Genomic DNA, 57,671 nt, shown 5'->3' on the forward strand with positions numbered 1-57,671 from the left:
AGAATACTCATAACTCCAGCAATAAGAAGACCGTTTAGGCTGATCGCGCTTTGTTCATCCTTAAACTTTGTAAGTGCTTCGCGTACTTGTGCATGAATAGGGAGATCAAACAGACGGCGAATGGCAGGAAGTACATGTTCCTGTGTGAGCACCCCTCGGTCTAGCATTCTTGAAAGACCATATACAGCTTGACGTGTTTCAGGATAAATCGAAATCTGGATGATGTCATGGATCAGTTGTTGATTGGCGTTGAAACCCGCAATCCCTGTTTCTGAGAGATCAAGGGCTGCCTGGACTTTATCAGGACTCTTCCGGTTAAGGAACCGAAGAAGAACGGGGTGATAGGGTGATACTAGACCTATTTCTTTCATCGATTTTGCGAAAATATTCACTTCTGACTCCAACTCATCTTCATTGGCATTTTCTAGTCTGAGTCTATATTCTCTTTGATCGGCCGCATCCTTACTTAAAGGTGTTGGAGCATTTGCGGCATCTATATATTTTTCAAGTCCTTCTCTCGTTTTTTCATCAATACCGCTTTTAATTAATTGTTTAGAAAGGCTGATCATGCTTAATATGCGACCTGTCATAATAGGACGCTGGACAGACAGGCGTTCTAATTCCTGCACAATTTGATAACCGATTGCTCGAAATGAAAGCTGCTCACCCAAGTATTGGAATAAGCCTTGAGCCCGAATCGTATGATCTTCTAAAATACGGCCTTCTTCTGTTTCCGGTGTGAACAAAAGATCGAGATTCAAAGCCATGACTTCATTTAAAAAGGCATTGGCTTCTTCCTTGCTCAGGCCCTCATGGATGTAATTTCCTTTCGCAATAGCCAGCATTCTCATTTCACTTAACAATTCGATAATGGAATGGAAGCCCTGTTTAGACCTCAATGAACCGCCAACGAGTGGAGGCTGCATTTTAGTTGGATCCTCCCATTGACCTCCAAGGAAGACACCAGCCTGATCAAAACGATGAGCATTTTCAAAGAGTATATTCATTCCATCGTAGGAGTAAGAAAGTTCGATCGCTAATTGGTACACATCTGTTTGATAGAGGCTTTTTGCGAATGGTTTCGCCTGATCAAGCCTGTCTAAAGCATCATCAAATTTACCCTTTAAAGCTACTGTTTGTTTACCCATTCTTTTTTTCTTTTTCGTTAATGTACTCATCCTTTTATTCGCTCCTTATCATTGGTAGAAATTGTATTTCTCGTAATCTTGCAAAATGGATCTCATTTCGTCTGCATCTTCTCCAAAAAAGAAAATGGTTCCATAATGATTACCAAATCCTACCCGTTCTGCCACTTTGGATGTAACAGGAATGAACATATTATGGTTTACAAAAAAAGGATGGTTTTTGAGATTATTAGGTATGTTCAGCTTTTCAACGACTTTTACATTAGGATAGACCATGAGATTACCAGAATACCCTCTTGCTGATACCACTTCCTCAGGGAAAAATGCCGCAATTTCTTCTTCGGTTGTCTCTGGGTCACAACAAAGCACTTGGCCTTGATAAGGGCTGAACCCATATGCGTTTTCAATATGTTCAAAAATATGCCCGCCTGGAATACGGTTCGCTACCTCGCCAAAGCTCAGGATCCCATCTTGAGTAATGAAAAACTCAGGATGAATAATGCCATATCTGACTTCAAAAGCATCCACAAGTTTCTCAATCGCTTCCCTGATTTGGGGTCTCCATTTTTCAAGTGAAGGAGAAGCTGGTACGAAGTTGGAATGTCCTAACTTTACATATTCAGTAATATTTAGGAACCTTACCTTTCCATTATGGATAAAGGCCTCGCAAGAGAATTCTTGACCTTCTAGGTGACTTTCCATTAGTAACGGGAATTCTGAATCGTCAATTTGGTCAATATCTTCTAGTTTTCGAATCATGTAATGTCCGACTGTGCCTGCCTTATCAAATGGTTTAACGTGAATAGGGGCAAAGTCATCCTCATCTATATTACAAAGTGCATCATTAATTCTTTTTAAAAAATAACGGATATCTTCCTTGTTGTTTGCTTCTTCAAATACTCCAACACGGATTCCGGCAAGTTGGGCTTTACGCTTCATCAAGCCTTTATCCCGGAGCAGCAGAGATTTATGGAAAATGCGCGGGTTATTCCAGAGCCTTGCATTTATGGCACCTGCCCACTCGACCGTTTCTTCGTATATCGGTACTGCTACTGTTGTATTAAGATCCTTTAATTTTTCATAGAGTTCATCCGCCCGTTCCTCTAAGTGGCAGAATACCCATGGGACAAACTGGATGCCATGGGAGTCAGCAAAACTTTGAAATTCAGGTGGACCAACGACCAAAAATGGTCGATTCATTTTGTCAATTGCTTCAATTGCTTGCAGGCTCCAGCCAAGTATTGCCGTTAATTTTCCATTGTTCTGTTTCATTTGAATTAACTCTCCCTATTTAGAAATATATAAAAGATCCTAACAGCCCTATAGTAGCAAAATTTAATATTGTAATTTTCAGATTTACAAAAATAGTACAAATACTTCAAGCTTGCTTAACAAAAGATTTACAATGGGTAACTAAAATGGAGGAGACATCAGAATTGATGATTTTATCTTCAAATATTCGGGCAAAGGGGTATTAGGATGAGCGACTGGTATGCGAGATTGACTGATTATTTTCCAGAAAAAGAAATGAAATCTAAAGAGCATTTTGAAATCCTTTTTCAAGAAAAACAAGGAATCTATCAATTAGAGGAAAGCCAAGACCATGTACTAGTTTACTTCGAAAAGGCTGATTTTATCTTCATAGATTATATACTAGTGGCTCGAAACAACAGAGGAAATGGGAGAGGACGTATGATCCTTGACCAATTGAAACGAAAAGGAAAAGCAATCATACTTGAGGTTGAACCAGTTACTCTTGTAGATCCCGACTCGGAAAAACGAATAAGATTTTATGAAAAGAATGATTTCCTGAAGATGGAATCGATTAGGTATGAAAGAATCCATATGGTCACGAATGAGTTGAATAAGATGGACATTTTTTGCTGGTCGCCAGTACACAGAACAGAACACTGGGTGTATGACCAAATGAAAGAAACTTATACGGAAGTCCATGCTTTTAAAGCCAGGGAAATGTATGGGCGTAATCCCCAACCTGATTCTGAGGTCCTTTGGCTGAGAGAATTAACGAAAGTTATGATTGGTTAATGTATTTGATAAGTGCTTTAAAATGAATATAATTGAAACCAAAACCGTGCTTGTTCGTATATATAGGATAAAGATTTTAAGGAGAGTTGAATATTGTTTCTAGCAGAACTACATCAGGAGGAAAAAGAGGCTTTTCTTGAACTGGCCCACCTTATTGCAACAATCGATGGAAATGTATCTATATATGAATTTTCTATTCTTAACAAATACACAAACGAAACGGGACTTGAAGATTATCAATTAAAGGGCCTCGCAATGGAGGATATTCTCAAGAAATTCAAAACGGAACGCGCACGAAATATCGTGTTAGCGGAGCTCTTTAAACTAATCTATTCAGATGGAGTGTTTCAAAATGAAGAAAGCGAAACCGTCAACTTAATTAAGGCGCATTTCGGCTTTAATTCCAGTGAATTTGGAAGTTTCAAGGATTGGGTTGGGAAAATTAAGGAATTATCAAATTCATAGTGGTGCCATTTACGATATAACCTTTGTTTATGCCTTTAATAGGTCTGAACAAAGGTTTTTTTTCGTGCTGAATGCAAGGGGAATGTTAATAATCAACGAATAGTTTTTACAAGTAATAAGAATAATATGGAAAAAAGGAAATGTAAAAATGCAGAATAACTTAAGATTTAGTTCCATTGTGTATGTCATTTTACTATCTGTAGGCCTTTTTGCACATGTTGAAGTTATCCCGTTCCTATTGAATACAGCAAAAAGAGATTCTTGGGTCAGCATTTTATTAACGTTTATCATTCTGCCTATATGGATTTATGTTTTATACAAGATTGTTTCCATCCTAAACAAACGGTCAATAATTTCTCTTTTAAAAGATCATGGGAGCGTATTCAGTTATTCGATCCTGCTTTTTCCCTTAGCTTTATATATGCTCCTTGATGCTTTTGTGACGTCAAAAGAAATTATTTATTGGTCACAATTGAGCTATATGCAAGGCTTTAACAGTTTTACTCTTGGATTTGTACTGCTTATTTTTTGTTTGCTTTGCACTGAATCGGGATTGTTTTCCATTGGTCTCTTAAGCAGTATTCTTTGTCCGATCGTTCTTTTTTTAGGCTTTTTTATTTCACTTGCTAATATGAAGAAAAAACATTATGAACTGCTATTCCCATTGTTTACTGATGGATATTTGCCAGTCACTAAGGGTCTCCTGTATACTTCCTTACCTATTTTAGAGTTATTTATCATTATTTTCTTAACTCCTGTTTTACAAAAAGCGGTAACAAGAAAACAGCTATTCATAGTTGGGATGATCATTATTGGATTAATGCTGGGACCTACCATTGGGGCAATTGTTGAGTTTGGCCCGGCAACGGCTGCTAAATATCGATACCCGGCTTATGAACAGTGGCGCATAATTTCCATTGGGAGATATTTTTCCCACGCCGATTTTTTTGCGATTTTTCAATGGTTTTCAGGAGGAGTTATTCGAATTAGTTTATTTGTCTTCATTGCAAGCCGGATTCTTACAAAAGGAATAGCAAATATAAAAGTTGTAAGGATGATCTACGCTGCTCTTTTTATAGTTTGTATTTATCCATTTGACCAGAGCCCTTTTGCGACCCTGGTCTATGGATATTTCCGGCCTATATCTTTCTTTTTGTTAATCATACAAATTTCAAGCATAACAATCTATATTGTGAAGAATAAACAGAAATGGCTAGAGGCGGGGTTAAATCATGAATGAATATTTATTTTCTATTGAAAATCTGCAAAAACTATTTAATTATTCATCTGATATTAAAATTAAAGCAGATCAAAATGCTCCCAATCCGGTCATCTTTGTTTATTGCATACCTTTAACAGATGCAAGTCTGGTTCAATCTGTCCTTTTGCCTTCCAGTGAACATCCCAACTCCATTTATCAATCTCTCCAGATGGAGATTCTGGAAAGAGAGGAAACTACTTCCGAAAAAATCGAGGAGGCCATTTTCTCGGGGAAACTAATGGTTATTCCTTCAGGAGAAATGATTTATTTTTATAATATTAGTAAATTTCCAACCAGACAGCCGGATGAATCTGTTGCAGAAGTTTCAATTCGAGGACCAAAGGATGGGTTTGTTGAAGATATTACGACCAATCTTGGTTTAATTCGTAAAAGGCTGCGTACGTCCTCTTTGGTCATTGAAAATTACACGATCGGCAAAAGAACCAATACAAGGGTTTCACTTCTTTATATTAAGGATATCATTAATGAACGAATATTGAGTGATATAAAAGGCCGGCTTACAGCTTTAAACGTTGATATATTAACAAGCACTTCGATGTTGATGGAATATTTAATGGAAAATAAATTTACGCTCATTCCAACGATAGACTATTCAGGCAGGGCTGATTTCGTCGCAGAATCAATCAATCAAGGGAGATTTGCCATTGTGGTTGATGGTGCTCCAACAGTATTAATCGCCCCTGCGGATCTTTCTTTCCTATTTAAATCACCTGAAGACGAAAATACCAGTTTTTATTTCGCTTCATTGGAACGAATCTTGCGCATTTTAGGGCTTTTTACGACAACTTTTCTGCCGGGTTTTTATACGGCATTGATTACACATAATGTAGGGCAATTACCACTTCCGCTTATTGCCACTATCACAACTTCTAGATTAGGCCTGCCGTTTTCACCATTGATTGAAGTCCTGCTCATGCTTGTTATGTTTGAGTTATTTAAAGAAGGTGGAGCCCGTCTGCCGAAGGGAATTGGTCAAACCGTTGCCGTTCTTGGCGGCTTGATTATTGGTGATGCGGCAATTCGCGGGGGGATTACTTCTCCGACAATGCTCGTTGTCATCGGAGTAACAGCCATTTCCAGCTTTACACTTGTTAATCAGTCTTTATCAGGAAATATCTTTTTCATTAGAATATTTGTTTTGATCTTTAGTTACAGTATGGGAATTTATGGTTTTTTTATAAGTTTTATGTTCGTTTTGCTCTATTTAACAAGGTTGAAGTCTTTTGGGGTTCCAGTATTAGCAGAAATCTCTTCGCCAGAAGGAAAGGATATCCTGTTCACGTTTTTAAGAATCCCATTTTCCTTTATGAAAAAACGAAATGCCTCTTTAAATATTAAAGATGGTACAAGAACAGGTGAATAGATGAGGAAATTATTATACATTACCTTTGCCATGATGCTTCTCTCAGGCTGTTCTAAAATACACGAAATCCAATTCCAAGCCTATGCAGTGGGGATAGGAATTGATTATAAAGCTGATGAATATCACGTGGTTATGCAGTTTTTAGACTTTTCGAACGTAGCTAAAACCGATCAAGGTAAGAGTGATAAGCCTAGTCCTATCTGGTTAGGAGTTGGAAAAGGCAAGACGGTTGAAGAAGCAATTGTTGAAATTTATCATGGTATACAAATTCCTGTAAATTATGATCAGATAAGTTTATTCGTTTTTGGAAAGTCTTTATTGGAACAAAGGTTAGGACATACCCTCAAGGCATTGGATACCAATTTCAATATTCGTGTAACGGGCATGGTCTATGGTACAGAGAAACCAATTGAAGAAATTTTTACTTCGCAGGTTCCTTTTAATTATGCATTCAATAATGCCAGGATTAATCAGCCCGAATATATGCAGCAGCAAGAATCAACTATTCCGACTATTTCCTTGCAAGAATTGATTTATCAATTTGATGAAAAAACAAAAACCATATTGCTGCCAAGCATCTCTGTTAATGAAGAGAATATAAAGCAGAACTTGGAGAAATTTCCTGTGACTATTTTTAATGGTGCATATGTCTTGAAAGATGAAAAAATGAAGGGTTTTTTAACAAACAAGGAACTTGAAGGTTTTATCCGCGTGAACAATAAGGCGGTACGATCGCCTGTGATTATTACTGAAAGGAAAAATGGGGAAGAGGATCATGTTCAAATAGAATTATTAAATCCTAAGGTCAAAAGAATCATGAATAAAGACAACAATGAGGTTCAGGTTGGATTGGATATAAAGATTTCAGCTATAGTCAGAGAATCTGATCATGCCATCCTTGCTCCAAGAATGAAAAGGCAGATTAAAGAGAAAATTAGAGAGCGTGTATATGAAGCCTATGCAAATAGCCAAAAAATCGGGGGAGATATATATCAATTCGAGGACTATATGTATCGATTTATGTACGATGACTGGATGAGGTATCATAAAAACGGGAAATTCCCCATCTTAAATAAAACAGACATTCATGTAAAAGTAAGGCCGCTAAAAAGTATAAATAAAATAAATGCTGGGATTCCTCTCCCCTTAAAATAGGGGGATTGATGCCATTAATAAAATTAGGAAAAATAGTACTATTAGCTTAAAAGACGTCAAACTTGATAGACGTCTTTTTATTTGTCTGTTTTTGTAATATTATGTAATTTTATTCAATTTTCGATCAATTCCAAGCGAAAAAATGGTACTTTAATACCATATTTTTAATATGTTTGTAATATTTAGTATATTTAAATTATAATAGTATTAAAATAATATTTTAATAGAAAGGGGTATTTGGGTGAAATTATATGTTTCCGTGGATATGGAAGGAATCACTGGCATGGTTGACCATACCCAAGTTGATTATGGCAAGCATAACTATGAGCGCAGCCGCATTATTATGACGGATGAAGCAAACCATGTCATTACAGCTGCTTTTGATTCAGGATGTGAAGAAGTAGTCATAAATGACAGCCATTCAAAAATGAATAATCTATTAATTGAGAGACTCCACCCTGAGACACAACTTATAACTGGCGATGTGAAACCATTTTCAATGGTCCAAGGGTTAGATAAAACCTATACGGGGGCGGCCTTTGTTGGCTACCATGCCCGCGCAGCCTTAAGAGGGGTCATGTCCCATTCCATGATCTTTGGGGTCCGCAATATGTACATCAATGATGTAGCAGTAGGCGAATTAGGATTCAATGCCTATGTCGCAGGATATTACGATGTTCCTCTTCTAATGGTAGCAGGTGATGACCGTGCAGCCTTTGAGGCGGAGCTACTGATTCCGGATGTGACAACCGCAGTTGTAAAGGAATCTATTTCAAGGTCTGCTGTCAAATCGTTAACGCCGGCAAAAGCAGGGCAGCTGCTTCGTGAAAAAACGGCCATTGCACTTAACAATAGAGGTAAAGTGAAACCGCTTACACCACCGGATAGGCCGCTTCTAGCGATTGAATTTACCAATTATGGGGAAGCGGAATGGGCAAATCTAATGCCAGGCACAGAAATCGTCCCAGAAACGACGATTGTTCGTTTCCAAGCGAAAGACATATTAGAAGCATACCAAGCAATGCTAGTAATGACGGAATTGGCGATGAGAACAACATTCTGTTAGGAAGTGTGGACAAGCATGAATACATATTTCATTAAACGTATTGCCGCGATGATTATTACGTTATGGCTCATCATTACAGCAACCTTTTTCTTAATGCATTCAGTACCAGGATCACCATTTAATGAGGAAAGAACAACCAATGAAGCCGTACAAAAGAACCTCGAAGCCTATTATCATCTAGATCAGCCTCTCTTAGTCCAATATGGGAATTACCTAACTGCACTTGTCAAATTAGACCTCGGACCTTCGATAAAAAAATCATCTCAGACTGTTAACGACATGCTGGGGAGAGGATTTCCAGTATCATTTGAACTTGGATTTTATACACTTTTAGTCGCAATTTTTTCAGGCATATTACTTGGTGTATTAGCTGCCTTGCGCCATAACGGTATCATCGACTATGTGGCGATGAGCATTGCAGTCCTGGGAATTTCGATTCCGAACTTTGTCATGGCTACATTTTTAATTGAGGAGCTGGCTGTAAGATTTCCGATATTCCCAGTCGCTACATGGACTAGCCCGAAACATATGGTATTGCCGATTTTAGCGCTGGCAACAGGACCAATGGCAATTATCGCCCGCTTAACGCGCACAAGTATGCTCGAAGTATTAACCCTGGATTACATTAAAACGGCGAAAGCAAAAGGCCTATCCCCAGTGAAAATTGTTTTTAAACATGCCTTAAGAAATGCTCTATTGCCAGTTGTGACGGTTTTAGGTTCATTAGCTGCCAGTATCTTAACCGGTACGTTTGTTATTGAAAAAATATTCGCAATTCCCGGGATGGGGAAATACTTTGTTGACAGTATCAATACACGTGATTATCCAGTCATTATGGGAACAACCGTCTTTTATAGTGCTATTTTGATTCTTATGCTGTTAATCGTCGATCTCGCTTATGGGGTGTTAGATCCACGAATTAAACTCCATAAAAAGGAGGCGAAATAATGGAGCTGCGGAAACAGGAAAACAGAAATATTTCGCCAGATGTCCCTGATGAATGGTTTGTGCCAAAAGCACGAAATCAAACAGAAGCAGAAGCTGTCATAAGACCGAGCTTGTCGTACTGGAAGGATTCCTGGCTCAGGCTGGTAAAAAATAAGCTGGCGATGGCAGGTTTGGTATTCTTGGCCTTTCTAACCTTATTGGCTATTTTCGGACCAATCATTTCACCCCATTCGGTGGAAAAACAATCGTTAACACTGCAGAATTTGCCTCCATCTAGTAAATATTGGTTTGGTACCGATGATTTAGGTCGCGATGTCTTTACCAGAACCTGCTATGGTGCGCGAATCTCATTATTTGTTGGGTTGATGGCGGCCCTGATTGACTTTGTTATTGGAGTTGTCTATGGCGGTTTTTCCGGGTATAAAGGTGGCCGAATCGATAACTTAATGATGCGATTTGTGGAAATCCTCTATGGACTTCCGTATTTACTCGTTGTTATTTTAGTCATGGTCGTAATTGGACCGGGATTGACAACTATTATTCTTGCATTATCGATAACCGGCTGGGTCGGGATGGCGAGAATTGTCCGCGGACAGGTCCTGCAAATAAAAAACTATGAATTTGTTTTAGCATCGAAAACGTTTGGCACGAAAACAGCACGTATTATCCGGAAAAATTTGCTGCCGAATACGATGGGTCCGATCATTGTTCAAATGACACTAACGATTCCGTCTGCTATTTTTGCAGAAGCATTTTTAAGCTTCATCGGCCTCGGCATCCAAGCACCGCATGCAAGCTGGGGAGTAATGGCGAATGACGGTTTATCTACTATTCTCTCAGGATACTGGTGGCGTTTGTTTTTTCCAACCCTGTTCATTTCATTAACGATGTTTGCGTTTAATGTTCTAGGTGATGGATTGCAGGATGCCCTTGATCCGAAACTGAGGAGGTAACATCATGGAGAAAATTCTTCAAGTGAAGGATCTGCAAGTATCCTTTTTAACTTATGGAGGGGAAGTAAATGCCGTCCGCGGTGTCAGCTTCGACCTGCATAAAGGTGAAACGTTAGCCATTGTTGGTGAATCAGGCTGTGGAAAAAGTGTCACTTCTCAAAGCATCATGAGGCTCATTCCTAGTCCTCCCGGAAGAATAACGGGCGGAGAAGTCCTTTTCAAAGGCACGGATTTAATTAAGTTAAAAGAGCCAGAGTTGCGGAAACTTCGTGGTTCTAATATTTCGATGATTTTTCAAGATCCAATGACCGCTTTAAATCCAACGCTTACGATTGGTGAGCAAATTATGGAAGGAATTATCCAACATGAAAAGATATCACGGGACGAGGCAAAGAAAGCAGCCATCGAGATGCTTACTCTTGTGGGAATTCCTAGTCCGGAGCAGCGGTTAAAACAATATCCCCATCAGTTTAGCGGAGGTATGAGGCAGCGAATCGTCATTGCCATGGCGCTTGTGTGCAAGCCAGATGTATTAATTGCCGATGAACCTACAACCGCACTTGATGTTACCATTCAAGCACAAATTCTGGAGTTATTTAGAGATATCCAAAAGAAAACAGGGGTATCGATTATCCTGATTACTCACGATTTGGGTGTAGTTGCACAGGTTGCTGACCGAGTTGCCGTGATGTATGCAGGAAAAATCGTGGAAATAGGGACAAGGCGGGAAATCTTTTACCGATCACAGCATCCATATACAGTGGGATTACTTCAATCTGTACCACGGCTTGACATGGAAAAGGGAGAACTCGTTCCGATACCAGGAACACCGCCTGACTTATTTTCCCCACCTGTTGGATGTGCCTTTTCGGCACGCTGTCCCTATGCGATGGAAGTCTGTGATAAAGCATACCCGTTTAAAACCCAGTTAAGCAGCCATCATCAAGTAGATTGCTGGCTTCAAGACGAACGGGCTAAAAAATTGGTTTCAACATTTGTTTAACTATAAAAATCACTGAGGGGGAAAGTCATGAAAAAGTTTATGACAATGTTGGTAACTTGTTTGCTGGTTTTTGCTTTAGCAGCTTGTACAGCAAATAAGGATGCCGGAAGTGAGCCGAAAAAGGATGATGGAAAAGGAAAGTCAAAGGAAAAGGTAGAAAAAGTTCTTAACCTAAATAACAGTCAAGAGCCAACATCTTGGGATCCTGCCATTGGATTCGATGCTGTTTCTTGGAATTCATTAAACAACATTATGGAGGGTCTGACTCGTTTGGACCAAACCCATGAACCAAAAGCTGCAACCGCTAAAAGCTGGGATGTTTCAGAGGACGGAAAAACCTATACCTTCCATATTCGTGACAATGCGAAATGGTCAAATGGTGACGATGTTACTGCTGGTGACTTTGTATTTGCTTGGAAACGTCTTTTAGATCCAAAAACAGGATCCTCTGCTGCCTTTTTAGGATATTTCATCGAAGGCGGCGAAGCATTTAACAATGGAAAAGGAACAGCTGATGATGTAAAAGTAAAAGCGGTTGATAATAAGACGTTTGAAGTAACCTTAACAAGCCCGCAGGCTTATTTCTTAAGTGTTATTGCTAATCCTGCGTTCTTCCCAATCAATGAAAAAGTAGCAACAGCTAATCCAAATTGGTTTGCTGAAGCAAGTTCATTCGTGGGTAATGGTCCTTTCAATCTAACGGAGTGGAACCATGATAGTGATTTCACCTTTACAAAGAATGATAAATATTGGGATGCTAAAAATGTTAAATTAGATAAAGTTCATTGGGCAATGGTGGATGACCCAAATACAGAATATCAAATGTTCAAGACAGGGGAGTTAGATACGTCTGATGTTCCTGCAGAACTTGCTGACCAGTTGTTTAAAGAAGGCGATGTGAAGGTAGAAGACCAAGCAGGTGAATATTTCTACCGATTTAATCTTACAAAAGAACCTTTCCAAAACGAGAATATTCGTAAGGCATTCGCGCTTGCTGTTAACCAGGAGCAAATGGTTGACCTTGTAACAAAAAATAAGGAAAAGCCGGCTTACGGTTTTGTATCCTACGGATTTAAGGATGCAGCAGGTAATGACTTCCGTAAAACAAACGGAGACCTAATTAAAACGGATGTTGCAAAAGCAAAAGAACTGTTGAAAAAGGGTATGGAAGAGGAAAAATACACGAAGCTTCCTGAAGTAACGCTTACTTATAGCACAAGTGATGCACACAAGAAGATCGCTGAAGCCCTGCAGCAAATGTTTAAGGAAAATTTAGGTGTTGATGTCAAGCTTGCCAATATGGAAAGCAGCGTGTTTGCAACTGATCAAAAGGCATTAAAGTTCCAGTTATCACGAAGCTCATTCCTAGCGGACTATGCAGATCCAATCAACTTCTTAGAAAACTTTATTACTGGGTCTCCAATGAACCGCACAGGCTGGAGCAACAAAGAATTTGACCAATTAATAAAAGATGCAAAAAATGAAAAAGATGAAAAGAAACGTTTTGACATGATGTATAAGGCTGAAAAGGTATTATTTGATGCCGCCCCAATTATTCCTATTCACTTCTATAATCAAGTTTATTTACAAAATAAGGATGTAACAGGCATCGTTCGTCATCCAGTTGGATATTTAGAATTAAAATGGGCAGATAAGAAATAAGCGAAAGTCTTAATTTTAAATAAAAGGGATGTTCAGCTGAACATCCCTTTTACCCTAGAATCATAGACTAATAGATGGTGTCGAAAAGGGGTTTTCAAATGAATGTAGTAAAGCCAAATCGTCTTAAAGTAGGAGATACAGTTGGAGTTATTGCTCCAGCAAGCCCGCCGAATCAAGAAAATCTAGTACGTGGAATCACATTTTTGAAGGATTTAGGACTAAAAGTCAAGGTTGGAAAACATGTATCCCATATTAATGGTTATTTAGCCGGTTCGGATCAAGAAAGACTAGAAGATTTCCATGAAATGTTCGCTGACTCAGATGTTAAAGCTATTATTTGCGCCTGCGGAGGCTTTGGAACAGGAAGAATTGCCGAGCAGATTGACTATGAATTAGTTAAAAGGAATCCTAAAATTTTTTGGGGCTATAGCGATATTACTTTTTTACATACAGCCATTCGACAACAATCCGAGCAGGTGACCTTTCATGGGCCGATGCTTGCTTCGGATATAGGCAAAGAGGACACACACCAAATGTCTAAAAAAGGTTTTATGCAATTATTTGAGCCTTCCTCTTTCGTCTATACGGAACAGATTTCTCCATTAGACGTTTTAGTAGATGGTGAGGCAAGTGGAGAAATCGTTGGTGGGAATTTGTCGCTTCTAGTCAGCACTCTTGGAACAGACTACGAAATTGATACGAAGGGTAAGCTGCTGCTTATTGAGGATGTGAACGAAGAACCCCGGTCCGTTGACCGAATGCTAAATCAGCTTTATATGGCTGGCAAACTTAAGGATGCCAGCGGCATACTTGTAGGAGATTTTTGTAATTGTACACCACAAAGGAATCTTACCTTATCGTTAGAAGAAGTTATTGCCCATTATGTTCTGCTCGCAGACAGGCCGGCGATGAAGGGATTCATGATGGGGCATTGCACCCCGCATATCGCTATTCCCTTGGGTGTACAGGCATCCATGAATACGTATGAAAAAAAACTAATTGTCGATAGCGGCATCAAGTAAAGGATGGATAACCCATGATTATTGAGCAAATTGAAACATTCCGAGTTGCTGTTCCGCTAATTAAACCATTTAAAACGGCCCTTCGAACAGTGACGACAGCTGAATCCATTATTGTCAAAATAACCTGCGATAATGGGATGGTTGGCTGGGGTGAAGCCCCGCCCACCATTGTTATTACGGGTGATAGCCTATTGAGCATTGAATCGGCAATCCATCATGTGATCAAGCCATTTTTACAGAAGAAAAACTTGCTTCAATATGAGGTGATTTTTCAGGGACTTAAGACGCTTTTGGTTGGAAACCAGAGCCCGAAGGCTGCTGTAGATATGGCAATTTATGATTGTCTATCCCAATATTGCAAACTGCCGCTCTATCAATTCCTCGGCGGTCATAAAAAGGAAATGGAAACAGATTTCACCGTTAGCGTGAACGGACCAGAGGAAATGGGCGAGGATGCGGTTTCCTATATTCAAAAAGGCTTCGATGTCCTGAAGATAAAGGTGGGGAAGGACGATATCACTGCCGATATAGAACGGATCCTGGAGATTAGAAGGCGGGTAGGGAAAGATATTAAGATCCGTTTGGATGCGAATCAGGGATGGACAGTGAAGGATGCCATCCGGGCCATTCGTAAAATGGAAGACAATGATTTGCGGATTGAACTTGTGGAACAGCCGGTTAAAGCAGAAGATATTGAAGGTTTGAAGCAAGTTACGGATGCAGTCGACACGCTCATTATGGCCGATGAAAGTGTGTTTACCCCGAAGCAGGCCTTCCAAGTATTAAAAACAAGAAGTGCTGACTTAATAAATATTAAGCTGATGAAGGCTGGCGGAATCTATCAAGCCCAAATCATCAACCAACTTGCTGAAACATGCGGTGTCGAGTGTATGGTCGGCAGTATGATTGAAACCCGTCTTGGAATCACGGCGGCAGCTCACTTTGCTGCAAGTAAGCAAAATATTAACCGTTTTGATTTTGATGCACCGTTAATGCTAGCAAAGGAAATCGTGGAAGGCGGAGTTCAATATAATAATAGATTAATAACAATGCCGGAGTCTCCGGGACTTGGAATTAAGTGCATTGACATTGAGGGAGGGGTCTTAATTGGCTAAATGGATTGTAAATGTTCCGGTCGCAACTGTATGGACGTCCTTTGATTCACCACGGGAAATCGATAACGATGCAGTATCCAACCCTGGAAGGATTGAATCGTGGTTAGAGGGATTGACATATGAAACTAGGCTTGAATTATGTAACGAAAACCTTGTTCAAACACAAGTTTTATATGGTGAAGAAGTTGTAGTTTTAGAGGAAAATGGAGATTGGGCATATGTGATTATTCCTAGCCAATCCACCAGAAAGGAAGACCGCGGCTATCCAGGATGGGTTCCTAAAGCCCAATTAGTGGAGGCTCCTGATGGCTGGAATTTAACAGATGGACCGGTCGCTGTTGTTACCAGCCAAGAGGCAAAGTTGTATAAAGAGAATGATCCTTTTAGTATAGAACTCTCCTATCTAACAACAATGCCTTTCCTAAATGAACAGAATGGCAAGGTGTACGTCAAAACCCCAGATGGGACTGCTGTGCTAGATAAAGAGAATGTCGTTGTCTCCGATTCACCTCCAAGGGGAAATGGACGGGCGATTGTATCCGTAGGTGAGCAGTTTCTTGGCCTGCCTTATTTGTGGGGGGGGATGAGCAGTTTTGGCTATGATTGCTCAGGATTCAGTTACTCGATGTGCAAGGCAAATGGGTATGTGATCCCCCGCGATGCCAGTGACCAAGCAGCAGCAGGAGAAAAAGTTGAATTAACAGATATCGAACCAGGTGATTTATTATTTTTTGCCTATGAAGAAGGAAAGGGAAGAATCCACCATGTGGGCATTTATTATGGAGAAGGAAAATTGCTTCACTCCCCAAATACAGGAAAAACGGTGGAAATTATACCATTAGAAGGAACGATATACGAGCGGGAACTATGTGCAGCAAGACGCTACTGGGTTAAGACGGAGGCATAACTATGGAAAAGTTATTACAAGTAAACAATCTTAAAAAGCATTTTCACTTAGGAAAAGATCAAGTTTTAAAAGCCGTTGATGGTGTAACCTTTCATATTAACAAAGGGGAGACATTCGGAATTGTTGGTGAGTCCGGATGCGGGAAGTCTACGGCTGGCAGAACGATTATCGGGCTTTATGATGTAACAGAGGGTGAGGTTGTTTTTAAAGGAAAAAATATCCACAAGTTCACATCAAAAGAACGATTTGGTTTTCATCGGCAAATGCAAATGATTTTCCAAGACCCATATGCTTCGTTAAATCCAAGGTCAACCGTGAGTGAAATCATATCTGAGCCGATGGAAGTTCACGGCTTGTATCCAAATAAACAAGAACGGTTAAATCGTGTCTATCAATTATTAGAAGATGTTGGTTTAAATCGAGAACATGCCAATCGGTATCCGCATGAATTTAGCGGCGGTCAGCGCCAACGGATTGGAATTGCTAGGGCCTTATCCCTTGACCCTGATTTTATCATTGCTGATGAGCCGATTTCTGCTTTGGATGTATCCGTTCAGGCACAGGTTGTTAATTTGCTGACCAAACTTCAAAAGGAAAAGGGATTAACCTATCTATTTATTGCCCATGACCTTTCGATGGTAAAGCAAATCAGTGATCGTATTGGTGTCATGTACTTAGGGCAATTAGTGGAATTAACGACAAGCAGTGAGCTATATAAGAAGCCGCTGCATCCTTATACTCAGGCATTGCTCTCGGCCATCCCGATTCCTGACCCGGATATTGAGGACAAACGTGAACGGATTATATTAAAAGGGGAACTGCCAAGTCCGATTAATCCTCCTAGCGGATGTGTATTTAGAACGCGCTGCCCAATGGCCATGGATGTTTGTGCCAATGAGAAACCAGTGTGGCAGGAAGTTGAGGATAGCCATTATATTGCCTGTCATCTTTATGATAAAAACAAAGCCGGTGATCATGATTATTCTCAGGTTGCTGTCACGAGGTAACTAATGGAACAATTAAGGTCAAAAATCGAAGAAGAACTCCGCAACTCGAACGGCAGAATCGGTTTGGCTATCGAAATTGAGGGCGAGAGTATTTATGTTAATAGTGAAGAAGTATTCCAATCCGCAAGTTTGATTAAGTTACCCATTTTAATAGAGGCATTCCGGCAGAGTGAGATGGGAAAACTAAACGAGAATGAATTGGTTTCCATTACAAATCATGCAGGTGGGTCAGGCGTATTGCAGGCATTTTCCCGTACTGCGCTCTTGACAATTAAAGATCTCATGACGGTAATGATTACGGTCTCGGATAATACTGCCACCAACCTGCTTATAGATAAATTTGGAATGGAAACCATTCATCGATCTTTTGAAAAAATGGGATTGCAGCAAACCGTCCTTAATAGGAAAATGATGGATTTTGAGGCGATTGAACAAGGGCTTGATAACTACACAAGCCCGTTGGATATGATGACCTGTTTGAGGATAGTCAAAGAAGGCGACTTTTTAGCAAAGCAAAGCCGTGAAGCGGCATTAAGAATACTAAGTTATCAGCAATTTCAAGATAGACTTCCAGGCATGATGGAACTCGATAAGGTTAAAGTGGCAAATAAAACAGGCAGTCTTCCTCACATAGAACATGATTGTGCGGTGATAACGTATAATGGGAAAACAGCCTATGCAGTGGTCCTAATGGATCAGCTAGATGATGTATTTGCAGGAAAGCAGAAAATCTGTAGAATTGGTAAGCATATATTTGAATATTTAGTGGAAAAATCATAGAAGAAAAGGAAACTTAGGTAATAATTGGAAGAGAATCCCTTGAAGGATTCTTTTTTTTGCGTTAAAGAAGCGGCGGACAGACCATTCTTAAAAATATTGACACGATGTCATATTGTTTGATATGATTTTGTAAACGATTACAAATTGGGGAAGGGTGGATTATGATGGCGTCGAATTTTTTACCAACTTTGGAGTTTGCTAAACAACTAGATAATGAGGATACACTTTCACGATTTCGAGAAGAGTTCTATTTAAAACCTGATTCCATTTATATGGATGGAAATTCTTTAGGCCTTCTTTCGAAAAGAGCAGAAAAGGCTCTCTTAGAATCGTTAAACGATTGGAAACATTATGGAATCGATGGCTGGACACAAGGCAACCATCCATGGTTTTTTATGGCGGAGGAATTGGGCAAGAAGCTTGCGCCTTTAGTAGGAGCTTCTGCTGAAGAAGTCATTGTAACGGGTTCCACAACCGTCAATCTGCACCAACTAGTGTCAACGTTTTATCAGCCGGACGGAAACCGTACGAAAATATTGGCAGATGAACTAACTTTCCCATCTGATATTTATGCTCTGCAAAGCCAGCTGCGTACCCATGGATATGATCCGGATACACATCTCATCCGTGTAAAAAGCCGCGATGGCCGCTTTTTAGAAGAGGATGATATTATCGAAGCGATGACCGATGACGTGGCTTTAATTGTCCTGCCAACCGTCCTTTACCGCAGTGGTCAAATATTGGACATCAAACGATTAACAGAAGTAGCCCATAAGAAAGGTATTTTAATTGGGTTTGATGCCTGCCACTCGGCTGGGGCTATTCCCCATTATTTTAGTGAATGGGATGTGGACTTTGCCTTTTGGTGCAACTATAAACATTTAAACGGCGGACCTGGCAGTGTTGGCGGTTTATATGTCAATCGTAAGCATTTTGGTAAGATGCCTGGCCTCGCTGGCTGGTTTAGTTCGAATAAAGAGAAACAATTCGACATGGAGCATACCTTAACACCTGCTCATTCAGCAGGAGCTTTTCAAATTGGAACACCTCATGTTCTTAGTATCGCTCCTTTGATCGGTTCTTTAGAAATTTTTACAGAAGCGGGTATTGAAAATATTCGCGAGAAGTCTCTTAAAATCAATCAATATTTAGTAGATTTAATTGATACTGAGCTTGCTGAAATGGGATTTTTCGTTGGATCGCCAAGAGAAGATGCGCGCCGCGGCGGGCATGTGAGCCTGGAGCATAATGAAGCTGCACGAATTTGTAAGTCCTTAAAGGAAAATGGGATCATTCCTGATTTCCGTGCACCTAACATCATTCGCCTTGCACCTGTCGCGCTTTATACTTCCTATGAGGAAGTTTGGAAAGTCGTTCAAATTCTTAAAAAAATCATAACTGAAAAACAATATGAAAAATTTAAAAATGAACGGGAAGTAGTAGCTTAAATAAACCTGAGGACAAAAATTAGTGTGGAAAAAGCCCATTAACTCTGAAAAAAGGCCGAGACTGTAAAATACAGTAAATATCTTAAAAATTTGCACAAAAGTCTAAAGATTTTTTATTATGACGGAAACCGTTTTCATATAAAATGGGACTAGAAAATAGGCCTTTTATAAAAAATGGAGGACACCGTTATGAAAAAGTATGTAATCTGCGGCGTTAGTAATCGGGCTTTAGAAATGTATATGAAACCACTCCTAAATGAGTTCTCATCAGACAATCGGATTGTTGGATTACTTGATTCTGATCCTTTAAGATTTACCATTGCGAAAGAAAAATACCCGAAATTACAGTCGATTCCTACCTTCGATTCAGGTCAATTTGAAAGCATGATTGAAGAAACGAAACCGGATTATGTCATTGTGACAGGAAGAGACGATACACATTTAGATTATATTTTAAGAGCGTTGAAGAAACAGGTAAACGTGATTACAGAAAAACCGATGGTGACAACCGCAGAAGATGCATATAAGGTGATGCAAGCGGAAGCTAAGAGCAAAGGGAAAGTATTAGTCACGTTTAATTATCGGTACAGCGCGTTCCATCGGAAAATTAAGGAAATGATTCTCGAAGGAAAAGTTGGCAGAATTACTTCGATTGATCTAAATTGGTATATTGATACCTATCATGGTTCAAGCTATTTTAAACGCTGGAACCGGAATCGCGACATTTCCGGAGGCTTATCGATTCATAAATCCACTCACCACTTTGACCTGGTCAATTGGTGGCTGGATCAAAAGCCGGAGGAAGTATTTGCGTACGGTGCACTAAATTACTACGGACAAGACGGGGAAATGAATCCAAAGAAAGAATCGGGTCGTTTTTGTGGGACTTGCGATGTCCGCAATAACTGTGCTTATTTTAGGCGTTGGAACCCGCGAATTGGTTCGACTACGGTAAAAGATGACCATCTATTAGCGGGTGTTTATGAAAAGGACGTGCCTTATACGAATTATCGTCCCGATGCATGTATTTTTGATGAGGAAATTTCGATAGAGGATACGTATGTAGCAGCTGTTAAGTATGATGGTGGCAGCTTGCTCAGTTATTCAATCAACTTCTCAGCTCCTTATGAAGGATACCGTCTAGCGATTAACGGAACGAAGGGAAGAATCGAAACCACTGAATACCATGAACCATCGCGGTTACCGTTTGAATATCGTGATCAAAAAATAGATTATTATCCTCTTTTTGGCGCAAAAGAGACGATAGAACTTGTTCAAAACTCTGGGGGACATGGCGGAGGAGATCCGCTGTTATTAGAGGACCTTTTCCTTGGTCCAGACCCTGCCCGCGGCTATGAAATATTAGCAGGAGCGGAGGCCGGTGCCTATTCAATTGCTGTTGGCGAAGGGGTATGGCGCTCTGTTTCCGAGAAGAAACCAATTAATATAAAGGAAATCCTTTACCATTCCAATCACCAATTAACCAAGTAATGAGAAGCGGTTGACAACAAAGGGGATTACTTAGAGAGAACATACTAATTGTCAATCTTGATACAATTAGTATGTTTTTTTCTATTTTCCATTGAAATTAGCTTTGCACCTCCGTTTCAAAATGAGTAGAATAATTTTATACTTTTAAGGAAGTTGTTTCACACGAGGAGATAAAAGCATGTTAATAAAAAAATTAACAACTTCTTGGTTTGCACTGACCCTAGTTATTGGCTTGGGGCTTACAGGTTGCAATGGTGAAGGATTTTCATCACAAGAATCAAGACAAAAAGCTACTGGAAAAGTGAAAATCACTTTCTGGGATGATAATACAGGACCACAACGGACCCCCATTTGGGGAAAAATAATCAATCAGTTTGAGAAAGAAAATCCAACCATCGATGTGGAATATGTCGGATTGCCTAAAGACTCCGCTAAAGCAATGTTTGATTCCGCTATTGCGGCTGGAGAGATGCCTGATGTGGCTAGTGTGTATTCAAGCTGGCTGCCGGAGTTTTCTTTTCGCGATGCCCTATTGCCACTAGATTCGTATTTTTCAGTATGGAGTCAAAAGGACAAAATCAACAAAGATGCCATTGAATTTAATAAGCTTATTGTCAGTGATCACAAACTATATGGGATTCCATATACACAAAACCTTGATGTTCTGTGGATCCGCTCTGATTGGTTTAAAGCGGCAGGGCTGAAGACGCCTGAGACGTGGGACGAGTTCTTTCAAGATGTTAAAACGTTAACAGATAAATCGAAGGGACGATATGGATATACCATCCGTGGAGGGGCGGGCGGCTCTTTCCAGTTACAACGGATGATGTATGCCTATTCGGGCATAAATACTTACTTTAAGAATGGGAAAAGCACCATTAACGATCCTAAGCATGCCGAATTCTTAAAAAAATACTTTGCCCTGTATCAAAATTATACGCCTATGAGCGATATTACTAATGACTATAAAGCAATGATTACAGGATTCGATACGGGTTCGGTTGCAATGGTCCAGCATAATATCGGTTCCTATGCCGAGCATAGTGCATCGTTAAAATCTGATCAATTTCAGGCTATTCCTTTGCCAAAATCGATAGAAGGCCATTATGTTGCAGAAGACGGCAATACCATTGGAATAAGTATTTTTAAGGGAACCAAACATCCAAAAGAGTCATGGAAATTTGTCCGTTTCATTAATTCTAAGGAGGCGCAGAGTTATTGGAATCAAAGTGTCGGTCAAATTCCAACCAATTCAGATGCACTAAGTGAAGACTGGATCAAGACTTCCCCGCATATTCAGACAGCCCAGAAGGTCTATAATGATCCGGAAACGATTCTATTTGAACCGCCATTCAATCTGCCTGAATACCGGACGATCCTAAATACTATAGTAGACACAGGTACACAAGCGGTGTTAAGCGGGAAAATGACGGTAGAAGAGTTTTTGGATAAATGGGCAGACGCCATAGAAGCAGCCCAACGGCAATACGATGAACAATATAAAAATATCCAAGTTAAATAAATCAACTTAGCATTCGATGCAATTTGGCATCGGATGCTTTTTTTAGTTTTGCTGTATTAAAGAACATTGTTGGATTTGAACCGATGTTGATTGGAGCGGAAAGCTAGCGCCTGTAGCGCAAATCAACAACTAATTTTAACAAAACATAGTTTTTTAAAATATCTTAAAATTTTAACCATTCATCTTAAAATCTTTAATTATGAAAGAAACCGTTTTCATTTAATATGAAAGCAGAGAGGAGGAAACTAGATGAGTTATTCGCAAGGTGCTACTGAAACGGTCATTAAGAATCAAAAGGTGGTAAACAAAAAGAAAGCTACAAAGGAAAAATGGGTTCCCTATTTGTTCATTCTCCCTTCTTTCCTAATTGTCTTAGGTTTTCTTTTTTATCCTATAGGAACAGTTTTTTATTACAGTCTTCAAAATTATGATGTGTCAGCGCCATACTACAATGGCTTTGCTGGCCTTGAAAACTTTATCAACATCTTTACAAAAGACAAGATGTTCATCCCTAGTTTACTAAATAGCTTGAAATGGGTTGTATCTGAAGTTGGTCTTCAATTAATTTTTGGGATGATTTTGGCCTTATTATTGAACCAAACCTTTAAATTTAGAGGCGTCGTGCGTGCGGTTGCCTTTATCCCTTGGGCAATTTCAGGAGTGCTTGCATCCACGATGTGGTCATTAATCTTTAACGAACATATGGGTGTACTCAATGACTTGCTAATGAAAATGAGAATTATTGATGAACCACAGGCATTCTTGGCAGGTACATCAACAGCGTTTACCTCCGTGATTCTTGCAGAGCTTTGGAGGGGGATACCATTCTTTGCTATTACCCTGCTAGCCTCCTTACAAAGTATTCCCGCTGAATTATATGAAGCAGCAAAGGTAGATGGTGCGAGCAGATGGAAGTCATTTATCTTTGTTACTCTGCCGCAATTGAAAAATACGATTGTTTTAACAACCTTACTGCGTGTTGTCTGGGAATTTAATAACGTGGATCTTTTGTTTAACTTAACGGGCGGTGGACCTGCACATTCCACTACAACACTAACCATGTACATTGCTGATTTAGCCGTTCATGGAAGTAATTTTGGATATGGTTCGGCATTAACAGTGGTTTCATTTGGTATCTTACTCATTTTCGCCATCCTATATCTGAAACTATCCCGTTATGAAAAGGAGTGATTTCTTAGATGTTTACAGCAAATAAAAAAGCAGACAAACTCTTAACTCTGTATCTTCCTTTGACGATGATGTTATGTTTTACCATCTTCCCAATTTACTGGACACTCAATACAGCTTTTAAGCCTGAAGGGGATATCGTAAAACGTCCGTTGCAGTATATGCCGATTACGCCCACTGTTGATAACTTTGTCAACGCTTGGAACAATGTCGGTTTTGCTACCTTCTTTAAAAATAGTTTAATCGTTGGTGTATTTACGGTAATTGCAGTTCTCATTTGTTCTACTCTATCTGGATATGCCTTAAGCAGATACCAATTCAAGGGCAAGCGCGCCTTCATGCTCATGCTGTTATGTACTCAGTTCATCCCAAGGGCTATGATGATCATTCCTTTGTTCATCATCTTCAAAAATCTTGGGCTGATCAGTAACCCGCTTTCACTTATTATTACGTATACGGCTGTAGAGATTCCATTTACCACAATCTTGATGAGCGGATTTATTTCTAATGTTCCCAAGGAATTAGAGGAGGCAGCGATGATGGATGGCTGTACGAAATTACAATCATTGCGCCATGTGGTCTTTCCTTTATTGATGCCTGGAATTGTGGCAACGGGAGTCTTTACCTTCATTTATACCTGGAATGAATTTTTAATTGCATTGATGCTGACTAATAAACAAGCTAAATTCACTCTCCCTGTTGGTTTAAGTTCAATGATGGGAGAATTTAGTATCAACTATGGAGCTTTGGCAGCTGGAAGTGTAATCGCTTTAATCCCGGCAGTTATCCTATTTGCCTATGCACAGAAGCACCTAGTAAACGGTATGGGTGGAGCAGTGAAAGGCTAATTAAAAATAATATTTGCTAAAAAAATTTAAGGGGGCAATACCATGTTAAAGAAAAAAGTTACTACTTCTGTTCTTGCACTAACAATGGCAACCGGAATGCTGCTTACTGGGTGTGGCGGCGGAGAAAAAGCTTCTTCTACAACCAAAAAAGCGGCAACAAAAACAGATGAACCTGTTACCCTCCAATTTTGGGATGAAAACGCAGGTCCAGCTCGTACCCCTGTATGGGAAGAAGTTATTAAGCGATTTGAAGCTAAGTACCCGAACATTGATATTGAGTATGTTGGTATTCCAAATGCTTCCGCAAAATCAAAATATGATGCAGCGATTGCAGCAGAGGATACGCCGGATATTGGGTCTTTGCAAACAACTTGGCTTCCAGAATTCTCAATTCGTAAAGCCTTGCTTCCACTAGATTCTTATTTTAATAAATCAGAAATCAGCAAGAAAATTAACAAAGGCGCAACTGATGTAAATAAGAAAATCACTCAAGATGGCAAGCTTTATGGCATTCCTTATGCGCAAAACTTGGATTCATTATGGATTCGTACCGACTGGTTTGAGAAAGCTGGCGTCCAAGAGCCAAAAACATGGGACGAATTCTTTAATGTAGTTGAAAAAATGACGGATAAAGCAAATAATCGTTATGGCTTTACGATCCGCGGCGGAGCCGGTGCATCTTTCACGATTCAAAGAGCGATGTTTGCTTACAGTGGTTTAGACTTTTTTGATAAAAAAGGTAAAACCAACATAAATGATCCTAAACATGTAGAATTTGTTGAAAAGTATTTCTCGAACTATAACAAATTTACGCCAAAGAGTGACATTACCAATGGATATAAAGAAATGATTGCCGGCTTTGATACTGGTGTTGTAGCAATGGTACACCACAACCCAGGTTCTTTCGGTGAGCACAGCAAAGCCTTACCAGCAGGTTCGTTTAAATTGATTCCACTTCCACAGACAGATGATGGCAGATATGTTGCCGAGGGTGGAAATGCCGTTAACCTTGGTATCTTCAAATCAACAAAGCATGCTAAAGAAGCTTGGAAATTCGTAGAGTTTGTTAACTCTGCTGAAGCACAAAGCTACTGGAATGAACAAACAGGTCAAATCCCTACGAATAAAGATGTATTAGATGATGAATGGGTACAGAAAGCTCAGCACATTAAGGTTGCATTTGATGTATACAACGATCCTAAAACAAAGATTTATATGCCTCCATTCTATTTACCAGATTACCGTTCCATTCTTGACGGTATCGTAGACCCAGGTGTGCAGGCAGTCATGAGTGGCAAAATGACAGCTAAAGAATTCCTAGACCAGTGGGCAAAAGCAATCGAAGACTCTAAAAAGAAATACGATGAAACATTTAAAAAGTAGGCTATGCAAAGAACATTGTTGATTTTTTAACCCTGTTGATTGGAGCGGAAAGCGAAGCGCCTGGAGCGGAAATCAGCAGCCCAGTTTAACACGGCTAAAAAGTAATTAAAGCTTCTCTTTCTGGGTGTTAATTTTATTAACACCTAGTTGTCCTATGTGATAAATAATGATTTAAGAATAGTTTAAAAAGGAGATTAGAAAATGGGTATTACAACTGAACCAATCAAAACAGAAACTCCGTTATTGATGGCAGAAAAGGCATGCCAAGCATTAATGAAGAACTTTCGTGCAGAGGAATTACCTCCAGTAAATTGGTTCCATTATCACCAAGGAGTCTTTCTATATGGGGTTTACAGAGTATGGCAAGAAACAGGAAAAGATGAGTATTTTGATTACATTAAAGCATACTTCGACCATTTAATTGATGAAGAAGGAAATGTTGTATTCGAAAGAGATCAGCTTGACTCGACAATGGCAGGGATTCTGTTGTTTCCTTTATATGAAAAGACAAAGAATCCAAAATATATGATTGCCGCAAAGAAATTAAGAAGTGCATTAGATACCATCAACAGGACATCTGAAAACGGCTTCTGGCACAAGGAAAAATACCCTTATCAAATGTGGCTGGATGGCCTCTTTATGGGCGGGCCATTTATTCTGCTGTACAGCAAGCATTTTCAGGAAGAAGAATTAGTTCAGCACGTGCTGCTTCAAGAAAAGCTTATGCGCAAGCATATGACAGATCCTAAAACTGGCCTGCTTTTCCACGCATGGGATGAGAAAAAAGTACAGCCATGGGCAGATTCTGAAACAGGCTGTTCACCAGACTTCTGGGGACGTTCCGTTGGCTGGTACGGTGCGGCACTCATTGATATGTTAGAAATTTTGGGCGAAAAGAACCGTGGTCAAGAGGCATGGATTCATTCACTAAAAAGCTTCATTCCCGCTATCGTAAATTTCCAGGATGAACAAACTGGCCTTTGGTATAACGTTGTCGATAAAGGAGATCGTCCGGACAACTGGCTGGAATCATCATGTTCGGCACTATTCTTATATTTTATTGCCAAAGCTACTAAGCATGGCATTGTGGATGAGTATTATCGTGAGGTTTGTCAGAAAGCCTATGCAGGATTATTAAAGCATATGGTGGAAACGGATGACAATTCCTTTACATTAAAAGGAATTGTGGTCGGTACCTCTGCAGGCTCATACGATTACTACGTATCTCGTCCGACGTCTGAAAATGACTTGCATGGCATGGGGGCATTTATCTTAGCAAGTATGGCACTTTATGAACTGAATAACGGAAAATAATATTATCTTAGAATAATTTGATGAAAAGGAGAGCTTCCATGAATATGGGAGCTTTCTATTCTATCTATTGGACAGGGGGTTTTTATTTTGACGGTAAGTACCATGAAAATTGATGGCTCACAGCCCCTCAAGCTTTCACCGACTAGGGCTTGGCGCACCTATTTAGGAGGAAAACTCATCGATGAGCTGCATGGAATCAAGCAGCCACAGGATAGTCATTTTCCTGAAGAATGGATGATGTCGATCATTTCAACGACTAGAAATGCCGACCGTGAACATATTCAAGAAGAAGGATTAAGCAAGCTGGACCTGGCTGATAGAGATATTTCATTGAAAGAGCTGGTCGAGAAAAATCCGTTTGAATTTCTAGGGAAACATCATGTAGCGCAATTCGGTAAGCAAACAGGAGTATTAGTTAAGTTAATTGATTCAGCAGAGCGGTTGATTATTCAGACCCACCCCGATAGGGAGAAGGCTCAGAAATTATTTAATTCTTTGTATGGAAAAACAGAATGCTGGCACTTTGTCGGCGGCAGAGAAATGGATGGTGTACCACCGCATGTGTATGTTGGCTTTAAACCGGGTGTAACAAGAGAGCAATGGAAGGCCTTGTTTGATGAACAAGATGTCCAAGGTATGCTTGATTGTTTACACAAATATGAAGTGAAAGCTGGTGATACCTTCTTAATAGAAGCAGGAATCCCGCATGCGATTGGATCTGGATGCTTATTGGTAGAGATTCAGGAGCCTTCAGATTATACCATCCGGATGGAGAAGAAATCACCTTCAGGCTTACCCATCGATGATTTCTTAATTCATCAAGGCTTAGGCTTTGAGAAAATGTTTGATATTTTTAAGTACGACACGTTTTCTAGGGAAGAAACGCTTGAGAAGTGGCAGGTAGTTCCCGAAATATTATGCGAGTCTGAGGGCAGTAAAGAAATCGAACTGATTGGCTATAAACGAACACCTTATTTTAGAATGACTCAGGTGGAAGTACAAAATCAGCTGGAAGTTCAAGGGGACGGTACCTTTTCCGGATTGTATATTCTTTCTGGTGATGCCGTACTTATAACAGGTGAGGAACGTCTGCCTGTAAAAAAAGGGGCCCAGCTATTTATTCCTGCGCAAGTATCCAGTTTTACGATTAAAAACAATGGTAATGAAGCCGTTCATGCTTTAAGGTTATTTGGGCCGAAGGTGTACTAAGAAAATGAAACAGCAGCTGGATACTCTGGCTGCTGTTTATATTTTTTAAGAAAGGTTTACCCCTTTCCCCCCCCCTTTTTTTTTGACCTATTCAGACTAAATACGGAAATGCATATAATGACCAATTGACCATTAATTTTGTAATATGATAAAATTCGGAAAACGGTTTCAAAAGGTTTGATGAATATTTATTAATTTGGCTGTGTTAAAGGACATTGTTGATTTTTAACACTGTTGATTGGAGCGGAAGGCACGAAGACTCCTGCGGGAGTACGGGGCAGGGGAGACCCCGCAGGCGCTTGCGCCGAGGAGGCTCCCCGGCACGCCCGCGGAAAGCGAAGTGCCTGGAGCGCAAATCAACAACCAAGTTTAACAGAGCCATTAATTTTATAACTACTAGGGAGTTCCTTCAATAATGGATATAAAGATAAAAAACTTTGTTCGCAAATATTTTTTCTATTCTTTTAAGTCAACCATAATGACTCTCTATTTACCTATCATTATTATTTTTATTTTCATTACTGGATGGGTGTCTACCCAGCTGGCTACGGCCCAAATTGAAGAGAATGCCTATAAAAATGTAAATGATACGATTTTCCAGACAAAGAATTACCTCGATAATATGCTATCAGATGTATTTCAACAATTAGTCTCTTTATCGAATGATCCAAGGATTCTATCATTAGTAGATAAGGAGAAATCAGAGATAAAGCCAGAGTCGTATGTAGAGATTGATAATAATCTGAAGCTTATTTATTCAAGATACAATGTAATCCTTGACTCCGTTCTAGTGAATCTTAATCAAAATGACTTTTTACTTTATCATAGCAGCTATAATTCTAATCCTTCAATAAATTATAATGACTATTTTGCTAATTTTAACGGAAACAAAGAAGGCTTTTATTGGTGGAATATTCATCAGGATCGAGTATTTAATGAAAATAATCGAGTCATGTCGATTTTTAGGTTACTGGAAAAGCAGCAATCACCAGCAAAAGGGATTGTATTATTTAATTTACGATCAGAATTTTTTGAGCAAGTATTGAATAAATCATTAATCGGAGATAATGGATATCTAACTTTGATTAGTCCTGATGGAAGCTATGAATCTAAAACAGTAAAAAAGGATTACAAATTGGATCCATCCACTCTTCACTCTTTACAACATTTACAAAAGGGAAAGGGTAAATTCTCTTATGAAAATGCTGCAGGAGAAAATATGATAGTGATTTACGATACATTAAGTGCGAATAACTGGAAAATAGCCGCTGTTATTCCTCAAGATGAAATTTTAAAAAAAGTGAATTACATCAAAGACTTTACGATTTTTTTAATTGTATTGATGATTATTGGTGCTATATTTCTCACCAACATCGTTGGAAAATACATTTCGAAACCTTTTAATAAAATGGCCAAACAAATGGGAATGATTGATAAACAACATCTCGATTTTGAGTTTGAAATGTCTGGCCCGGAGGAAATGAAGATTCTTCATACAGGCTTTAAAGAGTTAATTGTTCGGATAAATACTTTAATGGAACAGATTCGGTTAGAACAAGAAGAGAAACGACAATTAGAATTTGCGATTATGCACGCCCAAATTAATCCACATTTTCTCTATAACACGATGTATTCGATTAAAGGATTGTGTGATATGGGGCTCAATAAGGATGCAAGTCAAATGATAACTGCTCTTTCGAGTTTTTTCCGAATTGGAATAAGTAAAGGGAAGGAAATCATTTCTATTCAGGAAGAAATGGAGCATATTCAGCATTATCTGTTTATCCAGGAAATGCGCTACGGGGACGATTTTTCCTATGAAATAGCTGTGGATGAAGAGATTTTATCCTATAATATTATTAAACTTTCTTTACAGCCGCTGATTGAAAATGCCATCTATCACGGGGTGAAGCGAAAACGGGGACTAGGGAAAATTACCATTAAAGGATACCAGATGGATGATACGATCCATTTAGAGGTGATCGATAATGGGAATGGGATTGAACCGCATAAATTACAAGATATTTTGCAAGAAATAGAAGCCTCTTACCAAGAGAAGAAGAAATACCTTGGTATTGGTCTAAAAAGTGTTAATGAACGAATTAAAATTCACTTCGGAAACAATTTTGGTCTTACTATTGTAAGTGAACCTGGCAGTGGAACAGTAGTTAGCATTACGATTCCCAAAACAAAAGGGGAGATTAATGAGTATGCATAAAGTGATCGTTGTAGAAGATGATAGAATTATTCGCAGGGGCATATGTCAGTCCATTCCTTGGGAGGAGCATGGGTTTGTGATTGCAGGCGAAGCTGGAGACGGTGAAATCGCACTGGAATTAATCGAAAAGGAACAGCCGCAGGTGGTCGTTTCCGATATTAATATGCCGTTCATGAGTGGTTTAGAAATGGCGAAACAAATTAAAGAGAAAAGTCCCGAAACGAGAATTATTTTTCTGACAGGATATGAAGATTTTAAATATGCGCAAGAAGCGGTCAAATTAAAAGCGTATGACTATCTCTTAAAGCCGGTGGATTCAGAATATTTGCTCGAAAAAGCAAAGGAAGCTGCTGCTGATTGGGAAAAGGAAACCGTAGTCGGAAAAAGAATGATAGAATCATTACCGTTGCTTCAACAGCAATTTTTTCAAAGGTTGACCAAAGAGGATGAATCCCGGATTGATGTAGAGAAGGAGTTAATCGGGCTGGGGGTCCAAATGGATGGGCCGTTTTTCGCAGTTATTCTTGTTAAGCATATGTCGATGTGGGATATGGACATTCATCTTTTGCAAAAGAAGCTGACTTCAACTGTTTTTAACGAAATGAACTGTAGGGTGATGAAGGCAGATACAGATGAATTTGCCGTCCTACTTTCCCTTGAAAACGAAAATGATGCCAGAAAGGGGCAGTTAGCTCAAGACTTGTTCTATATACTCAGTCATCAAACAGAGGATCCCCTTACCATTACGTTTGGCAGGACATATCCTAATATGTTTGAAGTGGGAAAATCCTTTCTAGAAGCCAGGCTTGCTATGGATATGCGGCATATTATGGGGACCGGCCGAGTGTTTTCCCTAGATGAAACCGTTTCTAAATGTGAACAAAAAGAAGATTACGTCAAAGAATTAGAATTGAAATTAGAAAATCAAATAAAATTAGGACTGCCTGATAAAGCCGATGACGTACTTAGCGAGTTATGCAAAGCGATTGTCGAGAGAAAAACAATTCCATTATCTGATTTAAAGGTTCTTGCGTTAAAATTTAGTACAATGCTCTTTTTTGAAATTGAAAAATGGAAAAAGGAAGATACAAATAGCTTTAACACGTCCGATATTTATAAGGATATTATGGAATTGCGGACGCTGACGGAAATGACCGAGGTTCTGCATGGACTAATCGAGCAATGGTTGACTGCGATGTATAAAAAGAAAGAAAAGAATTATTTAAGCCATGTCGACCAGGCGATCAAGTATATGAAGAATCATTTCCATGATAGTAGTTTAACCCTTCAAAAGGTAGCCGAGATCATTCATGTCAGCACCCCATATTTAAGTAACCTCTTTAAATTGGAGAAAGGGTTTAATTTTGGAGATTACTTGTTGGAATTACGAATGAAGAAGGCGATGGAGCTATTAGGTGGGGGAAATATTAAAACCTATGAAGTTTGTGAAAAAGTAGGCTATAGCAACCCTCAATATTTTGGTATTTGTTTCAAAAAGTATACAAGCTTTACACCGGCTGAGTTTAAGAAAAAGTTTAAATAGGCTGGAGCAATATGATACATAGACATCCGAATGGAATCTTCTTTAACAAGGAGAACTCCAGCCGGATGTTTTTTTATTGTTGAAATTTTTAAGATAATCGTTTGAGATTTTAAGGACTTTACCCTAATGAATTGTAACCCCTTTCATAGCTTTATATAATCAACGTGTGAGTTGCTGTTAATCATGTAAATTTCCGAATCAGACACGATAGTGGGAGTGGAATTTATGAATAAATATACTATTTTATCAAAAATTACGGATTGTGGTGTAGTCGCTGTAGTTAGAGCCGACTCCTCAGAAGAGGCCGTAAAAATTTCAGAAGCCTGTGTGAGCGGCGGGATATCCGGGATTGAAGTGACCTTTACAGTTAAAGGTGCCGATGAAGTGATTAAAGAATTAACGTCTGTTTATCAAAATAATCCGGATGTTGTAATTGGGGCGGGCACCGTACTTGATACAGCCACTGCACGGATTGCCATTTTAGCTGGCGCACAGTTCATTGTCAGTCCTTGTTTTGATGCAGATACAGCTAAATTATGTAATCTCTATCAAATTCCCTATATGCCAGGCTGTATGACGATCACAGAAATAAAGCACGCATTGGAATTTGGTTGTGACATTGTGAAGCTCTTCCCTGGAAGTGCCTATGGACCGGACTTTATCAAGGCAGTAAAAGGACCGCTGCCACAGGCGAATATTATGCCTACAGGCGGAGTGGACTTAGAGAATGTAGATCAATGGATTAAAAATGGCTGTGCAGCTGTAGGCGTAGGCGGTAACCTTTCAGCCCCAGCCAAAACAGGTCATTTTGAAAAAATTACGGAATATGCAAGAGAATACGTAAAAAAAGTCCAGATTGCTAGAGAGGCGTAAACGATGGAAAAGATTATTACTCTAGGAGAAATCATGCTTAGGTTCTCTACAAATATTGGGGAGAGGCTCTTCAAAGCAGATCACGTTCAGATGCACTATGGCGGTGCCGAAGCAAATGTGGCTGTTTCATTAGCCCGTTTTGGACATCATGTTCAATTTGTCAGTAAGGTACCAGAAAACATGCTCGGAATGGCAGTCGACAGACACTTACAGGCAAATGGAGTCCAAACTGATTTTTTGCTAAAGGGCGGAGAACGGCTGGGAACCTATTATGTGGAGTCAGGGGTCGGCCCTAGAAGTGCCCAAGTAACCTATGATCGGAAATTCTCTAGTTTTTCACAATTAACGATGGAAGAATTCGACTTTGATGAGATTTTTCAAGATGCTTCCCTTTTTCATGTTACCGGTATTACTGCTGCCCTTTCTCCAAGTTTACGAGAGCTTGTTTTACACTCCTTGAAAAAAGCAAAGGAACATGGAGTTACCACAAGCTTTGATTTTAACTATCGCTCTAAATTATGGAGCCAAGAAGAAGCTTCAGACGCAACCAAGACATTCCTTCCATATGTGGATGGCTGCTTTTGCGGAGAACTCGATGCGATTTATTTATTAGGAATTGAAAAGGCGGAGCCTGCATTAGAAGGCGGAGCCAAGCTCGAATATTATTATCAAAAAATAAAACAATTGTACCCGAACATCCGATTTATGAGCTCTACTTTCCGGCAGGTCATCTCAGCCTCGACTAATACACTTCAAGGGAATTACTATCTCGATGGAGAGTTATACCAGTCAAAGGTACATCAAATCGATCATATTGTAGAGCGGATTGGCGGAGGTGATGCCTTTGCTGCCGGAATCCTATATGGGATTGTTGAGGGAATGACCCCCAAGGAGCTAGTAGAATTTGCCGCGGCTGCTTCGGTATTGAAGCATACCGTACATGGAGACTGCAACATATTCTCACCGAATGAGATAAAAGAATTCGCCAGCAATAAACCAGGGAAAATCGTTCGCTAACAATATTGAAGGAGGGATTCCAATATGGAAACTCGTTATGCAAATCATCCAGAAGAGATCAAGCGTTACAATACAGACGAATTAAGGAAGCATTTCCTTGTAGAAACACTTTTTGAACCAGGTAAGGTTCATCTAACTTATACACATGTAGACCGGATGATTTTTGGCGGGGTTACTCCTGCAGAAGTGGAATTGACGATTAAGCTTGATAAGCAGCTCGGTGTCAACTATTTCCTGGAGCGCCGTGAATTAGGAATCATTAATATTGGCGGTGACGGTTCCGTTATTCTTGATGGAGTCGAATATGAGATGCAGCGCCGTGATGGTCTTTATGTAGGCAAAGGTACAGAGGAGATTCTTTTCCGTTCAAAGGATGCCAATAATCCTGCGAAGTTTTATATCAATTCTACTCCTGCTCATCATACGTATCCAACCGTCAAAATCGATATCAACAAAATTAGGCCGCTTGAGGCAGGTGAGCCTGGCACATTGAATGAAAGAAAGATCTATCAGTATGTACATCCTAATGTTTGTGAAAGCTGCCAGCTGCAAATGGGACTAACGATGTTATCACCAGGAAGTGTCTGGAACACGATGCCATGTCATACCCACGAACGCCGGATGGAAGTGTACTTGTACTTTGATATGGAACCCGAAACTCGTGTTTTCCATTTCATGGGACAACCGAATGAAACAAGACATTTAGTCATTAAAAACGAGCAGGCTGCCATTTCTCCAAGCTGGTCCATCCATACAGGAACAGCCACCAGCAATTACACATTCATTTGGGGAATGTGCGGCGAAAATATTACCTATGATGATATGGATCATGTAAAAATGGAAGATTTGAGATAGAACGTAATAGATTAACAAATTAGGAGGCATAACAGATGACCATCCAATTAAATAATTTCTCACTAGACTTTTTCTCCCTGACCGGCAAGGTTGCGATTGTTACGGGAGGCAATACAGGGTTAGGCCAAGGCTATGCCGTGGCTCTTGCCAAAGCCGGTGCGGATCTATTTATCGTAACCCATGGCGATAATTGGGATGAAACAAGAGGACTAATTGAACAAGAGGGACGCCGTGTTGAGTTTTTTCAAGCTGATTTATCAAAGCGTGAAGTTATAAAAGATGTGGTAGCTGCTTGCGTTAGCGCCTATGGGAAAATTGATATTCTAGTAAACAATGCGGGAACGATTCGACGAGCACCATTACTTGAGTATACTCCGGAGGATTGGGATGCCGTAATGGAGCTCAACTTAAACTCTGTTTATTTCTTAAGTCAAGAGGCTGCCAAAGTCATGGTGAAACAGAAGAGCGGCAAGATTATTAATGTTGCCTCCATGCTTTCCTTCCAAGGTGGAAAATTCGTCCCTCCTTATACTGCCAGCAAGCACGGAGTAGCAGGGATTACAAGAGCATTTGCTAATGAATTAGCACAATATGGGGTTCAAATCAATGCGATTGCACCTGGATATGTGGAGACAGCCAATACAGCTCCAATTCTAGAAGACCAAGTGCGTAAAGCGGAAATCACCTCACGAATTCCAGCTGGACGCTGGGCAAATCCTGCCGATTTAATGGGCGTGGTCGTGTTCTTAGCGAGCAAGGCATCTGACTATATGAACGGGCATATTTTAGCAGTTGACGGCGGTTGGCTGGCTAGATAATTAAAAAAAGCCGTATCACATCGTGAAGTGATACGGCTTTTACCAAAATGGCTATGTTAAAGTGCATTGTTGATTTTTAACACTGTTGATTGGAGCGTAAATCAACAACTTAGTTTAACAAAGCCACCAAAATAAATGGGGGATCAATATGGTTGTAAATTTAGGAATCCGGGCCCATGATTTTGAAAACCTTTCCATCGAGGAAATAGCAAATGAGGCGGCAGCAAAAGGATTAACCTCTGTTCAGTTAGCACTAAGCAAGACCTTAAAAAATATTAATACGGAATTAGGAAGTTTAAGTCCTGGTTTTGCTCATACGATCAGATCTGTTTTTCATAAACGGGATATTCAAATTGCCGTACTAGGCTGCTATATCAACATGATTCATCCTGATCAAACGGAAAGAAGAAAAGGATTGGAACGTTTCAAAGAGCATCTTCGCTTTGCGAGGGATTTCGGCTGCAGCATTGTCGGAACGGAGACAGGAAATGTTCAGGCCGAAATATCGTTTACAGAGGAAAACTTTAAGGAACGGCCGTTTCATGAAGTAGTCGAAAGTGTCAAAGAGCTAGTTTACGAGGCTGAACGATTTGGTGTAATTGTGGGGATCGAAGGAGGAATCAATCATCCGATTCATACCCCAGGACGGATGAAGCGGTTACTAGATGCTGTTCCTTCTAATAATCTTCAAGTTATCTATGACCCGGCCAACTTTATCTCGCTCAATAATTATCAAAATCAGGAAGCGGTTATGAAAGAAGCGTTTGAACTGTTTGGCGACAGGATGGTGATTCTGCATGCAAAGGATTTTATCATCGAGAAGCACCAGATCAAAATCGTCCCAGTGGGTCATGGGATGTTAAATTATGATGCGTTATTCAAATTATTAAAAAACAAGAAGCCCTATATGACGATGTTAATGGAAAGTACAAAGGAACCGTTTATTGACGGAAGCATTGCCTACTTAAGGGGAAAATACGAAAAAGCCTAATTTAAAAGAAAGATGGGGTGCCATCATGCGAAACTTCATGGATGAGAATTTTTTATTAAACAATGAAACATCGATTCGTTTGTATCATGAATATGCAAAGGATATGCCAATCATTGACTATCATTGCCATTTAAGTCCAAAGGAAATCTATGAAAATAAGAAATTCAAAAACATTACGGATATCTGGTTATACGGCGATCACTATAAATGGCGGTTAATGAGAAGTAATGGAATAGAAGAAGAGTACATTACCGGAAGTGCCAGTGATTATGATAAGTTCCTGGCTTGGGCAAAAACCGTTCCTATGACGATTGGGAATCCCTTGTTTAATTGGACCCATTTAGAGCTGCAGCGATTCTTTGGGATTGATCAACTGTTAAACGAAGAAAGCGCCCCAGTTATTTGGGAGACAGTGAATGCCTTACTAAAGAGTGAAGGCTTTGGAGCAAGGGATTTTATAAAAAAATCTAATGTCCAGGTAGTTTGTACAACGGATGACCCTGTTGACAGCCTTGAATATCACAAACTATTAAAAGAAAAAACCGATTTTGATGTAAAGATACTGCCTAGCTTCCGTCCGGATAAAGGGCTGGAAATTAATCGGGCTGGCTATCTGGATTGGGTAAAGAAGCTTGAAGAGGTGTCCAGCATCGAAATCGATTCCTATGACCGCTTTTTACAAGCACTTGAATCAAGAGTCCGGTTTTTCCATGCAGTTGGGGGAAGAGTGTCGGATCATGCCATTGATGTGATGATGTATGACGATACAACCAAAGAAGAAGCAGCACAGATTTTTAAAGATGCTTTAGATGGCAAGAACATCTCCATTGAAGCTGAAAAGAAATATAAAGCGTATACCTTAACCTTCCTTGGAAAACTATATTCCGAATTAGGCTGGGCGATGCAGTTTCATATAAATGCCTTAAGAAATAATAATGTGCGGATGTTTGAGAAATTGGGCCCTGATACCGGATATGATTCGATCAATGACCAAGAAATTGCCAAGCCCTTGGTCCAGTTACTAAATGCGATGGAGCAGAAAAACGCCTTGCCTAAAACAATTATTTATTCGTTAAATCCTAATGATAATGCCGTTATTGCTGCGATAATCGGCAGCTTCCAAGGGGGAGGCACTCCTGGAAAAATCCAATTCGGAACCGCTTGGTGGTTCAATGATAATAAGTCTGGAATGCTTGATCAAATGCAAGCCTTAGCCAATGTTGGTCTATTCAGCCGGTTTATCGGGATGCTGACAGATTCTCGAAGCTTTCTATCGTATACAAGACATGAATATTTTAGAAGATTATACTGTTATCTCATTGGTGAATGGGTAGAAAATGGAGAAGTACCGAATGATACGGAATATTTGGGTAAAATCGTCCAAGGAATCGCCTACAACAACCCAAAAGAATATTTTCAATTTTAAATTTGTCCGTTGGCGAGGAGGTACGGAATGGAACAGTTAAATAAAGGCTTAGTCAAAGATTTGCAAACATATCCAGAAAAAGTCCTGCAATTTGGTGAGGGAAATTTCCTCAGGGCATTTGTAGATTGGCAAATAGATGTCATGAACAAGAATAATCTTTTTAATGGCAGTGTTGTGGTGGTACAACCGCGCGGTCAGGAAAAGATTGAAAAGCTTAATCAACAGGATGGACTCTATACCCTCTATTTACAAGGGCTGAAGGAAGGAAAAGCGGTTAAGGAGCATTCAACCATCACCAGTATTAGCAGAGGCATCAATCTGTTTAATCAGTATGATCAATACCTTGAACTAGCTTCGAATCCTGAACTGCGGTTTATTTTTTCCAATACGACAGAAGCAGGCATTGCTTTTGATGAAAATGATCAGTTAGAAGACCGGCCGCAAAAGAGCTTTCCAGGAAAATTAACGGCATTCTTATATCAACGATACAATAAATTTCAAGGGGATAGAGAGAAAGGCTTTATCATCATTCCATGTGAATTGATTGATCACGGTGGTGAAAAATTAAAGCAAATCATCTTGAAATATGCAGAACAATGGAATCTTGGTGAAGGGTTTGCCAATTGGATTGTAGAGGGGAATACCTTCTGTTCCAGTCTTGTCGATCGGATTGTTCCCGGATATCCGCGGGATACGATTGAAGAAATTACAGAAGAGCTGGGCTATAAAGATGATCTAGTGGTGGCGGGGGAACAATACCATCTATGGGTCATTGAAGGACCGCAATGGATTCGCGAGGAATTTCCAGCGCATTTAGCAGGATTAAATACATTGGTTGTCGATGACGCGACGCCTTTCCGGACGAGAAAAGTACGGATTTTAAATGGCGCACATACGGCGATGACACCTGTTTCCTATTTATATGGCATTAATACGGTTGCCGAGGCAGTTGGCCATGAAGTAATTGGATTATTTGTAAAGGAACTTATCTACGACGAAATTATTCCAACCTTGGACCAGCCAAGCGATGAATTACATGCATTTGCAGAAGATGTGTTAGATCGTTTTAAGAATCCATTTATCCAACATTTCTTATTAAGTATTTCTCTTAATTCAATGTCTAAATTTAAGACGCGAGATTTACCATCTTTACTAGATTACTATCATCATAAACAGAAATTGCCGAGAAAGCTCGTTTTCTCTTTTGCTGCACTTATTTCCTTCTATAAAGGAAAGAGGGGAGAGGAATCGATCGCACTATCAGATGAGCAGGATGTATTGGCATTATTCCAGGAGCAATGGTGTCAATATAATAGCAGCTTTGAAAGTGTTAGGGCCATCGTTCGGAGTGTGTTAGGATACGAAAAAGTGTGGGAGCAGGATTTAAACCAATTGCCTGGATTAACGGCTGCGGTTGCTAATGACCTTTACGAAATTGAATCATTGGGAATGAAAAAGGCAGTAGAATCCCTTATAGGTCAAAAGACAGCCAAATAGTGGGGGGAAAGCTAATGTTGGATATCATTCAGATACATGATATAGACAATGTGGTTGTGGCGTTAAAGGATTTAGCTGCAGGTCAAACATTTACAGTTGATGAAGTCATCATTGAACTGAAGGACGATGTACCAAGAGGACATAAAATCGCGATAAAACCTATTGTTGTCGATGAACATGTGGTGAAGTATGGATATCCGATTGGGCATGCCATTAAAGAAATTGATGTGGGAGAACACGTTCATACCCAGAATACAAAGACGAACTTAGACGGCATTCAAGAGTATCAATATAATCAAAAGCTAAATACGGTCCAATATGAAAAGGAGAACCTAACATTCCAGGGATTCAGAAGGAGTAATGGTGATGTTGGGATAAGAAATGAACTTTGGGTTGTTCCAACGGTAGGCTGTGTCAATGGCGTTGCCGAAAGAATGATTAAGCTGTTTGAAAAAGAAGTGGGTGATATAAGCCCTTTTGAAAATGTTCTGGTCTTAAAGCATAATTATGGCTGCTCTCAATTAGGGGATGACCATAACAATACCAAGAATATCCTAAGAGATGCCGTACTGCACCCGAATGCCGGCGGTGTCCTGGTGCTTGGGCTTGGCTGTGAAAACAATAATTTATATGAATTTAAGGAAAGCTTGGGGGAATTCGATGAAACCCGAGTGAAGTTTCTCGTTTCCCAGGAAGTGACAGATGAAATTGAAGCGGGCGTTTCATTACTAAAGGAAATCTATGAAAATGCAAAGGGCGATAAGCGAGAAACCGTCCCGCTATCAGAATTAAAGGTTGGTTTGAAATGCGGTGGTTCTGATGGATTTTCAGGGATCACGGCCAATCCGCTTCTAGGGAGATTCTCGGATTTCTTGGTTGCCCAAGGTGGAACAACGGTGCTGACAGAGGTGCCTGAAATGTTCGGCGCCGAAACGATTCTAATGGAGCGGGCGGCTGACAGGGAAGTCTTTGAAAAAACAGTGGATTTAATTAATGAATTCAAAGAATACTTTATTGAAAATAAACAGCCAGTCTATGAAAATCCTTCACCTGGGAATAAGGCAGGCGGTATTACTACGTTGGAGGATAAATCACTTGGTTGCACCCAAAAAGCAGGTACATCGATTGTAACCGATGTCCTTAAATATGGTGAACGATTAACACAAAAGGGTTTAAACCTGTTAAGTGCCCCTGGGAACGATCTTGTTGCATCATCTGCCTTAGCGGCTGCAGGCTGTCAAATAGTTTTATTTACGACCGGCCGCGGCACACCGTTCGGAGCCTTTGTGCCAACGATGAAGATTTCAACCAATACACCCATTTACGAAGCCAAACCGCATTGGATTGACTTTAATGCCGGAGTGCTATTGAAAAAGGAGTCAGATGTGGTGTTACGTGAATTTATCCAATACATCATTTCAGTGGCCAGTGGTGAATGGGTAAATAACGAAAAAAATGATTTTCGAGAGATTGCTATTTTTAAAACTGGAGTGACGTTGTAGCTAGTATTTTTATTTGAGAAATGCTGGTACCCTACAAATATACATGAACAAACAGGGTGTCGTTTAGATGAGCGACACCTTTTGGTTTTGCACGGGGTAAAATCACTGGAAGAAAACTCAGTGATTTTATATGTATTTCACCCCTAAGCGTGATGACTTTTTAAAGTAATGTAAGACAAGAGCGATCTGTCCTCATGGAGCTTTCATGAAGACAAAACACAGGCAGGGATAGCGAAACCTGTCTTCATGGAGCGTTCATGAAGACAAAGCACAGGCAGGGAAAGCGAAATCTGTCCTCATGGAGCTCTCATGAAGACAAAATACAGGCAGGAGAAGCGAAATCTGTCCTCATGGAGCTTTCATGAAGACAAAATACAGGCAGGAGAAGCGAAATCTGTCCTCATGGGGCTTTCATGAAGACAAGACACAGGCAGGGAAAGCGAAATCTGTCCTCATGGAGCTTTCATGAAGACAAAACCTAGGCTGGAAAAGCAAAATCTGTCCTTATAAATCGTATATTAATAGACTGGGTGCCAGATTAAGTTAGAGCACCCATTTCTGTATCCCAAAATCATAGTCCTGTACGATACCAATCGATAAATATGATTGACTCTTGCTGTATTTTTAATTATTATATGTTTAAACACTTAAACATATAAACATTCAAAAGTATTGGAGGACCAAATACAATGAAAAAGACAGCATTAATTACAGGAGCAACAAGCGGCTTAGGATATGAATTCGTCAAACTGTTTGCCAGCGATGGATACAATTTAATTCTAGTTGCTCGAGACGAAAAGAAGCTAAAGGAAATCAAACAATCCTATTCCCAAGTAGAAGTAACCGTCATCCCGAAGGACTTGAGTGTCATTGGGGCTGCAAAAGAAGTATTTAAAGAAATCGAAGATCATGGAATTGGCATCGATGTTCTTGTTAATAATGCTGGTTTCGGGTTAATGGGTTCATTTGATGAACTGGATATCCAAAAACAGCTAAATATGATTCAATTAAATATAACCGCACTAACGGAATTAACCTATTACTGTCTGCAAAAAATGAAACAAAGGAACGTTGGCAGAATCTTAAATGTAGCAAGTACTGCAGCATTTCAGCCAGGCCCGCAAATGGCAGTGTACTATGCTACCAAAGCATATGTGCTTTCATTTTCAGAAGCACTGGTGGAAGAGCTATCAGGCAGTTCGGTCACCGTGACAACCCTCTGCCCAGGGCCAACGAAAACCAACTTTGGAGCGGTGGCCAATGTTGAGGGCACTAAAATGTTCAGCAGGGCGATGGCATCTGATCAGGTGGCAAAGAGCGGATATAAAGCATTGATGAGCGGGAAGCGCGTGGTGATTACTGGAGGATTCAATAAGGCAGGTGCAGTTGGAGCTAAATTTATGCCAAGAAGTCTAGCTGCTAAAGTTGCGAAGTATGTTGCTGAGGAAAAGTAATGATATTTGGAGGAATTTTTTAATATGGCACAGCAAGCTATTGATGTTTTCAGGTCATGTATCCCATTATTTAACGCCTTAAGTGATCCGGCAAGACAGGACATTATCCTAATGCTTGCAGAACAGGAGCCGTTAAGTGTAAACGAAATTGCCGAGCAATCGAACCTATCACGCCCGGCCATTTCTCATCATTTAAAAATCATGCGCGACAATCACCTTGTTAAACTAGAACAAAAAGGGACACAGCGCTACTATTCGCTTTCTTTAGATCAAAGTGTCAAACAATTGAAGCAGTTAATTGAAATCGTGGAGAGTGAGTGTATTCTTTAGCTCCCTCAGGTATTAAACCTAATAGATAAAGGGAAAGGTGAGATTTACTCTTGGAAAAAATTTGGGCAACCGTAAATGGCATATTAATAGCAGATAATCCGGAAACATTTGTAACCAGAAGGATTAAAGAAGTAAATCTAGAATTCGGCGGGATTTTCGGCGATCGCCACTTTGGCGTAACGAGCAAGGCAGATTCGAGACAGCCGATGTACCCAAGAGGGACAGAGATTCTGAACCGCCGCCAAATAACAATTGTGTCTGAAGAAGAATTAGACAGGATTGCAGAAGAATTAAAGGTCGAATCGGTGCTGCCTGAATGGTTAGGGGCTAATCTTTTGATAACAGGATTTCCGGATCTAACAAAACTCACAATGGGCTCCCGCATCCTTTTTCCAAGTGGTGCAGGATTAATTTGTATGGGAGAAAATATGCCTTGCACCTTGCCTGGAGATGAAATCCAAAAGCATTACGATAACCACGAGAAGTTGTCCTTCCGTTTTGTACGCGCAGGCTATAAACGGCGCGGCATCGTATGTGCAGTAGAAAGACCCGGAAAAATTTATGAAAATGATGAAGTTCAGATTTTAGTGAATGATTTTAAAAACCCGATGCAGTAAATAAATGCATATCCATAGTAGTTCACAAAAATGGAAGGGGTCTTTTGGAAATTTACTAATAAATTGACCCCACCCATTATTTAAAGATATTTAAAATTAGATAATTTTTGAAGGTGGGACTTTAAAATATTTTTTAAAACATCTGCTAAAATAATGCGGATCGTTGTATCCGGTCATTTCGGAGACAAATTGAATATTTTTACATCCATTCATCAACAACTTTCTGGCATTTTCCATTCTAATTTTCGTTAGATATTCAATGACGGTGATTCCTGTTTCTTTTTTAAAAATTCTGCTTAAATAAGAGGGATTAGTATGTAAATGTTCTGCAATTGAATGTAATCCCACTTCGCCATCTTGATAATGACTCTCCATAAATGCAATAGCCTGAAGAGAAAGAGATTTTAATTCCAAAAGTGTTTGACGGGAGATAGAGATAGCCTCTATTAATAGAGTGCTTAAAAACGCCTTCATTTCCTCGATGTTGCGAAATTGCTCTGTAAATCTTTCAAATTGATTTAATTCCGTAAAGTAGTCCTTTTTTAACTGAAAATCATGAATCCCCTTGTTAATGCTGGTAATTAGTTCTTTTGTCACAACAAAAAACTTGGCAGAAGAGATTTTGCTTCGTTGACATAAAAGAATAATTTCCTCTAATTCCTTAAGGGAAAGGTCTTCATTCCCTGACTTTACTAGAACGGAGAACTTTTCAATTTTTTCTAGAATTGCACTATGGCTATCATCCTTTTCTTGAAGGAATTGATACATGTTTCCGCTGCCTTTCGTCAGCCGATTGTGTAATGCGAATTTTGCTTTTTGAAAAGCCTCGCCAAACATCTGCAGCTCATCCATTCTTGGTCCTATACCAATCGAGAACGATCGTTGGAAATGGCTTTTCAATGCGAAATGCAATGGCTTGATTTTATCGATATCATCAGACTTTATTAAATAAGTAGAAAACAGTTGGTGATTTAGCCCAAGATGATAAATTGGATTAGGGAAGTGTTGTAAAACAAATTTTGCTATTTGTCCTTGCAGGTTTTCTTCTACTTCAACATCGGAAGAAATTAATAGAAAACAAGAAGGTTCTCTTGCAACATCTGAAAAAAGCTCTTGATAAGCTTGAGTCAACATCTTTGTAACAGGCCCATTTAATAATTGGTAAGCAAGATAAGATTTCATTTCTTTAGGATCTAGAACGACAGATGTTAAGTTCTCTTTTTCCTTCTTTTCTTTAAATTTGTGAAGCATTTCAGCCAGGTCCTCTGAACGAACAGGCTTCAATAAATAATCGAAAACCCCAAGCTGAACAGCTCTTTGTGCATATTCAAATTTATCGTATCCCGTCAGAAATACAATCTGCAGCTCCTTCTGTTCCTGATGAAGCAATCCGGCAAGCTCTAATCCATTCATTAGCGGCATATTAATATCAATAATCACCAATTCGACTGGATTGTTGCGGATAAAATGTAATGCCTTTTCCCCGTTTTCGGCCTCACCTATAATGGAAAAGCCGAGTTCCTCCCAATTTAAGCAGCCCTTTATTCTTTCTCGAATGAATTGTTCATCATCAACTAAAAGAACTTTATACATATGCAATCTCTCCTTGTCGAATGGCAGGAATGATAATTTCAACAGATGTACCTTTTCCAGGATTGTTATGAATCTTGATGCCGTACTGTTCACCAAAGTATTGTTTGATTCGTTCGCTCGAGCTATATAGCCCAAAACCGATATTCCCTTTTTCTTCTTTTTCTTTTAATAATGATTCAATTGACTTATAAAACGTGCCTTCCCCGTGGTCATTGACAAAGATATGAATCTTATCTTTGTTCTTTTCACCGATAATTTCAATGTAAATGTGATCTTCTTCGTCCTTTAAATTATGACGGATAGCGTTTTCAATAATGGGTTGAAGAGAAAGTTTAACAATTTGATAATTAAAGATTTCAGGGTTGAAAATAAATTTATAAGCAAGTCTTTCTTTATATCTAATGCTAAGGATTTCTAAATAGCGTTTAGAAATAAGCATTTCTTCTTCCATGGAGATAATCTGATTTCCTTTACTAATAACGCCTCGATAAAAGTCAGCTAACTTATGGGTTAATTCAATTACTTCTTTTTTCTGTTCCATTTCTGCAAGTCCGCAGATATTTTCCAGTGTATTGTATAAAAAGTGGGGATTTAGCTGGGATTGTACACTAATAAGTGCGTATTTCCGTTTCTTTTCTTGTTCCTTTACGACTCTTTCCATCAGCCTTTTTGTTCTTCTCACCATTTTATTGAATTCTTTGGCCAGCACCCCTATTTCATCTCTGCTATTGATATCAAGAGAAACATCTAAATTCCCATTTTGTACCTCTTTCACAACATGATTGATTTTTTTTAAAGGCTTGGATACAAGATTAGATATTAATAGAGTAATCAAAACGACACTCGCCATCATGATGAACCCAATAAGAAGGAATGACCTCATGAGGGGCTTGTTTACGGCTAAAATGTTTTCTATAGGAACCAGGGCGACAAGGGTCCAGTTTAATTTAGGCAGTTCTTGGGATACTACTAGATACTCTCTGTCATCAAGAAGAACCCTCTGTCCGCTTTTCCTTTGTTTGATCAATGAAAAATAGGGTTCACTTTTTATTGATTGGTAAAGGTTTGAAGGGTTATGATGGGAAACAATCTTTCCGTCATGATTAACTATAAAAATATTTCCGTTCTGACCAAAATCAATAGAGTTATATTGCTTACGAATCCAGCTTTCCCTTAGATTTATTTGAATGGTCCCTAAAGGTAGTGCTGTCCTTTCAGAATTAAAGCGCTGGAAAAAGGAAACGATGTTTAATTGTTTACCATATAAAGTATAGTTACTTTGATAGACACCTTTCCATGCTATAGCTCTTACAGAGTTTTGCTTTAGCGTAATGGGGGATTGTTTACTCAGGACAGAAATCTCTCCCGAGTCATACACCAGGCCATTGTTTGCAAAGATCATAATGGAATCAACATAATCTTTTGTTCCCTTAATTTCACTTAAGACATTTTTAACTTCTTGATAATTTCGATGTTCCTCCAGTGAATGACTGGGAACCGGCTCGGAGGTATATTGTTGAATAATAGAGTTGGTTACGACTAATTCCGACAATTCTTCTGTTTCGTTAAAAATTAACTCTAGTTTATTTGAGATTTGGCTAAAATTTTGATTTGTGCTATCGATTGTTTGTTGAACTAGAATTTTAGAGGAGATTTGATAGGTAATAATCATGAACAATGACAAAAAACCAATTATTAAGCAAAGCAGGAAAAAGGTTATTTTAGCATTTATGGAAAAGGAAATAGGTTTACGTTTCTTTACATATGGAATGATGTTCCTCCATGCCTTCATCTTTATCACCTAAATTTTTATAGAATAAAAACTATTATTATTTTTGTATCATATTGGATAAGCAAAATATACTCTATCGTGCAAAAAATATAAATACAAATATTCAGAATAGAAAAAATTTTGAACATGACGTAAAATTTCTCCATGTTCCATTGGATTGATTCCAACTATACTCAAGTTATATTTCAAAAGGGGGTATAAGAATTGAGGAAAACGTTTACAATTTTCATGGCCGTCGCATTCCTATTATCCATTGTTTTGGCAGGGTGCAGTTCAAGTGACAAGACTTCTTCAAAAGAAGAAAAGGATTCAGGTAAAACGACTATTCGTATTCTTTCACGTATGGGCGGGGATGATCCGGAATCAAAAGCATATAATGAGCTGTTAGCTAAATTCATGAAGGAAAATCCTGATATTAGGGTTATTGATGAATCCCTTAACGATGAGTCTGCCTTCAATAATAAGTTTAAAACATCCGTTGCCACTGGAAATGTCCCAGAAATTTGGGTGAACTATGGCGGACAAGCATTTAAAGAATATGCCAAGAACATTGCCATGGATTTAACTCCAGTCCTAGAAAAAGATAAACAATGGTCGGAAGCGTTTTTACCATTATTCGATACTTGGAAATATGACGATCTGCCGGGAATTTATGGAGTTCCTTCTGAGTTTTATAGTATTGCATTATTTTACAATAAAGAGCTGTTTGAGAAGATTGGTGCAGAACCTCCAAAGTATATTGAAGATATTCCGGAATTGCAAAAGAAATTCTCGAAGGAAGGCATTACCCTTCTTCGAATGGGAGATAAAGAAAACTTCCGCGGCGGTCACTTAATCAGTAATATCACAATGAAAAAGTTTGGATTGCAAAAAACCGAAGATCTAGTCAGCGGTAAAGCAAAATACACTGACAAAGATATGCTCGGGATCTTCAAAATTATGAAACAATGGGCTGAACTTGGAGTCTTCGGAGACAACATCGTAACGACTGATGATAATGAAGTCACTTCTGCGTTTACTAGCGGCAAAAGCGCTATGTTATTTAATGGAAGCTGGGGAATTTCATCCCTTGCTGAATCAGATATTGCTGATAAAATTGGCGTCATTCCATTCCCAGGATTCAAGGATGTACCAGATCACCTAAATACATGGCATGGCGGCGCAGGCGGTTACTCTGTATTCAAGGAATTGAAAGGCAAAAAGAAGGATGCTGCTATTAAATTAGTAAAATACTTAACATCCGTTGATACATTTAAATACTACTTTGAAAAATCAGGCGGCGGTGTTTATCCAGTCAAAATGGATATGGGTTCACTAAAAGTAGATCCGGTTACACAGGAATATACGAAAGCACTTGAATCTTCGAAAGAATTCTTAATGGAAATTACAGCGTACGATCCGCGTCCGCAATTCCAAGATAAATTAAGAAACGAAATCCAAGGAATGTTTGCAGGAAACTCTCCTGAAAAGACAGCTGAAAATATTCAAAAATTCTCAAATAATCTAAAATAACGCAATTGATATCGCTCTCGTTCGGGAGGGCGGTATCTCCTCAATCTTTAAAAGGGGGGTATTGAAAATTTTTAATAAAAAACAAGCAATGACCATATCTGTCTTTTTACTGCCTTCTATTATTCTATATTCTATCTTTTTTATCGTACCGATTTTTCAAACCTTTTATCTGTCCTTCTTTTCTTGGAATGGGATCAAATCTTCGCCGTTCGTTTATACCGGCTGGGATAATTTTATCCTTTTGTTTCAAGATGAGGCCTTTTACTTATCTTTAAAAAATGTGCTCATTTTTATCCTTGGTTCCTTTATTTTAATTATGCCGTTTTCTTTTATTCTTGCTTTAATTATTACTTCGAAAATCAAAGGAAAACGCTTCTTTCGAATCAGTTATTTCATCCCCTCCATTTTGCCGCTGACAGCATTAGGGCTTTTGTGGCAGTTTCTGTTAAAAGGGAAAGGCGGATTAATCAATAATATTCTTGTCTCCATCGGCTTTGATCGGTGGGCCCTTGATTGGCTGGGAGATCCTGATATCGCTATTTTCTCCGTTGTGGCCGTCAATGCGTGGATTTTTTGCGGGTTAAATATGATTATTTTTGCCAGTGGTATAGTATCAATCCCCGAAGAAATTTATGAGGCTGCGACCATCGACGGGGCCAATGGTTTTCAAAAAGTCATATACATTACGGTTCCATTAATGAAGGAAATCTTTAAAATCTTTTCGATTTTGGCCGTGACCCAGTCCATCCGTGTATTTGCACAAGTATATGTCATGACGGGCGGCGGGCCAAACGGTGCAACGGAAGTTCCCACTACGATGCTCTACAATCAATCCTTTGTTTATAACAACTTTGGCGGCGGTAATGCCATTGCTACCTTTATTGTTGTCACTGCACTTGTTTCAACCGTTGTACTGAATCGTTTATTCCAAGGAAAAGCCAGCTCTGCCTAAGCCGGACTTAGAAAGGAAGGTGTAAAAATGAAAATTGGAAAAATCATGATTTATGGATTTGCTATCCTTTGTTCCGTGGTTTTCTTGTATCCGCTATTCTTTAATTTGATTTCATCCTTTAAAGATAATGAAGGAATCTATAACGAAATATTGGCAATGCCTTCAAAGTGGAGATTTGAAAACTTTGTTGCTGCTTTTGAATCGGCCAAAATCCATATCTCCATTATAAATTCACTTATTTATGCTACGTTTGGAACTTTGCTGGCATTAATTTTAGGGCTGCTTGCCTCTTATCCGCTTGCGAGATTTAAATTCAAGCTGAATACTCCGCTCTATTTGTATTACACACTCGGATTAATGATACCAGTGTTCTCGATGTTGATCCCTATTTCACGGATTGTTACGGCTGTTAATGGGTTTAACAATTACTTCGTGATGATCATTTTATATGCGGTATTTGAACTGCCATTAACCATTTTCTTAATTACGGGTTACATGAAGGATTTGCCAAAAGAATTGGATGAATCCGCGATTATGGACGGATGCGGTCCATATCGTCTGCTTTTTCAAATACTGGCGCCATTAACTATGCCTGCTATCTCGACAGCGGGAATCCTAGCATTTTTTAGCATCTACAATGATCTAGTATGGAATGTACTTTTTATTACCGATCACGATATGTATAACATCTCAATGGGTCTCCTTACCTTTGTGGGGAAAATGGGTACCTCCGATATGGGTCCAATGTTTGCAAGTATCTTTATTACCATTATACCGACGATTATCGTCTATCTATTCTTCCAAGAAAAGATTGAAAAAGGACTTGGTTCAGGATCTGTCAAAGGATAGGAGTCGTCATTTAATCGTGCTGTAGGTTTTCATGTCATGCTTATTCCATAGATAAAGGATGAATCAAATGAAAATTGACGCCCATCAACACTTTTGGAAATTGGATCAACCATTTTATGAATGGCCGACACCTGATTTAAAAACCATTTATCGGGATTTTCTTCCTGAACATTTAATAGGGAATTTAAAAAGAAATCATATAACAAAAACAATTGTCGTACAGGCAGCTGAATCCATAGAAGAAACCGAATTTTTACTGGGTTTAGCCGATCATAATGAGTTTATTGGCGGGGTAGTTGGCTGGATGGACCTGTCATCCGATCAATTTCCTGCTCAATTTGAGCGATTATTAAAACATCCCAAATTTGTTGGCCTAAGGCCGATGCTGCAAAATAAGCAAAATGATCAATGGATTTTAAAGCCTGAGGTGCTGGAGAATATTCAGATTTTGGCAGAAAACGATTTTCCGCTTGACCTTTTAATCTATCCCAAACATTTACCGTATATTGTTGAATTGTTTAAGAAGATTCCTACCTTACGGGCGGTTATTGATCACTGTGCAAAGCCTGCAATTAAAGATCAAGAATGGGCACCATGGGCTGATTGGATAAAGGAAGTTTCTCACTATCAAACGTTAATGTGTAAATTATCCGGGCTGGTAACGGAAGCAGATCTTCGAGCATGGCAGCTGGATGAGTTCAAACCCTACTTTCATCATATTATTCAGTGTTTCGGTACCGACCGGATTATGTTTGGCAGTGACTGGCCAGTATGCCTGCTGGCTGCAGAATATGATGAGGTTGTAAGGATTTTAGATGAAAACCTGCCTGAAGAAATGCCAGGAGAAGAAATAGAGTTGTTATATGGAGGAAATGCAAAAAGATTTTATCAATTACCGTAAATGATGTGCGGCTAGCAAATGGGTTTTAATCTATTAAAAAGGTTAGAGGAGGGACTGCTCTATGGCAGAACAAACCTTTCAAGAAGGACTATTCTGCATTGTGATGCATGAACGGGATAATGTTGCCACACTTCTAAAAGATGTTAACAAAGGGGAAGTCATCACATACATAAAGGGAGGCGAAGCGTTTCAGGTTACATTGATCCAAGACATCAAGTTTGGACATAAAGCAGCGATTGCTCCTATTCGTCCAAATGAAGTCGTCATGAAATATGGTGAAGCGATCGGGACAGCAAGTGTAGAAATCCCTATGGGGGCCCATGTACATGTTCATAATATCGAAGGAATCAGAGGACGAGGGGATAAACAAAATGCAAGTAATTAAGGGATATCGCCGGGAAAATGGAAAAATTGGAATTAGAAATCATCTATTAATCTTGCCTACAGTTGTATGTGCCAATCAAGTCTGCTCCCGGATTCAACAAAAAGTACCTGAATCGGTAGCGATTCCACATCAACATGGCTGCAGCCAAGTCGGTGCAGATAAGGAGCGCACGCACAAAGTGTTAGCGGGGATGGGGAAAAACCCTAATGTAGGAGCTGTATTAATCGTCAGTCTTGGCTGCGAGGTTATTAATGCAGCACAAGTAAAAGCAGAAATTGAAGCAACGGGGAAACCTGTCAGCTGGATTGATATTCAAGGTGAAGGCGGTTCAGTTAAGTCGATCCAAAAGGGGATTGATGAGGCAAACAAGCTTTTGCAAAAAATTGCTGAAGCACCAAGAGAAGATGTTCTTGTTTCAGAGTTAATTGTCGGTGTAAAATGCGGCGGTTCTGACTTTACCTCTGGCTTGTGCAGCAATCCAGCTCTAGGAAAAGCAGCGGACATCCTTCTTCATGAGGGCGGAACCATTGTGATGGGGGAGACCACTGAAATCATTGGAGCGGAGCATCTTGTAGCCGCGAAGGCCGTCAATCAACAGGTAAGGGAAAAACTGTTCCAATGTGTCAAACAGTTTGAACATGAGGTTGAACGAATGGGCGTGGATATGCGTGGTGGAAATCCAAGTCCAGGAAATATTGAAGGCGGTTTATCATCGATTGAAGAAAAGTCGCTTGGATGTATTAGTAAAGCTGGTTCAGCCCCATTACAAGACGTGATTGATTTTGCCGATGAAATTCCGGCAAGTGGATATTACTTTATGGACTCACCAGGAAACGATATTGAATGTGTTTCAGGCATGGCAGCAGCGGGTGTCCATTTAGTTTGTTTTACAACTGGACGCGGTACTCCGACGGGTAATCCGATTGTGCCAGTAATCAAAATAACAGGGAACGAAATAACGGCGAAACGTATGGCTGACAATATGGATATTGATACAAGTTCCGTTTTAAAGGGAAAGCAGACACTTGATGAGTCCGGGCAAGAAATCTATGAAGCGATTATCGAAGTTGCGAACGGTCAAGAAACAAAAGCAGAGATTTTAGGCCATCAAGAATTTAGTATTAGCAGAATAGGGATCAGCTTGTAATGATAGAACGTTACTAGATTGAAAAGGGGAGAAATGGTTTCATGAGATTAAAAAATCGTATTGCCTTAGTAACAGGTGGAAGCAGAGGGATTGGCGCGGCCATTGTCGAGAGGCTGGCTGAAGAAGGGGCAGATGTGGCGATTAACTACACCTCTCCAAGTTCAAAAGAAAAGGCTGAACAATTAAAGCAGAAAGTGATCGAAACATTCCATGTTCGTGCCATGGTCGTAAAAGCTAATGTCGGCATCAAACAAGAGGTCGATCAAATGATTGCCGAGGTTGAAAACACACTCGGTGCTGTCGAGATCCTTGTGAATAATGCTGGTGTAGCCCCATTCGAGCCATTTCTAAAATTATCGGAAGAAACCTGGGATCAAACCTATCAAACGAATGTAAAATCTATTTTTCTAACGACACAGCGAGTAGCTAAAAAAATGATTGAAAAAAGGTTCGGTAAAATTATCAATATTACATCAACCGCCAGCCTCCTAGTGACAAGTCCTGTCATTCCGCACTATATTTCATCAAAAGCTGCAGCCAGCCATTTAACGAAAGCACTGGCGATTGAATTAGGGAAATTCAATATTAATGTAAACGCCGTAGGTCCAAGTACAGTCGCAACGGATATGTGCCATGATTATCTGAAAGATTCAGAAATTTTAGAAAAGGAAATTCAAGCCAACCCAATGAAACGGCTTGGCAACGAAAAACAAATAGGTGATGCGGTTGTGTTTTTAGCATCTGAAGAAGCCATGCAGGTCAACGGACATTTGTTAATGGTCGATGGAGGCCTTACAGTAAAGGCAGCCCAACCGGAAGACCATTTGGAACAAGAAAGGAACCTGATTATATGAGATTACAAGGCAAAGTAGCATTAATTACAGGTGCAGGAAGCGGGATTGGCAGAGCCGCTGCTCTCCTTTTTGCGCAAGAGGGCGCCCATGTTATCGTCAATGATGTGAACAAGGAAAATGGTGAAAATACGGTTAAGGAAATTAAAGAGAAGCGAGGAAATGCTTCATTTTATTATGCCGATGTCACGATACCGGAATCGGTACAAGCGATGGCAGCATGGGCCATCGAGGAATTCAAAAAGATTGATATTTTATTTAATAATGTCGGAATCAGTAATGTTGGCCGGGTAGACGAAGTAGCGCCTGAAGTTTGGGATCAAGTGATGAGTGTGAATGTCAAAGGAATCTACCTCCCAAGCAAGTATATCGTCCCTTATATGATGGAACAAATGGACGGATGCATTATTAACATGTCCTCATGTGCCGCGGAAATGGGGTTAATGAAACGTGCGCTGTATTCAGCGACCAAGGGGGCGATTCTTTCTTTGACAAAGGCGATGCAAGTGGACTATGCACCGTACAATATACGGGTCAACGCTTTATTGCCAGGAACGATCTTCACTCCATTTGTTGAAAATTATTTAAGAACCTCCTATAACGACCCAGAAGAAGCGATTGAAAAAATTAAGACAAGACAGCTAAGCGGCGAATTAGGAAAACCTGAAGATGTTGCGAGTGCTGCCTTATTTTTAGCATCGGATGAAGCTAGATTTATGATGGGCTCACCTGTATATATTGATGGCGGCGTTGTATTCGGAAAGAATGCTTAAAAAGAGTAAGAAAGGGAATGACATATGAAACTATTAACAATAGAAGAGAATGGAATACAAAAACTAGGTATTCAAACGGAGAATGGCATCATGGATATCGCTGCTACTGCCGAAAAAGCAAATGTTGATATCGAAGCAGATGTGATGTCTGTCATTTCAAATAGTGAACAAGAACGAACTAAGCTTCAGGATTTTATCACCCGTGCTTTAGAAGAAGAAAAAGCAGTGTTTGCTGATCCTGAAAAACTAACGTGGGGTCCATGTGTCACAAGGCCGCACAAGATCATTTGCGTTGGATTGAACTATCGCAGGCATGCAGATGAAACAAATGCTCCGTATCCAGAAGTCCCAATCTTGTTTAATAAGTTTGATAACACATTAACGGGACATAAAAGTGAAATTCCTGTTCCAAAAGTAACCGAAAAACTAGATTATGAGGTTGAATTAGGCATTGTGATGGGGAAAAAAGCCAAAAATGTAGCAGAAGATAAGGCGCTTGATTATGTTTTTGGCTACTGTACAGTCAATGATCTTTCAGCACGCGATTTACAAATGAAAACACACCAATGGTTACTAGGGAAAACTTGTGATAAATTCAGTCCGATCGGTCCTTATCTCGTTACCTCCGATGAAGTGGGAGATCCTAATAATCTAGCATTAAAAACCTATGTAAATGGAGAGCTGCGCCAGGATTCGAACACGTCGGATATGATCTTTTCCTGCCGTGAAATTGTTAGTTATATATCCCGGCATATGACTTTGGAACCTGGAGATATTATTTTAACGGGCACACCAGAAGGAGTCGTTTTAGGGTACCCGGAAGAGAAGCAAATATATATTCAACCTGGGGACCAGGTAACCGTGGAAATAGAAAAGCTAGGTTCGCTTACAAACTATTTTGTGGAAGAGAAGTAAACAAGTGAGTGTGAGTAAAAATGCTTAAAGGAATTCCTTCGATTATTTCACCAGAGTTAATGAAGACGTTAATGGAAATGGGACATGGTGATGAAATTGTCCTGGCAGACGCGAATTTTCCATCTGTAAGTCATGCTCAGCGCCTCATTAGGTGTGATGGTAATGGTATCCCTGAGTTATTAACGGCAATACTTGAATTTTTCCCTTTAGACACGTATGTAGAATGTCCAGTTGCATGCATGGCAGTTGTTCCTGGCGATACCATTCAGCCAGTCATATGGAAAGATTATGAAGATATTATCGACCGTCAATTTGAACATTCCTGTCCATTTGAGTATATCGAACGGTCTCTGTTTTATGAACGTTCAAAAAAGGCTTTTGCAGTAGTTGCCACGAGTGAAACGGCACTTTATGCCAATATTATTTTAAAAAAAGGTGTTATTAAATAGTTTGCTGATCGTAAGTAGAATGAGTAAATCAAAAAAATATGGTGGTGGAGAAATGAACAGTAGAGAAGAACGGGTAAAGTGGTTCATGGAGGACCGGTTTGGCTTATTTATTCACTGGGGGCTTTATTCGATTCCGGCAAGACAAGAATGGCTCCGGAGTATTGAACGTTTGAGTATTGAAGAGTATCAGCCATTTTTTGAAGAATTTAATCCAACGCATTATAATCCTCGGGAATGGGCGAAAGCGGCAAAAGCAGCGGGGCAGAAATATGCAGTGTTAACGGCCAAGCATCACGATGGATTTTGTTTATTTGACAGTCAATTGACGGAATATAAAGCAACAAACACCCCTGCAGGACGTGACTTAATTAAGGAATATGTCGAGGCATTTCGAGACGAAGGATTAAAGGTTGGCCTCTATTATTCGATTATTGATTGGTATCATCCGGATTATCCGAAATACGGGGACCGCCATCATCCGATGCGGGACAATAAAGAATATAAGGGCGAAGAAACCAATTTTGCCAACTACATTGAATATTTTCACGGGCAGGTTAAAGAATTACTAACGAATTACGGGAAGATTGATATTTTGTGGTTTGACTTTTCCTATGATGAGATGACCGGAGAAAAATGGGAAGCTTCCAAACTCGTGGAGATGATTCGTTCGATGCAGCCGGATATTCTTATCGATAACCGTTTGGGCGGCAATATCATGTCAGCTGAACCGGAAATTTATGCGGGTGATTTCTTTTCTCCAGAACAAATTATTCCGCCTGGCGGGATTGTCAATGCAAATCATCAGCCGATTCCGTGGGAAGCATGTATTACCTTAAATGATCACTGGGGTTATCATTCAAAGGATTTAAACTATAAATCTCCGAAACAAGTGATTCGCACATTAGTAGAATGTGTAAGTAAAGGCGGGAACCTGCTGTTAAATGTTGGTCCGAATGTAAAGGGAATCATTCCTCCGCAGTCACTTGTGATTTTACAAGAAGTCGGTAAGTGGATGGAGCAGAATGGGGAAAGTATTTATGGCTGTACAGCTGCTGACCTGCCAAAGCCAGAATGGGGCCGGTATACCCAAAAGGGCAAGTTTTTATATGCCCATGTGTTTGACCGCGGCATTGGTCCGATTTATTTCGCGGGGTTAAAAGACAGAATCAAAAAGGCAAGGCTGTTAGCAGATGGAAGTGAGCTAAAAGTGGAGGTTCCGTGGATGGCGGAGCAGTATTCGGATATTGAGAATGGTGCCTTTATCACGTTAACAGGTGCGGAATTGCCGGATGAGAAGGATACGGTTATTGAACTAGAGTTAATAGACTAGCATTTTCATATAACTGGTGGATCGGGAATGTGGGAAAAATTAACATTAACCAAGAATAGTGGAGGTTAGTAATTAAAAGATTTAAAATTTTACAAAAAATGTTGAATAGGAATTACAAGGAAGTTATAATTAGATTTAAATCTGAAATCTAGAAAAAACCAGTATTCCCAAAATTTAATATTCATTTTTTTTATCCATTTAATTTCACCAGTGGTGAAATTAAATGGATATATAACCATAATACATAGATTTTTAGATTGATTATTAAATTATTATTAACATGATGAAAAAAAGTACGGATTTAAGATTACTTTTTTCTATTAATATCCAATTAAATAATAGTCAGAAGTAATCAAAATCATATACTTCAAGGGTATTGCTGAAAAGAAAGTGACAACAGGACTAAAATACCCTAAGGAAAAAATAATCAAAGGGGGAAATCAATTGAGAAAGGCACATTATTGGAAAATACTGCTGTTAGTTGTCATCTCGGCAGTATTAGTTGTTGGATGCTCCAGCAAAGAAAGTTCAGGGGAAAAGAAAGCAGGCAGTAAAACGGAGAGCAAGGAAATGGTTATTGCTGTAAATGAAAATTTTATTTCAATGGATCCGCACAATACAGGGGATACCAATTCTAACTCCGTACAATCCGCTATGCTTGAAGGACTATTGGGGTTTGACCAAGATGGGAAAATTATTAAAAAACTTGCGGAAGATTATAGTGTTAGTGACAATGCCTTGGAATATACCTTTAAACTA

General features: G+C 39.5%; 53 protein-coding genes (2 of these 53 cut by a window edge). 49 read left to right on the forward strand and 4 right to left on the reverse strand.

The window, feature by feature from the left end; translation table 11 throughout:
* Together AC59HZ_RS12220 and AC59HZ_RS12225 are read right to left on the reverse strand one after the other, a co-directional pair.
* Positions 1 to 1,178: the 5' portion of a hypothetical protein gene (locus tag AC59HZ_RS12220; RefSeq protein WP_496546098.1), read on the reverse strand. It extends 814 nt beyond the left edge of the window; 1,178 of the gene's 1,992 nt are visible here — the first part of the coding sequence; it begins with the start codon at positions 1,176 to 1,178; its stop codon lies beyond the left edge, outside the window.
* Positions 1,179 to 1,196: 18 nt separating this feature from the next.
* On the reverse strand, positions 1,197 to 2,417 hold the full coding sequence (locus AC59HZ_RS12225; RefSeq protein ID WP_496546099.1) for an ATP-grasp domain-containing protein: 1,221 nt from the start codon (positions 2,415 to 2,417) through the stop codon (positions 1,197 to 1,199).
* A gap of 207 nt (positions 2,418 to 2,624) precedes the next feature.
* Here AC59HZ_RS12225 and AC59HZ_RS12230 point away from each other — a divergent pair, with 207 nt between their 5' ends.
* From AC59HZ_RS12230 to AC59HZ_RS12405, 36 genes are all read left to right on the forward strand, one after another.
* Positions 2,625 to 3,191: a GNAT family N-acetyltransferase gene (locus tag AC59HZ_RS12230; RefSeq protein WP_496546100.1), complete on the forward strand. Its 567-nt coding sequence runs from the start codon at positions 2,625 to 2,627 to the stop codon at positions 3,189 to 3,191.
* Between the two features lie 93 nt (positions 3,192 to 3,284).
* Entirely contained in the window at positions 3,285 to 3,656 is a 372-nt protein-coding gene (locus tag AC59HZ_RS12235; protein WP_496546101.1) for a hypothetical protein, read from the forward strand.
* A 148-nt stretch (positions 3,657 to 3,804) separates the two neighbouring features.
* Positions 3,805 to 4,896, forward strand: a complete 1,092-nt coding sequence (locus AC59HZ_RS12240; protein WP_496546102.1) for an endospore germination permease — start codon at positions 3,805 to 3,807, stop codon at positions 4,894 to 4,896.
* Complete coding sequence (locus AC59HZ_RS12245; protein ID WP_496546103.1) at positions 4,889 to 6,301, forward strand: spore germination protein; 1,413 nt, start codon at positions 4,889 to 4,891, stop codon at positions 6,299 to 6,301. The genes AC59HZ_RS12240 and AC59HZ_RS12245 overlap by 8 nt, the downstream gene beginning before the upstream one ends.
* Positions 6,302 to 7,456: a Ger(x)C family spore germination protein gene (locus AC59HZ_RS12250; RefSeq protein WP_496546104.1), complete on the forward strand. Its 1,155-nt coding sequence runs from the start codon at positions 6,302 to 6,304 to the stop codon at positions 7,454 to 7,456.
* A gap of 241 nt (positions 7,457 to 7,697) precedes the next feature.
* Entirely contained in the window at positions 7,698 to 8,522 is an 825-nt protein-coding gene (gene dppA / locus AC59HZ_RS12255; RefSeq protein ID WP_496546105.1) for a D-aminopeptidase DppA, read from the forward strand.
* 15 nt (positions 8,523 to 8,537) lie between these two features.
* On the forward strand, positions 8,538 to 9,470 hold the full coding sequence (locus AC59HZ_RS12260; protein ID WP_496546106.1) for an ABC transporter permease: 933 nt from the start codon (positions 8,538 to 8,540) through the stop codon (positions 9,468 to 9,470).
* The gene (locus tag AC59HZ_RS12265) at positions 9,470 to 10,423 is read left to right on the forward strand and encodes an ABC transporter permease (RefSeq protein WP_496546107.1); all 954 of its coding nucleotides are present in this window, start codon (positions 9,470 to 9,472) and stop codon (positions 10,421 to 10,423) included. The genes AC59HZ_RS12260 and AC59HZ_RS12265 overlap by 1 nt, the downstream gene beginning before the upstream one ends.
* Before the next feature lie 4 nt (positions 10,424 to 10,427).
* Positions 10,428 to 11,426, forward strand: coding sequence for an ABC transporter ATP-binding protein (locus AC59HZ_RS12270; RefSeq protein WP_496546108.1), 999 nt, complete (start codon positions 10,428 to 10,430; stop codon positions 11,424 to 11,426).
* A 27-nt stretch (positions 11,427 to 11,453) separates the two neighbouring features.
* The gene (locus AC59HZ_RS12275) at positions 11,454 to 13,088 is read left to right on the forward strand and encodes a peptide ABC transporter substrate-binding protein (RefSeq protein ID WP_496546109.1); all 1,635 of its coding nucleotides are present in this window, start codon (positions 11,454 to 11,456) and stop codon (positions 13,086 to 13,088) included.
* A gap of 98 nt (positions 13,089 to 13,186) precedes the next feature.
* Positions 13,187 to 14,110 carry a S66 peptidase family protein gene (locus AC59HZ_RS12280; RefSeq protein WP_496546110.1) on the forward strand — a complete coding sequence of 308 codons (924 nt, stop codon included), beginning with the start codon at positions 13,187 to 13,189 and terminating at the stop codon, positions 14,108 to 14,110.
* 14 nt (positions 14,111 to 14,124) lie between these two features.
* Entirely contained in the window at positions 14,125 to 15,225 is a 1,101-nt protein-coding gene (locus AC59HZ_RS12285; protein ID WP_496546111.1) for a dipeptide epimerase, read from the forward strand.
* A complete protein-coding gene (locus AC59HZ_RS12290) occupies positions 15,218 to 16,132 on the forward strand; it encodes a C40 family peptidase (RefSeq protein WP_496546112.1) in 915 nt (304 codons plus the stop codon). Before AC59HZ_RS12285 ends, AC59HZ_RS12290 begins: the two co-directional genes overlap by 8 nt.
* Positions 16,133 to 16,134: 2 nt before the next feature.
* Positions 16,135 to 17,139 (forward strand): ABC transporter ATP-binding protein, encoded by a 1,005-nt coding sequence (locus AC59HZ_RS12295; protein WP_496546113.1) that lies wholly within the window; start codon positions 16,135 to 16,137, stop codon positions 17,137 to 17,139.
* Positions 17,140 to 17,142: 3 nt separating this feature from the next.
* Positions 17,143 to 17,919 (forward strand): serine hydrolase, encoded by a 777-nt coding sequence (locus AC59HZ_RS12300; protein WP_496546114.1) that lies wholly within the window; start codon positions 17,143 to 17,145, stop codon positions 17,917 to 17,919.
* 161 nt (positions 17,920 to 18,080) lie between these two features.
* Positions 18,081 to 19,367 (forward strand): kynureninase, encoded by a 1,287-nt coding sequence (gene kynU / locus AC59HZ_RS12305; protein WP_496546115.1) that lies wholly within the window; start codon positions 18,081 to 18,083, stop codon positions 19,365 to 19,367.
* Positions 19,368 to 19,556: 189 nt separating this feature from the next.
* Positions 19,557 to 20,858 (forward strand): Gfo/Idh/MocA family protein, encoded by a 1,302-nt coding sequence (locus AC59HZ_RS12310; RefSeq protein WP_496546116.1) that lies wholly within the window; start codon positions 19,557 to 19,559, stop codon positions 20,856 to 20,858.
* Positions 20,859 to 21,036: 178 nt separating this feature from the next.
* Entirely contained in the window at positions 21,037 to 22,380 is a 1,344-nt protein-coding gene (locus tag AC59HZ_RS12315) for an ABC transporter substrate-binding protein (protein ID WP_496546117.1), read from the forward strand.
* Between the two features lie 249 nt (positions 22,381 to 22,629).
* Complete coding sequence (locus AC59HZ_RS12320; protein WP_496546118.1) at positions 22,630 to 23,571, forward strand: carbohydrate ABC transporter permease; 942 nt, start codon at positions 22,630 to 22,632, stop codon at positions 23,569 to 23,571.
* A gap of 8 nt (positions 23,572 to 23,579) precedes the next feature.
* On the forward strand, positions 23,580 to 24,416 hold the full coding sequence (locus tag AC59HZ_RS12325) for a carbohydrate ABC transporter permease (protein ID WP_335442288.1): 837 nt from the start codon (positions 23,580 to 23,582) through the stop codon (positions 24,414 to 24,416).
* Positions 24,417 to 24,458: 42 nt separating this feature from the next.
* A complete protein-coding gene (locus tag AC59HZ_RS12330; RefSeq protein ID WP_496546119.1) occupies positions 24,459 to 25,799 on the forward strand; it encodes an ABC transporter substrate-binding protein in 1,341 nt (446 codons plus the stop codon).
* A gap of 201 nt (positions 25,800 to 26,000) precedes the next feature.
* Positions 26,001 to 27,113: a glycoside hydrolase family 88/105 protein gene (locus tag AC59HZ_RS12335; protein ID WP_496546120.1), complete on the forward strand. Its 1,113-nt coding sequence runs from the start codon at positions 26,001 to 26,003 to the stop codon at positions 27,111 to 27,113.
* An 87-nt stretch (positions 27,114 to 27,200) separates the two neighbouring features.
* On the forward strand, positions 27,201 to 28,322 hold the full coding sequence (locus AC59HZ_RS12340; RefSeq protein WP_496546121.1) for a type I phosphomannose isomerase catalytic subunit: 1,122 nt from the start codon (positions 27,201 to 27,203) through the stop codon (positions 28,320 to 28,322).
* Positions 28,323 to 28,737: 415 nt separating this feature from the next.
* Positions 28,738 to 30,540, forward strand: coding sequence for a sensor histidine kinase (locus AC59HZ_RS12345; protein WP_496546122.1), 1,803 nt, complete (start codon positions 28,738 to 28,740; stop codon positions 30,538 to 30,540).
* Entirely contained in the window at positions 30,527 to 32,083 is a 1,557-nt protein-coding gene (locus AC59HZ_RS12350; protein WP_496546123.1) for a response regulator, read from the forward strand. Before AC59HZ_RS12345 ends, AC59HZ_RS12350 begins: the two co-directional genes overlap by 14 nt.
* Before the next feature lie 225 nt (positions 32,084 to 32,308).
* Complete coding sequence (locus tag AC59HZ_RS12355; RefSeq protein WP_496546124.1) at positions 32,309 to 32,956, forward strand: bifunctional 4-hydroxy-2-oxoglutarate aldolase/2-dehydro-3-deoxy-phosphogluconate aldolase; 648 nt, start codon at positions 32,309 to 32,311, stop codon at positions 32,954 to 32,956.
* A 3-nt stretch (positions 32,957 to 32,959) separates the two neighbouring features.
* Positions 32,960 to 33,973, forward strand: a complete 1,014-nt coding sequence (locus AC59HZ_RS12360; RefSeq protein WP_496546125.1) for a PfkB family carbohydrate kinase — start codon at positions 32,960 to 32,962, stop codon at positions 33,971 to 33,973.
* 24 nt (positions 33,974 to 33,997) lie between these two features.
* The gene (gene kduI / locus AC59HZ_RS12365) at positions 33,998 to 34,828 is read left to right on the forward strand and encodes a 5-dehydro-4-deoxy-D-glucuronate isomerase (protein WP_496546126.1); all 831 of its coding nucleotides are present in this window, start codon (positions 33,998 to 34,000) and stop codon (positions 34,826 to 34,828) included.
* Positions 34,829 to 34,869: 41 nt separating this feature from the next.
* Positions 34,870 to 35,646: a 2-dehydro-3-deoxy-D-gluconate 5-dehydrogenase KduD gene (gene kduD, locus AC59HZ_RS12370; RefSeq protein WP_496546582.1), complete on the forward strand. Its 777-nt coding sequence runs from the start codon at positions 34,870 to 34,872 to the stop codon at positions 35,644 to 35,646.
* Between the two features lie 148 nt (positions 35,647 to 35,794).
* Entirely contained in the window at positions 35,795 to 36,637 is an 843-nt protein-coding gene (locus AC59HZ_RS12375) for a sugar phosphate isomerase/epimerase family protein (RefSeq protein ID WP_496546127.1), read from the forward strand.
* Between the two features lie 25 nt (positions 36,638 to 36,662).
* Entirely contained in the window at positions 36,663 to 38,063 is a 1,401-nt protein-coding gene (uxaC, locus tag AC59HZ_RS12380) for a glucuronate isomerase (RefSeq protein WP_496546128.1), read from the forward strand.
* 27 nt (positions 38,064 to 38,090) lie between these two features.
* Entirely contained in the window at positions 38,091 to 39,560 is a 1,470-nt protein-coding gene (locus AC59HZ_RS12385; RefSeq protein ID WP_496546129.1) for a tagaturonate reductase, read from the forward strand.
* 14 nt (positions 39,561 to 39,574) lie between these two features.
* Positions 39,575 to 41,062 carry a UxaA family hydrolase gene (locus AC59HZ_RS12390; protein WP_496546130.1) on the forward strand — a complete coding sequence of 496 codons (1,488 nt, stop codon included), beginning with the start codon at positions 39,575 to 39,577 and terminating at the stop codon, positions 41,060 to 41,062.
* A gap of 689 nt (positions 41,063 to 41,751) precedes the next feature.
* Complete coding sequence (locus AC59HZ_RS12395; RefSeq protein ID WP_496546131.1) at positions 41,752 to 42,516, forward strand: SDR family NAD(P)-dependent oxidoreductase; 765 nt, start codon at positions 41,752 to 41,754, stop codon at positions 42,514 to 42,516.
* A gap of 24 nt (positions 42,517 to 42,540) precedes the next feature.
* Positions 42,541 to 42,846, forward strand: coding sequence for an ArsR/SmtB family transcription factor (locus AC59HZ_RS12400; RefSeq protein WP_289989864.1), 306 nt, complete (start codon positions 42,541 to 42,543; stop codon positions 42,844 to 42,846).
* A gap of 50 nt (positions 42,847 to 42,896) precedes the next feature.
* Entirely contained in the window at positions 42,897 to 43,463 is a 567-nt protein-coding gene (locus AC59HZ_RS12405; protein ID WP_496546132.1) for an MOSC domain-containing protein, read from the forward strand.
* Between the two features lie 96 nt (positions 43,464 to 43,559).
* Here AC59HZ_RS12405 and AC59HZ_RS12410 read toward each other — a convergent pair whose 3' ends face one another.
* The gene (locus tag AC59HZ_RS12410; RefSeq protein WP_496546133.1) at positions 43,560 to 45,056 is read right to left on the reverse strand and encodes a response regulator; all 1,497 of its coding nucleotides are present in this window, start codon (positions 45,054 to 45,056) and stop codon (positions 43,560 to 43,562) included.
* Positions 45,049 to 46,728 carry a cache domain-containing sensor histidine kinase gene (locus AC59HZ_RS12415; protein ID WP_496546134.1) on the reverse strand — a complete coding sequence of 560 codons (1,680 nt, stop codon included), beginning with the start codon at positions 46,726 to 46,728 and terminating at the stop codon, positions 45,049 to 45,051. The genes AC59HZ_RS12410 and AC59HZ_RS12415 overlap by 8 nt, the downstream gene beginning before the upstream one ends.
* Here AC59HZ_RS12415 and AC59HZ_RS12420 point away from each other — a divergent pair.
* The 13 genes from AC59HZ_RS12420 to AC59HZ_RS12480 all read left to right on the forward strand — a co-directional run.
* Positions 46,727 to 46,861, forward strand: coding sequence for a hypothetical protein (locus AC59HZ_RS12420; protein ID WP_496546135.1), 135 nt, complete (start codon positions 46,727 to 46,729; stop codon positions 46,859 to 46,861). The genes AC59HZ_RS12415 and AC59HZ_RS12420 overlap by 2 nt on opposite strands.
* 191 nt (positions 46,862 to 47,052) lie before the next feature.
* Positions 47,053 to 48,360, forward strand: a complete 1,308-nt coding sequence (locus tag AC59HZ_RS12425; RefSeq protein ID WP_496546136.1) for an ABC transporter substrate-binding protein — start codon at positions 47,053 to 47,055, stop codon at positions 48,358 to 48,360.
* 61 nt (positions 48,361 to 48,421) lie between these two features.
* The gene (locus AC59HZ_RS12430; protein ID WP_496546137.1) at positions 48,422 to 49,312 is read left to right on the forward strand and encodes a carbohydrate ABC transporter permease; all 891 of its coding nucleotides are present in this window, start codon (positions 48,422 to 48,424) and stop codon (positions 49,310 to 49,312) included.
* A gap of 27 nt (positions 49,313 to 49,339) precedes the next feature.
* On the forward strand, positions 49,340 to 50,161 hold the full coding sequence (locus AC59HZ_RS12435; RefSeq protein ID WP_496546138.1) for a carbohydrate ABC transporter permease: 822 nt from the start codon (positions 49,340 to 49,342) through the stop codon (positions 50,159 to 50,161).
* 58 nt (positions 50,162 to 50,219) lie between these two features.
* Positions 50,220 to 51,062, forward strand: coding sequence for an amidohydrolase family protein (locus AC59HZ_RS12440; protein WP_496546139.1), 843 nt, complete (start codon positions 50,220 to 50,222; stop codon positions 51,060 to 51,062).
* A 61-nt stretch (positions 51,063 to 51,123) separates the two neighbouring features.
* A complete protein-coding gene (locus tag AC59HZ_RS12445) occupies positions 51,124 to 51,447 on the forward strand; it encodes a UxaA family hydrolase (protein WP_496546140.1) in 324 nt (107 codons plus the stop codon).
* The gene (locus AC59HZ_RS12450; protein ID WP_496546141.1) at positions 51,434 to 52,594 is read left to right on the forward strand and encodes a UxaA family hydrolase; all 1,161 of its coding nucleotides are present in this window, start codon (positions 51,434 to 51,436) and stop codon (positions 52,592 to 52,594) included. The genes AC59HZ_RS12445 and AC59HZ_RS12450 overlap by 14 nt, the downstream gene beginning before the upstream one ends.
* A gap of 41 nt (positions 52,595 to 52,635) precedes the next feature.
* Positions 52,636 to 53,448: an SDR family NAD(P)-dependent oxidoreductase gene (locus AC59HZ_RS12455; RefSeq protein WP_496546142.1), complete on the forward strand. Its 813-nt coding sequence runs from the start codon at positions 52,636 to 52,638 to the stop codon at positions 53,446 to 53,448.
* The gene (locus AC59HZ_RS12460; protein WP_496546143.1) at positions 53,445 to 54,218 is read left to right on the forward strand and encodes an SDR family NAD(P)-dependent oxidoreductase; all 774 of its coding nucleotides are present in this window, start codon (positions 53,445 to 53,447) and stop codon (positions 54,216 to 54,218) included. The genes AC59HZ_RS12455 and AC59HZ_RS12460 overlap by 4 nt, the downstream gene beginning before the upstream one ends.
* A gap of 24 nt (positions 54,219 to 54,242) precedes the next feature.
* Complete coding sequence (locus AC59HZ_RS12465; protein ID WP_496546144.1) at positions 54,243 to 55,133, forward strand: fumarylacetoacetate hydrolase family protein; 891 nt, start codon at positions 54,243 to 54,245, stop codon at positions 55,131 to 55,133.
* 20 nt (positions 55,134 to 55,153) lie between these two features.
* Positions 55,154 to 55,582 (forward strand): RbsD/FucU family protein, encoded by a 429-nt coding sequence (locus AC59HZ_RS12470; RefSeq protein WP_496546145.1) that lies wholly within the window; start codon positions 55,154 to 55,156, stop codon positions 55,580 to 55,582.
* 19 nt (positions 55,583 to 55,601) lie between these two features.
* Positions 55,602 to 56,912, forward strand: coding sequence for an alpha-L-fucosidase (locus AC59HZ_RS12475; RefSeq protein WP_496546146.1), 1,311 nt, complete (start codon positions 55,602 to 55,604; stop codon positions 56,910 to 56,912).
* A 444-nt stretch (positions 56,913 to 57,356) separates the two neighbouring features.
* Positions 57,357 to 57,671, forward strand: partial view of a glutathione ABC transporter substrate-binding protein gene (locus tag AC59HZ_RS12480; protein WP_496546147.1) — the 5' end (the start) only. 1,254 nt of this gene lie beyond the right edge of the window; only the first 315 of its 1,569 coding nucleotides appear in the window; it begins with the start codon at positions 57,357 to 57,359; its stop codon lies beyond the right edge, outside the window.

The organism is Neobacillus sp. DZ-9, from assembly GCF_059587065.1.

Coding starts and splice junctions, on each gene's coding strand:
- AC59HZ_RS12225 (WP_496546099.1), bottom strand. CDS start 2,417: ATGAAACAGAACAATGGAAAATTAACGGCAATACTTGGCTGGAGCCTG.
- AC59HZ_RS12230 (WP_496546100.1), top strand. CDS start 2,625: ATGAGCGACTGGTATGCGAGATTGACTGATTATTTTCCAGAAAAAGAA.
- AC59HZ_RS12240 (WP_496546102.1), top strand. CDS start 3,805: ATGCAGAATAACTTAAGATTTAGTTCCATTGTGTATGTCATTTTACTA.
- AC59HZ_RS12245 (WP_496546103.1), top strand. CDS start 4,889: ATGAATGAATATTTATTTTCTATTGAAAATCTGCAAAAACTATTTAAT.
- AC59HZ_RS12250 (WP_496546104.1), top strand. CDS start 6,302: ATGAGGAAATTATTATACATTACCTTTGCCATGATGCTTCTCTCAGGC.
- AC59HZ_RS12260 (WP_496546106.1), top strand. CDS start 8,538: ATGAATACATATTTCATTAAACGTATTGCCGCGATGATTATTACGTTA.
- AC59HZ_RS12265 (WP_496546107.1), top strand. CDS start 9,470: ATGGAGCTGCGGAAACAGGAAAACAGAAATATTTCGCCAGATGTCCCT.
- AC59HZ_RS12270 (WP_496546108.1), top strand. CDS start 10,428: ATGGAGAAAATTCTTCAAGTGAAGGATCTGCAAGTATCCTTTTTAACT.
- AC59HZ_RS12275 (WP_496546109.1), top strand. CDS start 11,454: ATGAAAAAGTTTATGACAATGTTGGTAACTTGTTTGCTGGTTTTTGCT.
- AC59HZ_RS12280 (WP_496546110.1), top strand. CDS start 13,187: ATGAATGTAGTAAAGCCAAATCGTCTTAAAGTAGGAGATACAGTTGGA.
- AC59HZ_RS12285 (WP_496546111.1), top strand. CDS start 14,125: ATGATTATTGAGCAAATTGAAACATTCCGAGTTGCTGTTCCGCTAATT.
- AC59HZ_RS12295 (WP_496546113.1), top strand. CDS start 16,135: ATGGAAAAGTTATTACAAGTAAACAATCTTAAAAAGCATTTTCACTTA.
- AC59HZ_RS12300 (WP_496546114.1), top strand. CDS start 17,143: ATGGAACAATTAAGGTCAAAAATCGAAGAAGAACTCCGCAACTCGAAC.
- kynU (WP_496546115.1), top strand. CDS start 18,081: ATGATGGCGTCGAATTTTTTACCAACTTTGGAGTTTGCTAAACAACTA.
- AC59HZ_RS12310 (WP_496546116.1), top strand. CDS start 19,557: ATGAAAAAGTATGTAATCTGCGGCGTTAGTAATCGGGCTTTAGAAATG.
- AC59HZ_RS12315 (WP_496546117.1), top strand. CDS start 21,037: ATGTTAATAAAAAAATTAACAACTTCTTGGTTTGCACTGACCCTAGTT.
- AC59HZ_RS12320 (WP_496546118.1), top strand. CDS start 22,630: ATGAGTTATTCGCAAGGTGCTACTGAAACGGTCATTAAGAATCAAAAG.
- AC59HZ_RS12325 (WP_335442288.1), top strand. CDS start 23,580: ATGTTTACAGCAAATAAAAAAGCAGACAAACTCTTAACTCTGTATCTT.
- AC59HZ_RS12330 (WP_496546119.1), top strand. CDS start 24,459: ATGTTAAAGAAAAAAGTTACTACTTCTGTTCTTGCACTAACAATGGCA.
- AC59HZ_RS12335 (WP_496546120.1), top strand. CDS start 26,001: ATGGGTATTACAACTGAACCAATCAAAACAGAAACTCCGTTATTGATG.
- AC59HZ_RS12345 (WP_496546122.1), top strand. CDS start 28,738: ATGGATATAAAGATAAAAAACTTTGTTCGCAAATATTTTTTCTATTCT.
- AC59HZ_RS12350 (WP_496546123.1), top strand. CDS start 30,527: ATGAGTATGCATAAAGTGATCGTTGTAGAAGATGATAGAATTATTCGC.
- AC59HZ_RS12355 (WP_496546124.1), top strand. CDS start 32,309: ATGAATAAATATACTATTTTATCAAAAATTACGGATTGTGGTGTAGTC.
- AC59HZ_RS12360 (WP_496546125.1), top strand. CDS start 32,960: ATGGAAAAGATTATTACTCTAGGAGAAATCATGCTTAGGTTCTCTACA.
- kduI (WP_496546126.1), top strand. CDS start 33,998: ATGGAAACTCGTTATGCAAATCATCCAGAAGAGATCAAGCGTTACAAT.
- AC59HZ_RS12375 (WP_496546127.1), top strand. CDS start 35,795: ATGGTTGTAAATTTAGGAATCCGGGCCCATGATTTTGAAAACCTTTCC.
- uxaC (WP_496546128.1), top strand. CDS start 36,663: ATGCGAAACTTCATGGATGAGAATTTTTTATTAAACAATGAAACATCG.
- AC59HZ_RS12385 (WP_496546129.1), top strand. CDS start 38,091: ATGGAACAGTTAAATAAAGGCTTAGTCAAAGATTTGCAAACATATCCA.
- AC59HZ_RS12390 (WP_496546130.1), top strand. CDS start 39,575: ATGTTGGATATCATTCAGATACATGATATAGACAATGTGGTTGTGGCG.
- AC59HZ_RS12395 (WP_496546131.1), top strand. CDS start 41,752: ATGAAAAAGACAGCATTAATTACAGGAGCAACAAGCGGCTTAGGATAT.
- AC59HZ_RS12400 (WP_289989864.1), top strand. CDS start 42,541: ATGGCACAGCAAGCTATTGATGTTTTCAGGTCATGTATCCCATTATTT.
- AC59HZ_RS12410 (WP_496546133.1), bottom strand. CDS start 45,056: ATGTATAAAGTTCTTTTAGTTGATGATGAACAATTCATTCGAGAAAGA.
- AC59HZ_RS12420 (WP_496546135.1), top strand. CDS start 46,727: ATGAACAATGACAAAAAACCAATTATTAAGCAAAGCAGGAAAAAGGTT.
- AC59HZ_RS12415 (WP_496546134.1), bottom strand. CDS start 46,728: ATGATTATTACCTATCAAATCTCCTCTAAAATTCTAGTTCAACAAACA.
- AC59HZ_RS12435 (WP_496546138.1), top strand. CDS start 49,340: ATGAAAATTGGAAAAATCATGATTTATGGATTTGCTATCCTTTGTTCC.
- AC59HZ_RS12440 (WP_496546139.1), top strand. CDS start 50,220: ATGAATCAAATGAAAATTGACGCCCATCAACACTTTTGGAAATTGGAT.
- AC59HZ_RS12445 (WP_496546140.1), top strand. CDS start 51,124: ATGGCAGAACAAACCTTTCAAGAAGGACTATTCTGCATTGTGATGCAT.
- AC59HZ_RS12450 (WP_496546141.1), top strand. CDS start 51,434: ATGCAAGTAATTAAGGGATATCGCCGGGAAAATGGAAAAATTGGAATT.
- AC59HZ_RS12455 (WP_496546142.1), top strand. CDS start 52,636: ATGAGATTAAAAAATCGTATTGCCTTAGTAACAGGTGGAAGCAGAGGG.
- AC59HZ_RS12460 (WP_496546143.1), top strand. CDS start 53,445: ATGAGATTACAAGGCAAAGTAGCATTAATTACAGGTGCAGGAAGCGGG.
- AC59HZ_RS12465 (WP_496546144.1), top strand. CDS start 54,243: ATGAAACTATTAACAATAGAAGAGAATGGAATACAAAAACTAGGTATT.
- AC59HZ_RS12470 (WP_496546145.1), top strand. CDS start 55,154: ATGCTTAAAGGAATTCCTTCGATTATTTCACCAGAGTTAATGAAGACG.
- AC59HZ_RS12475 (WP_496546146.1), top strand. CDS start 55,602: ATGAGTAAATCAAAAAAATATGGTGGTGGAGAAATGAACAGTAGAGAA.